The sequence below is a fragment of the Cupriavidus sp. genome, assembly GCF_057315035.1.
Genome location: NZ_DBHKYV010000002.1, coordinates 371745 through 414531 on the forward strand (window position 1 = coordinate 371745; position 42787 = coordinate 414531).

A 42787-nucleotide genomic window follows, 5' to 3' on the forward strand; every position below is an offset into this window, starting at 1 on the left:
GACCGCAATGCGGTCCGAATGGCGGCCGCGGATTGGGGTCTGCTGCGCATACCTCATTACTACACGCTGGCACAACGACAAAAAACTCAATCAAGCGACACGACTGATCGATAACTCTGTCTCTACCCTTCCTTGCTGCCGGCACAGCCATTGCGTGCATTCTTCTAACGAAGAGACGGCTGGCCCGCTAACCGTTCTCAAAGTGGGCATCTTTGCCAAGTAAGGCTGGCTGGCCAGCCTCGGATTAATGGAGAGGACCATGGTGCGAGACTGCGATATGAAGCGGTTTGAGGGAAAGGTTGTAATCGTCACGGGTTCCGGGTCGGGTATCGGCGCGGCCACGGCTAGACGTTTCGCTGCGGAAGGCGCGAGCGTGGTCCTGGCAGGCCGCACACGCGCCAAGCTCGATTCCGTTGCCGGCAGTATTCCGGAGGCGCGCCGACTCGTGCAGGTGACTGATGTGGGGAGGCTGGACCAGGTGGAAGCATTGGTGCATGCCGCCATCGGTCGCTTTGGCAAGCTCGACGTCATGGTCAACAACGCAGGCATCGCCCCAGAAGGCAGGGCGACAGAAGACAGCATTGACGATTGGCGCGCCGTTATGTCAACCGATCTTGATGGAGTTTTCTACGGGTCCCGCGTAGCCTTGCCCCATCTAATAAGAACCAAGGGATGCATTGTCAATACCGCTTCTGTGTCAGGCCTCGGTGCCGACTGGAAACTGAGCTACTACAACGCGGCGAAAGGCGGCGTAGTGAACCTAACGCGATCCTTGGCACTGGACTATGGTCGTGATGGCGTCCGGGTAAATGCGGTTTGCCCCACGCTGACACGCACCGACTTGACTATGGACATGTTTAAGGACGAGGCGCTGCTGGACAAGTTTCGCGAACGTATTGCTCTGGGCCGCACGGCGGAGCCGGAGGACATCGGCGACGTGATCGCCTTCTTGGCGAGCGATGATGCGCGCTTTATCACGGGTGTTAACCTCCCCGTAGATGGGGGCTTAAGCGCGTCCAATGGCCAACCTCCCCAATAACAGATGGGGCACCGGCACCGGCTGGGTGGCGCGATGCCGTACCCAACGGCAATATTTTGCTCCGAGCCGCCTACGGACAATCAGGCCGGAAGGCTAGGAAAGCGGGCGAGCATGGCCATTTTTTCATTCGGTGGTCCGAGAGTGCCACGGGTCGGCCACGGACTCGGCGCGTCCGGAATGAATGGCCATTCCTCACCTGTTGATGTTTGTTGGCTTGAGATGTCTTGGCTGTGGGAGTCAACCCATTGCCTGGCCCACAGTAACCCCCGAGCGGCGGCGCCTTCCAACCGCGCTGAACACAGTCGGCGTCGTCAGGGAATGCCTTATCAGATTGCCATTTCGACGCTGAATTTGTATGTCAACGGTGCTGGCTAAAACCTACCAAAGGAGTAGCCGCGCCGTGTTGCAACGCGCCAAGTAGAAATTGTGCGATGCATTTGGACGTACGTAGGGAAAGGTGTGGACGCGCCGCGAAGTCGACTTGATGATGGCGACCGCGGTGGATCCAGCTTGAACCTCTGTTCCTACCTTCAACGACACGTCGAGCTCGCCAGAGGCTCCCATAGTGCGGTGAACTGCTTTTCCGGAAAACGTGTCGTCAGCGGCACTACTTTTCGAAGTGCTCGATAAATATCCAGCTAGGACGATTCCGTTACCTTATTAGTGCGGATACGAGAATGGCCAGAGCTCGGCCCTTTATCGTAATCCTCAGCAATCGCGTCAGTCCCACTTCCATCCCGTCAAACGGGCTGGCTCGTAAGAACGAGCCAAGGCGGCAGCCAGCCGCCTTGCGGCCGACCCAGAGCCGATAGAAAGGGTCGCGCCGGAGCCGCAGGCGTCACCACCGCGATTACAATTGAAGAACTATCGCGCACGACGGCCTGGCGTCCTGGCTTTTTCGCGACGCGCATGGCAATTCATCGGTATGAAAGGGAACTTCAATGTCACGGCAGAAGTCGGCAGCCCGAAAGGCAGCTCCATCAACAGCTACGGTAAAAAGCGATCTGCGTTTTCCTGTGGTGGGACTCGGCGCATCGGCTGGCGGCATGGACGCTCTGCGAGTATTTTTTGAGCACGCTCCGACTGAGATGGACATGGCGTTTGTCGTTATTGTCCATCTGGCGGCCAGTCACGAAAGTCATGTGGCGGCCTTGCTCCAGCGTACAACAGGCATGCCGGTGCACCAGGTGACGAGGACGGTTCCCATTGAAAAAAACCATGTCTATGTGATCGCACCGGGTAACCACCTAGAGATGTCAGATGGCCGTCTGCGTCCTGTCGAACAAGACCCTTCCCAACTACCTGCGTTCGCAATCGATCATTTCTTCCGGACGTTGGCGGATGCTCATGAGAAGCATGCGATCGGTATCGTGTTGTCCGGAGCGGGTTCCGATGGCGCGGCGGGGCTAAGTCGCATCAAGGAGGCGGGCGGCCTGACTCTGGCGCAGGCGCCGGATGATGCGGAATACGTAGAAATGCCCCAGCATGCCGTTGCCACGGGCCAGGTCGATATTGTTCTGCCTGCTGCCGAGATGCCACAGAGGCTTCTGGAATTATGGGCCAACGCGCAGCGCATCGAAATGCAGGGCCTGCAGATCGGCGATGACACCCCTCCCGGGGGAAGACTGCCTGTCACCGGCCCTGAACGGGTGTTGTCCGACATCCTGATGCATTTGCGAGTGCGCACGGGACATGACTTCCGGTTCTATAAGCGAGCTACAGTGCTGCGGCGTATCGAGCGGCGCATGCAGGTCAACGGGCAAGGCGATTTGGCTGGCTACCGCGACTTCCTGCGAGCCACGCCGGAAGAGGCACATGCATTGCTGGGCGACATGCTGATTGGTGTGACGCAGTTCTTCCGTGACCGCGAAGCCTTTGACTTCCTTGAGCAGGAAGTCATTGATGGGCTGTTTGCCGGTGAACCCGGCGATGATGGCCAGGTACGGGTTTGGGTTGCCGGGTGCGCTACCGGTGAGGAAGCCTATTCCATCTCACTGCAACTCGCCCAGGCACGCGAGACGACCGGGTCGGCCCGCCCCATTCAGCTATTTGCCACCGATATCGACGAGGCCGCGATTGCGCGGGCGCGTACCGGGACGTATCCGCTGTCCATCGCCAACGACGTCCCCGCAGCTTTGCTGCAGCGCTACTTCACGCGAGATGGTGCGCACTACGTCATCAACAAGGCGGTGCGCGAACGGATTCTGTTCGCGCCGCACAGCTTGTTGCGCGATCCACCGTTTTCGCATCTCGACCTGATCTCGTGCCGCAATGTGCTGATCTACCTGGAGCGGTCGGTACAGCGACAGATTCTGGAGCTGTTCCACTTTGCGTTGCGTCCGGACGGGCTACTGTTTCTCGGCACCGCAGAGTCGGCCGATGCAGCGGACGACCTGTTCATGGTGGTCGACAAGAAATGGCGTATCTACCGCGCACGCGCCGTCACGCAGCGTGCGAAGAACGTCATAGGCTTTCCAGCGCTGATTCAGGCCGAGCCTGGCGCCATGGAGGAACGTAGTACGCCTGCAGCGCCACTGCGTTTGCCAGGCAGCCCAGCCCAGCGCAGTTTCTCCTTTACGGAGCTTCATCAGCGCGCGTTGGAGACCTACTCCCCGCCAAGCGTGATCGTCGACCGCGAATCCAATGTCGTGCATCTTTCCGACAACGCGGGCCGCTTCCTGCGGCATGTTGGCGGCGAACTTTCCACCAACATCATGACGCTGGTGCTACCGGAACTCCGGCTCGACCTGCGTACCGCAATCTTCCGGGCGTTGCAGACCGGCACCAGTGTTGAGGCGCGCAAAGTCAGGTGGGACCATGAGCCTGGGGTCTCGTGGATCAACATGACGGTGCGGCCATTTCACGACAAAGTCGCCAATGCGGACTTCCTGCTGATTGTCTTCGATGAGATCGCGGGTCACATGACCGAGGAGGAGCAGAGCGAGACATCGGGGCAGGACCCGGTGCTGGCCCAGCTCGAACTCGAACTGCAAAATAGCCGGGAGCAGTTGGCGACGATCATCGAGCAGTATGAAACGTCGGTCGAGGAGCTCAAGGCCTCGAACGAAGAGCTTCAGGCCATCAACGAGGAATTGCGTTCCACGAGCGAGGAGCTTGAGAGCAGCAAGGAGGAATTGCAGTCGGTCAATGAAGAGCTGACCACGGCCAATGCCGAAATGCACGCGCGGATCGAGGATACGGCCAAGGCCAACGACGACCTCCACAACATCATCGCTTCCAGCGAGATCGCCACGGTTTTCGTCGACAAGGAAATCAGGATAAAGCGTTTCACCCCGAATGCAACGGCCATCTTCAACCTGATCGACTCCGATGTGGGCCGCTCCCTGTTCCACATTACCCATTTGCTACGGTACCCCACACTGGCCGACGACGTCCGGCAATCGTTCCAGTCGCTCAGGCTTACCGAGCGTGAGATTCAGAGCGAGGCGGGCCGATGGTATTTGATGCGGCTGCTGCCTTACCGTACCGCGGACGACCATATCGACGGCGCGGTAATTACCCTGATCGACATCACGGATCGCCATCAGGCTGAGGCGGCCGCCCGCGAGGGTGAGCAACGACTGCGGTTGGTAGCGCAATCGACCAAGGACTACGCAATCATCATTCAGGATCGCGCAGGTGGAATCGTCAGCTGGAACGCCGGAGCCGAGCGGATCTTTGGCTATACGGAAGCCGAAGTGCTCGGACAGGATGTGGAACTTATCTATGAGTCCCCAGATCGCCAGAAGCTGGTGCCCGCGCGCGAGCGGGAAACGGCCACCAAGGAAGGGCGCGCCGACGACGAACGATGGTATCGCACCAAGGACGGACGCAGGATCTATTGCAGCGGGGTGGTCACGCCCATCATCGATACATCGTTCCACGGCTTTGCAAAGATCGCCCGTGACCTGACGGCGCGCAAGCTGCATGAGGACGCGAACCGCGAGGCGCTGGCAAGGGAACAGGCTGCGCGCGAGCAGGCGCTGTCCGCAAACCAGTTGAAAGACGAGTTCTTTGCCGTCCTGTCACATGAGCTCAAGCACCCGCTGAACCTCATCGGCGTCAAGGCGGAGATGCTCCCGCGGCTGCCAGAGGTGCGCGAGATTACAGCAGTTCGTGAGACGGCCTGGTCGATCCAGCAGGCGGTGCGCAGCCAGGCGCAGATCATTGACGATCTGTTCGACCTATCTCGCGTGCAGACCGGCAAACTGGCACTCGAAGTCTCGCGCGTGGATCTGGCCTCGATTCTCGCGAGCATCGCACATACCTGCGAACAGGAAGTTGCCATGCGTGGGATGACGATGCGGGTGACTTTGCCTGAAATACCTGCCATGACGTTGGCCGACCCAGTCCGTTGTGAGCAGATTCTCTGGAACTTGGTGTCCAACGCGCTCAAATTCACCGATGCCCACGGGCATATAGAGCTTCGCCTCTCGCGTGAGGGACGGATGCTCCGGGTTGACGTGAGCGATGACGGACAGGGTATTGACGACTCAGTGCTACCTTATGTCTTCGACATGTATCGTCAGGGCGGTCGGGACCGGATGCGGGGCGGCCTCGGTATCGGGCTGGCCCTTGTCAGGCAATTGGTCGAGATGCATGGCGGTCGGATACGTGCGGTGTCCGAGGGCCAGGGCCGCGGCACGACCATGACGGTCTGGCTACCGGCCGTCCCGGACGACCGCGCCGCGCCCTTGAATGCCAACGGTGATGGCAGTAAAAGCATTGCCGGGTTGCGTGTTCTCCTGATCGAAGATGATCGGGAAACCGCTGCTGCGCTCACGGCGCTTCTGGAACTCGAGGGCGCGCGTGTCAGTGTGGCCATGAACGGGACGGAAGCGCTCCAGATGCTGCCCCACGAAAGCGTCGACGCGATCGTCTCGGATATTGGGCTGCCTGACATGGATGGCTACGAATTGATGCGGAAGATCAGAGGCAACGCCCAATGGGCCGGGATTCTCTCTGTTGCCTTGACGGGGCGCGACCGGGAGCAGGACGTAGAGGCCGCGCGGGAAGCCGGTTTCGATGTGCATCTTGGTAAGCCCCTCGACTTCCAGCAACTGTTCGACACACTCGGTACTGCGATGCGGGACAGGACGGACCCCGACTCCGCGTCCACGCGGACCCACAACACGTAGGGGCGACTAGCATCCCTCCCGTCCTCACCTCGGGCCCGGAAATTGCGGGTCTGGATGAAAGGGGACGTCATGCACAGAGATATCGTGGTGGTCGCAGCATCGCGTGGGGCACTTCCGGTTCTCAGGACGCTGGTTGAAAATCTTTCGTCGGATCTGGAAGTCACGATCCTGATCGTGCTGCACGTTGGTAGGCATCCGAGCATTCTCCCGGAACTGCTGTCGCGGTGGGGGCGATTGCGGGCAAGCCATCCCGTGCAGGGGGAAAAATTGCAGCGTGGCAGGATCTATGTTGCTCCGCCCGATCGGCACATGGTGGTGGGTGACGGAACTGTGCGCCTGCTAGATACTGCCCCGGAAAATTTCGCACGTCCGGCCGCCGACCCGTTGTTTAGATCGGCGGCTGCCCATTATCAGGAGCGCGTTGTCGGCATAGTTCTGAGCGGTGACCTGGACGATGGTGCTGCGGGGCTCGCGGCGATCCGCGCACGAGGGGGATATGGCGTCGTGCAGGACCCCGACGACTGTGAGGCATCATCGATGCCGCGCAGCGCCATCCACGCTGCCGGGGCCGACGCGGTGACGACCCAGGCCCACCTGCCCGATGTGTTTCATGCCGCTGTGACAGGTGCCAAGCGGCGCGAGGAGGCTGCCATGACCAACCGCCCCGACCTCGATCGCGAGGCGCAGCTTGCCGAAAGCGGCATCGTCACGCCCCAGGACCTCGATGAAATCGGTGAGCGCTCAGCGCTTACCTGCCCCACGTGCAATGGGGCGCTGTGGCGTATGCGGGACGCGCGGCCGTTGCGCTATCGCTGTCACACCGGGCACGCTTTTTCCGCGTTGTCGCTCGAGGAAGCGGGCGCGCAAAGTACTAGCGATGCAATCTGGGGCGCAATACGCGCCGTTCACGAACGCATGATCTTCGCGCGTGAGCGCCAACAGTGGGCCCAGCGCATGGGCAACGAGGTCGATGCGGCGCTCGAGCAGGGCCGAATTGAAGAAAGCGAAAAGTTGGCTGAGTTGCTGCACGCTGCAGCAGGAACCCATGAGCCTGGGTGCTGATTTGCATGGTGAGGTCGGTAATTTCTGCCGGATCGTTGCAGAAAAAGCTGACCAGCGATGAAGACAGCGCGCTGACCGAGGAAAGCTTGACGTGTCGCCAGCGGCGTGTACGGTACCGGCAGCTAGAGCTTCGAGTGCATGTTTCTCTTCGACCGCATCGCCGCCGCCGAATCGAGTAGCATCGCGATTTGCGCAAAAGTGGACCAGGAACTCGGTGGCCGGCCGCTACGCGTGAGGCGCCGTGGGCGCCCGCAATTTGAAATTTCGCGCGGCAGGTTACCGCCTTGCGCGGCTTCATATGGGCTAGAGGCGGAACTGTCGATCCGGGCCAGCAACACGCGGTGGACTTCCATCGGCAGCGGCCCTCGCGGTAGTCGTCGATCGTGTTACACGAAGCCTGTTCTAGCCGCCCAGCGCCGAGCATTCGAGTTCGTTGCGTATGCCATATTCCGGTAAGCACTCCAACGCGACGCGTGCGACACGGTCACGCATGACTTCATCGCGGACGATACCGCGCAGCACGCAGACATCTATTTGTCGCCCCCGGGTAAATACCACGCGAACCGTGCCGGGATCAATCCATTGCGCGAGTCGTTCGTTCAGTACTTCAAGCCGCTGCATATCGGTCTGTGGAGTGATCGGGGCCATGTCCGCGTTGTCGTATTGTCCAAGCGCCGCGGGGCCCGGGACGGGTCGCGTAATATCTGTCAGCGGGGCCAAAGGCGGCTCGTCGCGTGGAGCGGTCCCGTACATGCCGTGCTGCTCGATGCCGTCGGGCTCGGTGGTACCACAAGGGTCATAGATCGGGTCGGGCGAATTGGCCAGATGCCCGGACATGGCCTGCGCATACTCGCGCTTGCCATGATCGTCGCTCACGCCACTGTGCCCGCCGTAGCGGTGATTGGTTAATGTGGACTTGATTTCGGCCATCATGGGCTCCGGGAAAGACAAAGGCTCTGGGAAAGATAAAGATTCCACGCATCCACCGTGCCAACTCGCAATTTGGGCTGTGCCCGTCAATGCCTGTCACCACATGGGGATTTCCCTTGGACCGCATGCCGGTACATCTGTCGGATCATGCATGGTTTTTACCGGGTGCCAACACTGCTCGCGTGGACTACGGCGGTGGCGTCCATATAGCAAGCTTTAAGGACGGAATGTTGGATCATGGCGCGACATATTATCGGGATGCCCCTGCAGAGAGTTCGCGCCGCGCAAGGGTGCAGTTCCTATTCGGCCGCTTCGCTCTGAAGCGGTTTTTTTTTGAAATAGCGGCGCCAAGGGGTGCTTTGGTCACGTGGCGGGCTTCTTGCTTGTAGGGCTTACCTGCGTAGTAACATTGCAATCCTTGTTCATAAATGCGGTAGCGTGCGCACACTCATGGTTCGTCCCCAGGTGACATCCATTACAAGTCAACCCGAAGTCCCCGTGGTGGGAATTGGCGCATCCGCCGGCGGCATCGACGCGTTGAAAGGCTTCTTTGAAGCACTGCCTGCGCACACTGGCGCTGCATACGTTATCGTGCTGCATCTTTCACCGGATCACGTAAGTCTCCTGCCGGGAATCCTCGCCGGCGTAACTGCTATGCCGGTGCTGCAGGTCGAGGAGGCAACGCCGATCAAAGCCAACCATGTCTACCTGATCGCGCCGTCGATGGTGTTGACGATGGTCAATGGCTGCCTGCGGGTAGAGGACCCCGCTTCCCGCGACGACCGCCGCGCGGCGATCGACCTGTTTTTCCGCGCGCTCGCCGATGCGCATGGCAAACGCGCGGTGGCAGTCGTGTTGTCGGGCGCGGGAGCTGATGGCGCGGTGGGCATCACGCGCCTAAAGGAGCTTGGCGGTGTTGTCATTGCCCAGCAACCCGACGATGCAGCGTTCTCGAGCATGCCGCGCGCGGCGATACAGACCGGGCAGGTTGATGTTGTGCTGCCGGTTGCCGACATGCCGCAGCGGTTGATCGAAATGTGGTCGAATCTACGGCGCATTCGCGTGGCAGAGGATGTCGGAACGGAGAACGACGACGCGCTGGCCAATGACATCGAGAAGGTCTTGCGCGAGATCATGGTTATCTTGCGCACCCGTACCGCGCATGATTTCAGGCAGTACAAGCGAGCCACGGTGTTACGCCGGATTGAGCGACGGATGCAGGTCAATGGGCTGGCGGAACTGCACGAGTATCGGGATTTCCTGCACGGTCATCCGGACGAGACGCCGCAGCTCTTGCAGGACATGCTGATCAGCGTGACTAATTTCTTTCGTGACAAGGATGCATTCGATGCGCTGCGCATCGAGATAATTCCGCAACTTCTGGCGCATCGTGCGGAGGGTGAGCCAATTCGGGTCTGGTCGGCCGGCTGTGCAACGGGCGAGGAGGCATATTCGGTTGCCATGCTGCTCCAGGAGGCGTCTTCGGATAGCGCAGAGGGGGTGCCATTCCAGGTGTTCGCGACCGATATCGACGAGCGTGCGATCGCGCTGGCACGCACCGGACTCTATCCCGAATCGATCCTGACTGACGTGGATCCGGTACGCGCCCGGCAATTTCTGACCAAGGACGCGGCCCATTACCGAGTAAAGAAGGAGCTGCGTGAGCACGTGTTGTTTGCGTTGCACAACGTCTTGCGCGATCCACCATTCTCGCGGCTCGACTTGATCTGCTGCCGTAATCTTCTGATCTATCTGGACCGCGAGGCGCAGCTCGATATCCTGCGCACGTTCCATTTTGCGTTGCGCCCTGGTGGTTATCTTTTGTTGGGAAGTTCTGAGGCGGCCGACAGTGTCAGCAACTTGTTTGCCGTGGTGGACAAAAAGGCCCGCATTTACCGCGCCAATGTGGCGGTAAGGTCCGAGGCGCCCATGCCCATGTCGGCTGCCATCCAAAGCGCACGCCTGCCCGCATCGGTGCTGCAGCAACCTGGCAGGCGCAAGTTCTCATTCGGTGATCTGCACCAGCGTCTGGTAGAGCAACATGCACCGCCGAGCGTGCTTGTGAGTCGTAACTCGGACATCGTTCATCTCTCGGACCGCGCTGGCCGCTTCCTGCACTACGCGGGCGGCGAGCCATCACACAATATCATCGCGGCAGTGCGGCCCGAGCTGCGGTTGGAGTTGCGCACGGCGATCTTCCAGGCGCTGCAGGCCAATCGCAGCGTCGAGGCGCGACGGGTGCAACTGACGCGCGATGGCCGACGCTTCTTTGTCAACATGATCGCGCGGCCAGTGCATGATGCCGAAGCGAATGCTGACTTCGTGCTGATCCTGTTCGACGAGGTCGAGGACAGCATGAGCGAGGCAGCCGACGCGCTGCAGAAGCGTCAGCCCGACCCGATCGTCAGCCAGCTCGAAAGCGAGCTGCTCCGAACCAAGGAGCAATTGCAGGCGACCGTGGAGCAATCCGAGACTTCCACCGAGGAGCTCAAGGCTTCCAACGAAGAGCTTCAGGCAATCAATGAGGAGCTCAGGTCCGCCACCGAGGAATTGGAGACCAGCAAGGAAGAACTGCAGTCGATCAATGAAGAGCTCACCACGGTCAACGCCGAGCTGAAGTCCAAAGTGGAAGAAACCGGCAAGATCAACGATGACCTGCAGAATCTGATCACCGCCAACGATATCGGTACCATCTTCGTCGACCGGAGTATCCGTATCAAGCGCTATACGCCGCGTGCCACCGACGTATTCAGCATCATTCCGTCCGATATTGGCCGTTCGCTACTCGATATCACACATCGGCTCGACTATGACAAGCTGTCAGACGATGCGGCGGAAGCATTCGATTCGCTGCGGTTGATCGAGCGCGAGGTGCGCAGCAGTGATGATCGCTGGTACCTCGCACGATTGCTGCCGTATCGGACCACCGAGGATCGCATCGATGGCGCGGTGCTGTCCTTTATTGATATCACCTCGCGCAAGGCCGCCGAGGAGCAGGTGCGCGATGGCGAGCACCGCATGCGTATCGTGGCCGAAAGTACGCGTGACTACGCGATCATCACCTTTGACGACGAAGGCCGCATCACAAGCTGGAACCCTGGTGCCGAACGCATTTTCGGGTATGCCGAAGCCGAAATGCTGGAACGTTCGTCCGATATCCTCTTTACGCAGGAAGACTGCGAGCGCGGCGTGCCGGCCGAGGAGATGGCGCGGGCACGCAAGCTCGGGCGGGTCGAGGAAGATCGCTGGCACGTACGCAAAGACGGCACGCGCTTCCGCTCCGGCGGCGTGCTGTCGCGGATCGACAAGGCTGGCATCAGTGGCTACGCCAAGATCGCCCGTGATCTTGACGAAATCTTGCCACCTGGCGCGCCGCGCGGTGACCTGGTCGGGGGAACAGTGCATGGCCTCGACCATCGTGACGAGTTCCTGGCCGTGACATCGCACGAGCTCAAGCATCCGTTGAACCTGATCAGCGCCAGCAGCGAACTGATTGCGCGCTCGGCCGAGGCGCGCCGCAATCCTCTGATCATGCGCGCTACCGAGACAATCCGGCGCACGGTGCTCAGCCAGGCACAGATCATTGACGACCTGCTCGATATGTCGCGTATTCGTACCGGAAAGCTGTCGCTATGGCGCTCCACCATGGATTTCGCGCAGGTGGTGCGCCATGTCTGTGCGGCGGTGCGGGAGGAGGCCGAACAGCAGGGTGTCAAGATGGACGCGGAAGTGCCTGAGCAGCAGGTCTGGATCTCCGCCGACGTGACGCGCATCGAACAGGTGGTCTGGAATCTGCTCAGCAACGCACTGAAGTTCACGCAGAACGGTGAGTGGATCAGAATAGCGCTGGTGCCGGAAGGCAAGATCGTGCGGCTGACTGTGCAAGATGGCGGCCAGGGCATTCATGCCGAAGTGTTGCCTCACATCTTCGACATGTATCGGCAAGGCGGGGCGGGCGTTGTGGCAGGCAGTCGGCCCCGGGGGCTGGGCATTGGCCTGAGCCTGGTCAGGGAACTGATAACGCTCCATGGTGGCAGGGCCCTCGCGGCGTCCGAAGGGCTTGGAAAGGGCGCTACGTTTGTCGTGGAGCTGCCGCTGTGCGCGGCAGAGAAAGAGGTCGCGAATGAGGGAGCAGTTCCATCCTCGCTTTTGCATGGCTTGCACATCATGCTGGTGGATGATGATCTCGACACGGTCGAAACCTTCCGCATCCTGCTGGAGCTGGAGGGTGCGGTGGTCGATATTGCCACTGACGGGGAGGCTGCGCTAGGCCGGATGAATGCTCAGCGGCCGGACCTGCTGCTGTCCGACATCGGTATGCCAGGTATGGATGGCTATGAGCTGATGCAGCGCATGCGCCAGCACGCAGCACTGCGCGATGTGCCCGCCATTGCCATCAGTGGCTACGGACGCCTCAGCGACGTCAACGCGGCAATCAAGGCGGGCTTCGATGCACACTTGCCTAAACCGGTGGTGCTGGACAACCTGCTGTCGACGCTTATGCGTCTGCGTGCTGGCTGACAGGGTGGGAGCGGTCGGAGTTTGCATCGAGTTGCGCGGTGGCAAGTGTGCGCAGCACGGTGCGATGTCGCTGTAGGGCCGCTATGGTTTCGCACAACGCGGCGAGCAGGGTTCTGGCGGTAACCGGCGCTTGTCCATCCCTGCGCATTTCTCGAAGCTCACGTGCCTGCCGGCGCATGATGTCGCGTCCATCTGCGATGTAGCGGTCCAACTCTTGAAGTTGGGTGGTAACGTCACGTCGAGGGTGGGAAGGGGGCGATTTATGCATGGATGTGCGCGGGACGTCCCGCATCTGTAGGAATCCGGTCAACGCGTTGGTTGCAATCAATCCAATGTTTGCTCCAGGCCAAGCCCTCAGCCATGGCGCGCTCCGCGGTGCGAAACGAACCGATATCGCAGGACTGAGCGAGCAGTGCGCCACGTTGTTCGACGCGACCGGTGGCTTTCCAGCAGTCTTCCCCGATTAGCACGGCAGTGCCCTCGACCGTATGGCCGAAATATTGCTGTCTCGCCATGACAAGGCTCCTTTCCTTCCGCCGTCTCACATCCCATCCCTGCGATAAATCGATTGTAAGAATGTATCAAGCTGTTTGGTGCAAACTAGAGGTGTCCGGAATGTCAGCATTAAGGACTACGCGCTCATCTCGGTTAAACCCGACAATCATGCGCATCCATGCCGTCAGTTCACGTCTACACCAATGAAGCCGCTTCCCTCCGAGACTTCGAGGCGGAATGCGTCAGATTTGACGCGGCGGGTTATGTCGTCGATTTCGGGCGAGCTTGGTGGGAATGTGTCTCCGCATCCGTTGCGGCATTGGAACGGCCGCGCATGCAGCAGTTGCTCCGCCGGCTGCGTGCTGGCGATATCGTGATCACGCTCCGGCTGTGCAGCCTGGGCGTTTCGGTGCGTGACGTGCTGGCTACCGTCTCACGCTTCAGGTCGTTAGGCGTGAGTCTCTATTGCATGGAAACGGGTGATACCGCGCTGACCGATGCGGCGTCGCCAACCCTGCGCACCCTCGTGCTGGTCGAAGCCCTCGAACGGGACAGCCGGAGCGCGCGAATGAAAGCCAGCGCCGAGCAATCCGTAGAACGCGGGGGGCGGCTAGGTCGTCGTCCGGCGCTGGCGTCGACCATCCATGACGAGGTGCGGGCGGCGCTGCGGGTCGGCACTACGGTCAGCGAAGTGGCACGTAGGTTCAAGGTATCGCGCCAAACCATTATGAGAATCCGCGATAGCGGCGAATGACAGCACGCTGGCGCGCGGCATTGCATGCCGACATGCGCTCGCGACTTCTTCCCGAAGTCAGCCAGCGCCGGCTCCGAATCGAGCGACCAAATCGCTCCCGGGCACCGATATCGGCCAGCTATCTAGCGTGAAAGAGCCGCTGTGTTGGTTTTCACACGCTTTCACCGCCTGCATTTTCAGCGCACGCCGCTTGGCTGACCGGGAAATCAACGTGGCCGGCTATGCCCGCCTGGCACAAGCCCGAACTGCCGTGTTGTCGCCAAGCTAGTCAGGATGTGGTAAGGGGCGTCCTCGTAGAACAGCTATCGCAGGGAAGGTGTGGTGAGGGCACGGCCTCCCCGCCCGCGGTCTATATGGTTATCAAGGCGTAGGCAATAACAAGCGGGCTAAGATGTGTCACGCTTTTTCCGCCAGGAAATGCGGACGGAAGAGCCCTCTTCAGCGGGCGCCGGGATTTAATCCTGCGGGCAGTGTCAGTCCGCGATCTTTACACCTCGCAAGTGCTACCGAACTTTTTGCCACAGTTTGTAGAGTCTACAGCCCTCCAGCTATGCAAGCCGGCTACGCAGGATCGTTCTCAGGAGGGTCTGCCGATACTCGCGATCTACAGACAGAGTACGGCATACCAGGCGCAATACTAGTTGCGAGTCTGCATCCGGGAAACCCTTGTCCCTCAAAGACCGCAGGTGGTGTATACGTTCCCGTATTTCCGCGCGCAGCCGCGCAATCCGATGATCCAGCGGCGCGATCTCGCACTCTATGCGTACTTCGCGATACAACCTTTGGCGTTCCGCTTCCCTTTGTCGAATGTCCTTCATTACATCCTCCGTCTCTCGGGAGATACTATCTGTCTCGCATCATTTATTCCGGCTGGCCTGGGTGGTCTCGCTTTCAGCACGCCTTGCGCGCCCCCGCACGAAGCGTGTCCGGCGCGGCGATTGCCGGCACAACGACATGCAAGTGGTCGTGCCTATCACCCTTCATTGGTACTGCATTAGGGGTCTACCGACGGTAGGGAAGCGGTATTAGCAAAGATTGTTTCCAGTCCGCATGAGGCGGCGCATCGCGCGAGCCTGACGCACCGTTCGCATTGACCCCTCCATGCCGGTGTGCTCGATGTCTCTTCGAATGTGTGGGCCAGATAGCTGGCTGCTCTTTCGGTCGATTCACCGACAGCAATGTAGGACGCCTCCTTACTGCAGTGGTGCCATGCCCGTTGCTATCATCAAATCGCATATAACGCGACGGAACGGATCTCAAAATGAAAAAATTACTTGCACTCTGCATACTTGCTGGAATGGCCCTTATCACGGGTTGCAACACAGTTCATGGCGCCGGAAAGGATATCGAGCGCGGCGGCGAGAAGGTTCAGGGCGCTGCCGACAACACGAAGGCAAAGATGTAAGTATCCCGCCGATTGGTGGGAACCCGTCCCTCGGCCGTAGCCGATTTTTGTCAGGCCTACGGAATCCTGTTTTCTTGCCGACGACGCGCTGGATAGGGAATCGACGGATCAGCTTACGCAGCTGTGATATTGGCGAGAAGTTAGCTTCTATCGCTTCCGTCTATTCATCGATATAAATGTTGGAGATTCACTGACGACGTGCCCGGAACCTGGTGCGACCGGACCACAAGACAGCCTGATGCCTTGCCTGGTATCTCGTTTCTCCCTCGCATATAGGAAAGAAACAGTCATGGACCGTCGCAATTTTCTTAGGCTGGGTGGTTTCCTTACCGTTTCCGTTGCAGCCGGCGGGCTTGTCGCTTGCGGGGGTGGCGGAGACGATCCGCCTCCCGATACCGGCAATCCCGAAAATTTCAATTTCGCCCATGGGGTAGCCTCTGGCGACCCGCGGCCCGAAAGCGTGATTGTATGGACGCGTATCGAGGGCAACAATGGTAAGCGGCCGGTCGTCGTGCGGCTGCAAGTCTCCACGCAGCAGGATTTCTCCGCACAAAGCCTGATCATCAACCAGCCGCTTATGGCGCGGCCTGAATGGGACTACACCATCCGCAACAAGGTTACGGGACTGAGTGCCGGTTCGCGATATTTTTATCGCTTCCTGCTTGGCAACCGGGCCAGCACCGTCGGCCGCACCCGTACTGCGGCCGCGGCGAGCACCGCGCTGGCGCAGTTGCGCTTTGCGTTTGTGAGTTGCCAGGACTGGAACGCCAATCACTGGGCGGGCATGGAAGAACTTGCGCAGCAGGACTTGGACTTCATTGTCCACGTGGGCGACTACATCTACGAAGCGGTGCCGGGCGGCTCGCGCGCCGGCAATGTTGAGGACCGGCACACCGCATTGAGACTGCCAAACGGCACCGCCTTGCCCGATGGCAGCGTCTATGCAACCACGCTCGACGACTATCGATACCTGTACCGTAGTTATCGGACCGACACCCGGCTGCAGGCGCTACATGCGGCAGCGCCGATGATAGCGATCTGGGACGACCACGAATTTTCCGACAACTGCTGGCAAGACCGGCAGACCTATAATTCCGATGACGACCTCACGCCACGCACCGCACGCCGGCGTGCCGCCAACCAAGCGTGGTTCGAATACATGCCGGCCGACGTAAGCTTCGACCAGGACAACCCATCGTTCCAGAACATTCAGATTTACCGTTCGTTCACGTTTGGTAATCTCGCCACTCTCATGATGACGGACGAGCGGTTGTTCCGTGCCGATCATGTTATTTCCGAGCAATCGGTTGGTCAGGCGGTTGGCAGCCTGTACCTGGTGCCGGCCGACAAACTGGCGTCGGCCGAAGCCGCCAAGATCGCGAATGCGGGCGGGGCCTTGACGCCGGTTTCAATGTTGGGCGACGCGCAGCGAGCCTGGTGGCAAGACCGCATCGGCGGGGCCAATACGACATGGAAGCTCTGGGGCAACCAACTCTCGTTGCTACGTATGCAGGTCGATATTACACAAGCCGTAGCAAGGCTGATCGCCCACGCCCTGGTGCTGTCGAGTAGCGCACTGGCTTCGGTAGAGAACGCGATTGCTACGGGTTTGGCCAGCGACCTTACCGCAGCCAGAGTGGCCGGCACATATGCCAACCTTGCCTATACAGCGCTGCGTAACGTGCTTTCGCAGGTCGGCATTGATGCGGCAAACTTTGATGCGAACATCAGACCATTCATCGAGGCACGCCTGCCGCGTGTTTCCCTACTCGGAGAATTCATTCTCAACGCCGACCAATGGGATGGCTTCAACGCCGAGCGCAAGAACTTGATGGCATTCCTCAAGGCCAACAACGTCCGGAATGTCGTGGCGTTGAGTGGCGATATCCATGCGTTCTTTGGCGGGCAAGTCATGGATGACTACGACGCCGCAAGTCCAGCACCCGTGATGGTCGATCTGGTGACGGCCGGATTGTCGAGCAATTCGCTGCTCAGTTCGTTCCGCTCGGTGGTGGACAACGACGAGGCGTTTGCCGCTTTGCGCGAACTCATCTACAGCAACGTCGGCGGCACGGTGGTCAACACCTTCGATACCACGTTGCGCACGTTCAATCCGTGGCTGCGCCATGTGGACACCAACGCAGAGGGTTATGCACTGGTGACACTCACAGCCGACCAACTCAGCTGTACATTCCATGTGATGCAACCGCTGTCTGGTGGCATGGCTCCGGCGCCAGCTACAGCAACTACGAAGATGCTCAACGTCGCCGTGAATACACCGAATGTCAGCGTGGCATAGCAGTTATCAGTGATGTGGACGAGCGGTATCCGTCGGTTACCGCCGTCACCGATACCAGTGAGCGACGGGCAGTGATGACCAGAACCCTGGTGAGCGCGAAAATTGCTTTGCCAATGTGCTGTCGCAGGAAGCAATCGTTCAATCTGATATGGGAGACTCGACATGAGCATTTTCAAAGATATTCTGAACAAGCTCCTTCACAGGGGGCAAGGGGCGGCGACACAGGCCCCTGGCGCGACTATGCCCGGCACGTCGTCTGGGGCTAATGCAGTGCCAGCGGGAGCGCAGCCTCCTGCCGGTACAGCGTCATCCCCAACTAGCTCAGCATCTACCGCTGCAGCAAGCGGCCAGCCGCCGCTTTCCCAAGTCAACGTGGAGGCGGTCATGGACAAGGCTGCGGGCGAATCGGGCCAGCCCCTGAATTGGCGGACATCGATCGTCGACACGCTCAAGGCTCTCGGCGTGGATAGCAGCCTGGAGAATCGCAAGACGCTCGCCAGGGAGTTGAACTATTCGGGCGACGTCAATGACTCGGCGGCGATGAACACATGGCTTCACAAGCGGGTCATGCAAGAACTGGCAGCAAATGGCGGCAAGCTTCCAAAAGAGTTGACGGACTAAATCCACCTTTTGCGCGGTCGAAGACCGCGCTTCTATTGGAGCTTTCTCACCATAACCATCGCGGTCGACTTCGGTCAGCCGAGCCACCGCAGTCGCTTTCTTTGTTGTCCGGACATTGATCAGCGGGCGGGGCCCATAGGCTCACGTGATGAATTGCTCCTCGCCGAGTACGCTGAAAAGTCGCGTCTGCAACGGCAGCGTAATGGTAAATGGTGGATTGCGCAGGGATACCCATTCTCGAGTTCGAGCGTTTGAGTTGTATTCGTATTTGCATTTGCGTTATCGAAGTTTCGGTCGGCGAGGTTTGAAACAATTACATATCATGACGTGATGGGTTCGCCCCGGGACATTGCGGTCTGGCACTAACTCAACTTCCATGCTAGCGTCACGTCCGTTCCGGAGATACTAATGGCTGAATCCGTCCGATGGGCTTCCGAGTGTTACCGTGGCATGTTCGTGCATGCGCTTGCTTTTAAGCTGGCGAGGGATGGCGCTACCTCCATTCCTGGCCCGAAATGGGGCTACCTTTTTGGAGTCGGGCGCATCCATTTTCCTTCTGCCGAGCTCGAGTTCGGTGGGTGCGAGACAGACCAAAGCGATTACTTCACGCGCGAGGCCGCAGAACATGCAGCTCTGCACTACGGTAGACGCGTTATTGATGTCATGCGCGAATTTGAGTAAGCCGCGTATGGGCATTGGAGGAAGGGGTGACCGAAGTAGCAGCGGGCTTGCAGTGGCTCATGTCTCATCCCCAGCATGAAGGCTGCGCTCCCCCGTGCATCCGGAAAATGGATCGTCCTCTTAGTCAGCCGCTCATCTTCGATTCAGAGCATGACGGCTAGGAGGCCGCTTCGCTCGGCTTGGCGCCAGACCGCGGCCCTCATCTACGCTAAGTGGCATGGACTGCAAACCGTCTGGGAGCAAGGGTGCCGTGGCCAGCTGCTGATCTTGCGTAGTGCTCCCTCTGGCTTAACCGCGCAGGTTTCCAGTTTGTTCTGATCCGTCTCGTAGCAAATCCGTATCACTTCCATCCTCGAAGCCCGCAGACGGCGGGACCTCGAACGTCCGTACCACACCATACACATCCAGCGCGCAGAAACCGTGTTGCAGGAGTTCGGCCAGCACCTCGGGGGGAGAAATGCCTGGCAGCGGCGTGTCAAGAGTGATTTCGGTGACGCTGTGCGTGAAAGGCGTACCGAGCCAGTGCCGTACCAGTAGCGGGCAGTCAATGAGATCCTTATCGCGCGGGAGAATTAGCGCGCGGGTGCCGTGGCGCAACAGGACGATGTTCATCGCGAACTTAGTTAATTGAAGCGTGCTACCAGAGCAGCGCGACTAAAAACCGCCGCCACAGGGAGACGGCGGACACGTTGAATCCCGGACCGCCGTTTGCGCGGCGTTCCCTATTGGTATGCTAGTACAGTAGGGGTTGCTCCACCAGTTTGGCGGTGCCATCTCCACGAGGCACACAGGAGAATCTCGCGCTCTAATTCGGCAGTTTCGATCGTCGCCGTTGTCGCGCATCGCGAGATTACTGGCAGCGGCGATGGCTTTTTCCTGTGTGGCGTACAGTGAGACGGGACCGGCAGTCCCTTTCTTCTTGCGAACACGTTGCGCAATACCCAACGCTGCTTCGGACTCGCGATACCCCTGCGCTTCAGTGCCATCGTCATTTCTCCACGCGATCTTCCTACAAAGTCTTACGTCTCACAGCATGACATGTTCCCCATCCTCCGTCTGGAGGATGGCGCAAGGTAGTTCCGCTCACTACGCTTGCTACAGGGCTAGTCAAGGCTGTGGATAAATGCCTCCGCGAAAATCTCAGGGCAGATCCACGAGTAAAAACGCCTTGAGGCAGTCGAGCACGATGGAGTCGGTATGGCTCAACAACCACTTCGCTGGATTTCTGCCACGTACCGTGGACTGAACATTCACGTCCTTACCAGATATGCAGTCCGGGCCCGATGGCGGAGATCATAGCTATCACTTTGCGCGCAAAGCGGCAGAGGAAGCAGCGCTGCATCATAGACGATCCGTCGCCGACGTGATTGCTGAATGCTAGCCTGCCCATAGAATCAGGCCCATTTCTCAAGAGATTGCCATGCAAGCTGCGTTTTATAAAGGCCACACCATTAGAGGCTTCTCAAGCCCGATAGGCAACGGGAGCTTTATCGCGTCTGGCGGCGTCGACAAGGACAGCCGTCGCATAGAAGAGTCAGGTGAAATTGGTTGCTATCCCTCGTCTGAAATGGCGGCGGCTCAAGGGCTATCTTGGGCGAGAGCTTGGGTTGACGCCCAAACCCAGGATAATTAACGCCAGACAACGCAAATGTGCAAGAAACGGTCAGCCGGCCGTTCGTGCCCTAGTGTGTGGGTAGATTGCCTAGACTACGCCGCCGCGTCCGTACGCAGCGGCGTTTTTTTGGTTCGCTGCGTTGTCGGAGACCTCCCGGTTTCGGGATCGGCTCAGCCGAGCTCCTTCGCGAGGTAGGCCGCTGTTACGCTTGCTGTAGAGGCCGCGATGAAAGCCGGAGGGCCGGTTTCCACGATGCGTCCCCCTTCGTCGCCAGCGCCAGGTCCGATGTCAATAACCCAGTCGGCCTGCGCCACCACGCGCATGTCGTGCTCGACCACAACCACGGTGTTGCCAGCTTCCACTAGCGCTTGCAACTGCACCAGCAGGCGGTCCACATCGGCTGGATGTAGGCCATTGGTGGGTTCGTCGAGCACATACAGCGTGTCGCCACGCTGCGCGCGCTGCAACTCGGTTGCCAGCTTGATGCGCTGCGCCTCGCCGCCCGACAGTTCCGTGGCCGGCTGCCCAAGCCGCAGGTAACCGAGGCCGATATCGCGCAACGCCGTCAGGGCGCGCATTGCGGGCCCCTCATTGGCGAAGAATTCGCAGGCTGCGTCGACAGTCAGGTCCAGCACCTCGGCGATGTTCCGGCCCTGCCAGGTGATTTCCAGCGTCAGTGGCTGGTAGCGCGTGCCGTGGCACGCCGAACACGGCGCGTAGACGCTCGGCAGGAAAAGCAGCTCAACGCTGACGAATCCCTCGCCTTCGCATGTCGGACAGCGTCCCTGCGCCACGTTGAACGAGAAACGGCTGGCCGAGTAGCGCCGCTTGCGCGCGGCGGGGGTGGCGGCGAACAGCTTGCGTACGTGGTCGAACAAGCCGGTGTAAGTGGCGAGATTCGAGCGAGGCGTGCGGCCAATCGGCTTCTGGTCCACGCGCACCAGCCGGCGCACCGCCTCCATGCCGCCAGCGATTCGGCCTTCAGTCGAGGCGTCTGTCACCGCGAACAGCGGGTCTCGCTCTTCGTCGGTATCGCTGTCGTCGGCGCGGCCCAGATGCCGGTTCACAAGTTCGGGCAGCGCCTGACTGATCAGGCTCGACTTACCCGAACCCGAAACCCCGGTTACCGCCGTGAAGCAGCCAAGCGGGATTTGCGCATCCACGCGGTGCAGGTTGTTGCGCGAGACATGGGCCAGCCTGAGCCACCGGGCCGGCTCGCGCGGCGCGCACTGCTGGCGCTCCGGCGGGTCGAACAGGTACGAAGCGGTGCGCGAGGCCGCGATCTGGGCGAGGCCGTCTGGCGGCCCGCTGTAGAGCACGCGCCCGCCATGCTCGCCGGCGGCGGGCCCCACATCGACGATCCAGTCCGCCTGGCGCATGGTCTGCGTATCGTGCTCCACGACAAACAGCGAATTGCCGGTGGCCTTGAGGTGACGCAATGCCACGAGCAGCGCCTCGCCGTCGGCGGGATGCAGCCCGGCCGAGGGTTCGTCTAGGACATAGACCACACCGAACAGTTGCGACGAGATCTGCGTGGCCAGCCGCAGCCGCTGCAGTTCGCCCGAGGACAGCGTTGGCGTGCTGCGATCGAGCGATAGGTAGCCTAGGCCCAGATTGATCAGCGTGGACAACCGCTCCATCAGTTCGCCGGCAATGCGTTGCGCGGCGAGCCGCTTCTCGTCGGAGAGGTTGGGCGTTCGCCGCACGTCAGGGGCGGCCTTGTGCGCCGAGCCGCCGGCCGCCACGCGCCGCGCCGTGTCCGCACGCGCTGCCTTGCGGCTCGGTATGGCGCCGGCAGCCCCGAGCGGCGCGAGCGATTCGCCTTGCGCGATGGGACGCATGATCTCGGTCACGCGGGCCAGCGACAGGTGCGTGAATTCGCCGATGTCGAGCCCGGCGAACGTCACCGAGAGCGCCGCCCTTTTGAGCCGCTTGCCGTGGCACGCCGGACAATCGCACCCGATCATGTATCGCGCCACGCGCTTTTTCATCAGCGCGCTCTGCGTGGTGGCGAAGGTCTGCAGCACGTAGCGCCGTGCACCGGTAAAGGTGCCGTGGTAGCTCGGCTCCAGCTTGCGTTTAAGCGCCGCGCGGACCTCGCGCGGCGTGAAGCCGGCGTAAACCGGTGCGGTGGGCTGTTCTTCAGTAAAAAGTATCCAGTCGCGGTCCTTCTTAGGGAGGGCGCGCCACGGCGTGTCGACGTCATAGCCGAGCGTGACGAGGATGTCGCGCAAGTTCTGCCCGTGCCAGGCCGGCGGCCACGCGGCCACGGCGCGTTCGCGGATGGTCAGTGAATCGTCTGGCACCATCGACTGCTCGGTGACATCGTAGATGCGCCCGAGGCCATGGCACTCCGGGCAAGCACCCTCCACGGTGTTAGGTGAGAAGTCCTCGGCATAGAGCATCGGCTGCCGCGCGGGATAGGTGCCGGCGCGCGAGTACAGCATGCGCACCAGACTCGACAATGTGGTGACGCTACCCACCGTCGATCGTGCATTCGGCGTGCCGCGCTGCTGCTGCAGCGCAACGGCGGGTGGCAGGCCCTCAATGCTGTCGACCTCGGGTACGCCCACCTGATCGATCAGCCGCCGGGCGTACGGTGCGACGGATTCGAAATAGCGCCGCTGCGCCTCAGCGTAGAGCGTGCCGAACGCAAGCGACGACTTACCAGAGCCCGACACGCCGGTGAACACCACCAGCGCGTTGCGCGGGATATCGACATCGACATTCTTGAGGTTATGTTCCCGTGCGCCGCGCACACGGACGAAGTTGTCTGTGCTGGCGGGCACGGGATCCTCTTCACGACCTGCGGGGGACGTGCGCCGGGGTGGCCGGATGTCGTCGCTCATACGCGCCTTCACCTGCAAAAATTGCCGAAAGCGGCCCTGTACGGTCGGTTACTGGTGCGTCGTTTTGCCGTACGTTTGCACGCGGGCTTGGGCATCCGCGCCGAAGTCCACAAATCGGTCGCGGCTGTGGTCATCGCTGCTGCGGCGTTGGCGGCCGGACGCCCGTCTTTGGCTACCGCGCGACCGCGGGCCGTCCCGGTGACGTTGGCGCCGCTGAACCATATGCTCAACATCTGGTTCTTCTTTAGCCAAGAGTTCTTCACCGCATGCTCCTTCAGACGTCAGCCAGGGTGCCGATGCGGCAAGGCTGCAGGAAGCATGCCAGTGACCCCACCGATTGCGGCCTACCGGAGTTCCTAGCCGCTGTCGGAAGGAAGCTCCCTCAACTCGGTACGCGTGGCGCAACGCTTCGCATCGGCAGCGGTACAGACGCGATTCCGGTCCGGGCCAGAGGCCGGCATCGTTTCGGAGAAGGCGCCAGGACCAACGATCTGACGGTCACCCGCGAACACGACGAGTGGTTTGCGTCGGTCACGCTGCGGGTACCAAAAGGCGCCTGTGTGCGTGCCCGTACCGGCGACGCTCACTGGGCGTCGACTTCGGCCTGAACGACGGGGCGACGTTCAGCAGTGGCGAGACGACCGCCAATCCGCGCTCCGTGCGCAACGAGATGCCGCGCCCGGCGGAGCTGCAGCGTCAGCGGGCGCGCAAGACGCGCGGCTCGGTGCGTGACAAGCGGCTGGGCATGCAACTCGCCAGGGTACACGAGGCCATCGGCAATCTTCGGCGGGAGTTCCTGCACAAGGCGACGTCGCGAGCGACAGGGCTCCGTACTCGCGTCACCGCGCTGCGAGATTCGGCCAACCGGTGGCACGCAATTCGCTGGAACCCCATTATTGAGCGGCATTCGCGGTCGTCATACTCGCTTATCCATCGTGTCGCTCGCAATCTTCACTGCTCCGGGCGTGTAAAGGTGGCGCATCGACCATAGAAATCCTGCAATGACCACATTTTCGGACTTTATCCTCAAACGGCTGCCCGAGTGGGGTGTAGCGCGCATTCACGGCTAACCTCGCGACGGAATCAACAGCATCCTCAGCGCGTTGAACCGTGCGCAGGAGCAGGCTGTGGGATCGCAACTGATACCGGCGCCATGACGACGGCCAGGGAGATGTGGGTGGAGATTGTGCTGAAGAGCGTGTCGCCGGGCTGCGCATCCCCGGGGAGGGAGTGGGCAAGAGATTGACACATGCAGCGACGGAGCAAAGCCATGAAGCAAGTACCGGCCGGGCAGACAGCCCCGGCAAACCAGCCGCAGCACTCGCCGGGGCGGGGTCTGCGCCGCACCCCAACGAATCTTGCGATCTTGCTCAAGGACACTGTCTTTGCATGGATCGACGACTACGCGCCGAGTATGGGCGCCGCCTTGGCCTACTACACGGTGTTCTCTGTGGCACCGCTGCTGCTGATCGTGATAGCCATCGCGGGGCTCGCATTCGGCGACGAAGCCGCACGCGGTGCTGTTGTCGAACAGATCGGGGGGCTGATTGGCGAGGACGGCGCCAAGGCCATCGAAAGCATGCTGGTGTCCTTGAGCGAGCCGGCGGCGGGCTCGCTGACGGCGCTGCTGAGTCTGCTGACGCTGCTAGTGGGTGCCACGACGGTCTTCGCCGAGCTGCAATCGGCGCTCGACCGGATCTGGCGCGTACCCGAGCGCAAGAAGCCGTCGGGCCTGTGGGAACTGCTGCGCGCGCGCGTGCTGTCGTTCGGCATGATCCTCGGCATTGGCTTCCTGCTGATCGTCTCGTTGATCGCCAGCGCGGCGCTAGCCGCGGTCGGACGCTACTGGACCCCGATCGGTGGCGAGGGCGAACTGCTTGGCCATCTGCTTGACATGATCCTAAGCTTTGCCATGGTGACCGTGGTGTTTGCGATGATCTACAAGATCATGCCTCACGCGGACGTTCGATGGCCCGACGTCTGGCTTGGAGCGCTGGTGACGGCGGTGCTGTTCACGATTGGCAAGCTGCTGATCGGCCTCTACATCGGTAAGACCGGAGTGGCGACTGGGTACGGTGCAGCGGGGTCGCTCGTCATCATCCTCGTTTGGGTTTACTACTCGGCGCAGATTTTCTTGCTCGGCGCGGAATTTACCTGGCTCTACGCTAACCGCTTTGGATCCTTGCGAGTCCGCAATGAGGCGGCGCGGGAGCGCCCGGCGCCGATCGCGCATGACGGGACGCCCCCATTGCGTTGAGCGGACGCATCTTCCAATGCCGGAGGCAAAATACCGTAAAACAGCTTTACCGCAGGCTTACTGCGACGGAACCGGCCAGCGTGTCTCTTGTTGCGTCCGGCGTCTGGTAATGCGGACAGCCGGAAGCAGAGGAGACGGACAGCGCGGAGACAGTCGCAGTCGCTCAGTCAATGGTCAGCTTCGCGACCTTGGCAATGCCCTGCCAGGCGTTGACATCCTCGCGGACCGTCGCCGTGAACTGGTCGACGGTGGGCCGATTCGGGCGCGGCATGTTCTGCTCGGCAAACTTCTTGACGACCTCGTTGGTAGCAAGGATGCGATTGATCTCGGTATTCAGCCGTTGCACCACGTCCTGCGGTGTACCCTTTGGCGCGAACACGCCGTACCAGCCATCGCGGTCGAAGCGAAAGCCCTGTTCGGAAAGCGTGGGCACGTCCGGCAGCGCCGGCCCGCGTGCCGAACCGGTGCAACCAAGCGCGGCGAGCTTGCCGGCACGGATGTGCGGCACCGGTGAAGCAATATCGGTGAAGCCCACCCGGATGTTGTTGGCCAGCAGATCGGTCACCAGTTGCGCGCTGCCCTTGTACGGGATGTGCTGCATCTTCAGTCCGTAGTGGGCCTTGATCGCTTCCATCACGAGATGTCCCGTGGAGCCGTTGCCCCATGAACCGTAGACCAGCTTGTCCGGGTTCTCGCGGGCGTAGCGCACCAGATCCGCCAGCGACTTGAACCCGGTCGTGGGATTCGCCACCAGCAGGATGCCTGCCGCGCCGACCTGCGCCACGGGAGTCAGGTCCCGCAGCACGTCATATGGCATGCGCGGCTGGATGACCGGGTTGATAGCCACGGCGGACGACGGTGTGAGCAGCAGCGTGTAGCCATCGGGAGAACTCTTCGCGACGATGTCGGTGCCTATCATGCTGTTCGCGCCGGGACGGTTGTCCACCACCACGGGCTGGCGCAGCGCCGTGTTGAGATCGGCTGCGATCAGTCGCGCAAAGATGTCCATGCCCGCGCCGGCGGGTCCCGGGACCACTAGCCGGATCGGCCGGTTGGGCCAGGTGGAATTTGCCAACGCCGGACGAACCAAGGCATGCAAGGCGAAAGGGGCGGCGAGAAGCGATGCGCCGGCCAGGCACGCGCGCCGACGCATGGGCGAGTGTTTCATGACTTGTCTCCATTTTCTTCTGGTGCGCCCTCTGCGGGAGCGTGGAGGAATTCTAGCGACGATCGGCATCGCGCGGTCCTGCAATATCGTTGGATCTGTTCTGCGCAAAGCGCGGGAAAGCGCGCACGTTCCCACTGCTAGCATGGCGCGCCTATATCAGACAGGAGACATCGATGCAGTCATTGTCGGACCAGGTCATTCTGGTCACCGGAGCCGGCTCGGGAATCGGCCGCGCCAACAGCGTCCTGATGGCGAGCCGGGGCGCGGCTGTCATCGTCAACGATCGCAGCGTGGAAGGGGCGCAGGAAACCGTGGCGCTGATCCACGCCGCAGGTGGCACGGCCGTGGCGTGCATCGCCGATGTGTCGGACGCCGAGGCCGTGGAGCGCGCATTCGCAGCGGCGCAGCAGGCGGTGGGGCCGGTGGACGTGCTGGTGAACAATGCCGGTCTTCCCAGCGGCATGCCGGCGTTCGAGGAGATCGACGAAGTCGCCATCGACCGGATGTTTGGCGTGACGGTGAAGGGCGCGATGTTCTGCACGCGCGCCGTGTTGCCCGGGATGAAGCAACGCAGGCGTGGCGCCATCGTGAATACGTCGTCGATCACGGCGTTCGGGTCGCATGCGCGGGGCAGCGTCTACGCGGCGGCGAAGGGTGCCATCATCAGCCTCACACGGGCATGGGCCCGCGAATTCGCCCCGTGGGGCATCCGTGTGAATGCCGTCGCCCCGGGCCGCGTGCAGACACCGATGAGCGCGGGACTGAGCGCGAATGCTTCCTATGAGGAGGAGCTGCGCCGCCGCGTACCGCTGGGCCGACGATGCAGCCCCGATGAGATAGCCACGGTGGTGGCGTTCCTCGCGTCTTCCGACGCCAACTACATGACGGGCCAGGTGTTGAGCCCGAACGGTGGCGAGATCATGTAGCCGCAAGCACAACAGGCCCCACACTCGGGGCCTGCACATGCTGCGTGTGGTGTGCTTACTGCAGCGCCGTCGCGGCCGGCGCGATGCAGTGGGTGCCGGCGTTGAAGTTGATGATGGGACGTGCCTGGGCGCAGGTGGTCTTGCGGATCTTGCCCACTATCAGGTCATGCGTGCCCAGCACTTCGGTGCACACGATGTCGCACTCGATGCTGGCCAGCGCGTCCTTGAGCACGGGCAGGCCGTGGGTGCCGTCTTCCCACTGGCCATTGGCGAAGCGCGCCGCGCCCTGTGGCGCCTTGAGGAAGTTGTCGATCACAGTGCGGTGATCTTCGCCCAGTACGTTTGCGACGAAGCGCCCGGCGCGCAGCAGAGCCTCCCGCGCCGAGGCGTTCTGCTGGAGGAAGAAGCCCACCATGGGCGGATCCGCCGATACCGAGGTCAGGCTTGAGACGATGATGCCGGCCACGTCCTCGCCGCTGCGCGTGGTCACCGCGCTGATGCCGGCAGGCAGGGCCCGCATGGCGGCCTTGAAATCCTCGACGGACACCGTTTCATCGGAATCGTTACGCGTCAGATGGGCGCGGATGGCGCCGTGCTCGTCCACCCAGCCATGGCGGCAAGCGTAGTCCACCATGGCCGTGAATTTCGCTTCCCAGTCGGCATCGCCGGCGTGGCCGGACATGAAACGTAGGACCGACGGTGCCAGCCAAATGTGGTCAGCATCCTCGCGTCGGCCGATCCGTGCGATGGCGTGGTCAAGTCGTGCCGGCGACTGGGGGTCCACCAGCACATCAAGACGCTTGAAGTCCTGCGGCTCGCGCAACGTGATGGCGCCGGCATTGGTCAAATGGACTCGCATGGCTGGCTCCTCAGGCGGCAACGCCCAGATCGGTCTGCTGGCCAATTTCCTTGCGGATGGCCGGGATGATGCGCTCGCCCCACAGCTCGATCTGGCGGAGCATGGTCTTCTGGTCAAAGTCGCCAAGCTGGGTCTGCAACGCAAGGTGCTTCGGACGCAAGATGCTGATTTCCTCCAGCAGCTTGTCGATGACCTGGTTGACGGAGCCGACCGGCAGGTTCTGGCGCAGTTGCTCAAATGTGGGATCGGTGTCTGACGGCACTTCCTTGACCATGTAGCCGTCGTCGCTTTGGGCACGACGGAATTTCAGGCTTTCAGAGATGCGCCGCTGGAAGCGCGCGCAATCCAGGTAGGCATCGATCTCGGCCTTGTTGTCCGAAGCGTAGCCGCAGCGCAGGAAGCCGAATTTGACGTCGCGGTCCAGGTCCTTGCCGTTTTCTTCCGCCACCTTGTCCAGGCGGCCGCGCAGCGCAGTGATGGCGTCGTTGCCATTCAGGAGTGCGGTCACGAACAGGTTGTGGTTCTCGCGCACGCCCCGGCCTAGCGTTACCGGATTGCCCGAGGTGATCCACAGCGGCGGCATCGAGTCCTGGATGCAGCGTACCGCGATCGAGCTCGGCGGAATCTTCAGGAACTGGCCGTCATGCTCGAAGATCTTCTGGGTCAGGCCCTTGGGAATGACGTCGAGGAATTCGTTGAAGATGGCCCCGGACTCGGCGATGTCCACGCCAAAGCGTTCGAATTCAAACTGCTGGTAACCTGAGCCCACGCCCAGTTCCAGCCGGCCGTTGGACACGGTATCGACGAAGCCGACCTCCGCCAGGAAGCGCGCCGGATGATAGAGCGGCAAGATGCAGACGGCGGTGCCCAGACGGATGCGGTGGGTCTTGGCGGCGGCATGGGCCACCATCATCAGCGGCGATGGCGACAGCGAGTAGTTGTTGAAATGGTGCTCGGCGTACCAGGCCGTGTTGAAGCCAGCCTGCTCCGCCATCACGGTCTGCTCGATGGAGTTGTTGATGACGTCGCGAGAAGTCTGGTGGTAACCTCGCTGCTGAGCCAGAATGAATACGCCGAATTCCATGGTGTCTCCTGAGAAATTCCAATCAAGTTGTGTCGAAATTCTAGGTGCCGGGTTATGCCGGCCGGAATAGGGGAAGGGCGGCGTTCTGTACTGCAAAAAATGGAGGAATGATGGATCGGCTTCGCGCCATGGAACTTTTTCTGTCGATCTCGAAGACGGAGAGTTTCTCCGAGACGGCGCGACAGTTCGCGGTGTCCGCCACATCCGTGTCGCGCATGATCACGGACTTCGAGACCGAGCTAAACGTCAAGTTGCTGATGCGCTCCACGCGCCAGGTGGTGCTGACCGAGGCCGGCCAGGAGTATGCGCGCGAGCTGGAGGGGATCCTGTTCAACATCGACCAGGCGCACCGCAACATCACCGAAATCCGATCGGCGCCTAAGGGTACGTTGCGGGTGCATTCCCGCATGATGTTCGGGCTCGGGGTGCTCCCGCCGCTGATGGCCGAGTTTCGCCACAAGTATCCGGACATCCACGTCGAACTGGTGCTCTCGGAATACAAGACCGACCTGCGGCGCAACAACGTCGATATCGATTTCCGCATTTCACCGCCGGTCGAGGCAGGACTGAAGCGGCGAATATTGTTTCGCAGCGAGCGCTACCTGGTTGCGTCGCCGGCGTACTTGGCGCGGTGTCCGGCGCCGGTCGAGCCGACCGACATCCTGGCGCACGACTGCATGGCCTATCTGCTGCCTGGCGGCCAGCACAGCTGGCAATTCAAGCGCGACGAGGTGGTCGAGGAGGTCAGCTTCAAGCCGCGGCATGTCACCAACAACGGCGTGGCACTGCAGGAACTGGCGAGGCTGGGGGAGGGGATCGCGCTGCTCGACGACTACACGGTGCATCGCGATATCGCCGCCGGCACGCTAGTGCGGTTGCTGCCGGACTACCGAGTGACAAACACCACATTTGAGGAAGGCATGTATGCCACGATCCTCGATACGGCCATGATTCCGGCCAAGATCCGACTCTTTCTCGATTTCGTGGCAGATCACGTGTCGGGCGACTCCCTGCGCTTCACCGCCTATGGGAAGTCGGGCGCGGCGATCGAGAGTCCCTCAGTCGGCGCCTGATGCGCCGGCAGTGCAATGCGGCAATGGGCACGCGGCGCGCCGCGCCAGCCCGTGCCGCGAATCCGCAGCAGCGCGCCGTCGAGCGGCCCGTCGGCTGCCAGGCGCCCGCTGTTGCGGATCGTGGTGACATAGAGGTCATCGAGCGTGGGCCCGCCAAAACACAGCGAAGCTGGATGGGCAACGGGCAGCGCGATGTGGTGCGTGAGCCGGCCCTCGGCATCGAAGCGGGCGATGGCTCCTGCGCGCACTAGTGCGGTCCACAGGCCGCCGGCATCGTCGAAGCAGCAGCCGTCCGGCGCGGACTGATAAGACGCGGTATCGACGAATGGTTCGCGTGCCAGCCACGCGCCGCCCGCGCCCATGCGATAGCGGTAGATCATGCGCGCTTCGCTGTCGCTCACATAGCACTCGGCTTTCCACGGATGGGCTACCGGCCCGTTGACCACACCCAGCCCCTGGTCCAGACGTGAAAATTCGCCGTCGGGCGCCAGGCGATAGAGCCCGCCCAGCGGCGCCTCGCCCGTGGCGCGAAACACGTGCATGGTTCCCACCACGAAGCTGCCGTCCGGCATGGCCGCGCCGTCGTTGAGACGCAGGTTCTCATGGCGGTCATCGATGCTCGCCACGCGTCGCAGCGTGCCACGCGATAGCATATAGATCGCCACATCGTTCCTGAGCGCCACCACCAGGCTGTCCGCGCCGTTGAACGCGATCGAGCCGACCGGCGCGGGCAACGCGCGGTGCACATGCTCGCCGCTGGCGGGGTCCACCGTAAGCAGGTGGCCGTGGCGGCAGTCGAGCATCCACAGCATGCCGGTTGCCTCATCCCAGAGCGGACATTCGCCAAGGTCGGTCTGGAGCGTACCGATTCGCTCGATCTGCATGGTCGTCTTCCTGTAGTGCTGGCGCGCACATCGTAGCGGCTTGCACAGGCCGGGAATATGCATGAATCCCGCAGAACACAACCTACGAGATTGGCGGAAATCGCGCGCAATGTCCGGCCATATACTCGTCTCAAGCCGGTAGCCGCGATGCGTGGACACGCAGCGGGGCACCCACAGAACACGGCTTTTCATTCGATAGGAGACACCCATGAAGCTCGCCCCCAGCGCGTCTGCCATGCTGCGCGCCCGTTCAGAACAAGTTACCGGAGCGGCCGCATGAGAAACGAATCCGTCCTGATGGAAGTGGCGGATGGCGTGGCCCTCGTCACGCTCAACCGTGCCCCCGTGAACGCCTTGAACCGCGAGATGCGCCACGCGCTCGTGGCCACATTCGACGAGATCTCCGAGCGCGATGATATCCGCTGCGCGGTTCTGACCGGCAGCGGCAAGGTCTTCTGCGCCGGCGCCGACCTGAAGGATCGACCCAACCCCGAGGTGGCCGGCGATTTCCTCGAACACAACCGCATCACCCGCGAGACTGGCAATGCCATCCGGGAATGCGCCAAGCCAGTTATTGCGGCCGTGAACGGTGTGGCGCTCGGCGCGGGCATGGGCCTGGTGGCTGCCTGCGACATCCTCTATGCCTCAGAAGAGGCCACGTTCGGTATGCCGGAAATCAACGTTGGCCTGGCCGGCGGCGCGTCGATGCTGCGCACGCTGTTCGGTAGATCCACGATGCGACGCATGTTCTATACGGGCCAACGCCTGACCGCACAGGAACTACTGCGCCGCAACGTGCTTGAAGAGGTGTTGCCGGCGGACCAGTTGCTGCCGGTGACGATGGCGCTGGCTCGCGAGATTGCTAGCAAGGCGCCGCTCGCCATCATGTACGCCAAGCGCGCCTGCAACATGGTGGAGGTGATGCCTCAGCGCGATGCCTATCGCTTTGAGCAGGAATTCACCATGGCGCTGTCGAAGACCGAGGATGCGCGGGAGGCTCGCATGGCTTTCCTGGAAAAGCGCGCACCCGTCTTCAAGGGACGCTGATCATGGCGTCGCACGTGGAACACAGCGGCGCTGGGCTCGACGCATTCTTTCATGCGCGCAGCATCGCCGTCGTTGGCGCCTCCGACGACATCACGAAGATCGGCGGCCGTCCGCTACACATGCTGCGCAAGCACGGGTATGCGGGCACGATCTATCCGGTCAATCCGAAGGGTGGCACGGTACAGGGCATGAAGGCCTACCGCGCGGTGGCCGAGACGCCCGAAGCGCCCGAGCTTGCAATCCTGGCGGTGCCTGCGGCAGCCACCGCCGCGGCGCTGCGCGACTGCGGCGTGCGTGGCGTGCAGTGCGCCATTGTGCTGTCGTCGGGCTTTGCCGAAGCGGGCGAGGCCGGCGTGGCCATGCAGGCAGAACTGGTGGAGATCGCGCGGCAATATGGCATGCGCATGCTTGGGCCCAACTGTCTTGGCACGGTCAACGTCGTAGACCGCATGATCGGCTCGTTTTCGATCAGCCTGGAGGAATACATGCCGCCCCCCGGCGAGGTGGGCATCGTGTCCCAGTCAGGCAACGTCGGCAGCCACACCATGGCGGCGGTGGCGCGGCGCGGCCTGGGTGTCAGCCGCTTCATGGCGACCGGCAATGAAGCCGATGTGGACGTTGCCGACGGCATTGCCGCACTGGCGCGCGATACCGGCACCCGCATCATCCTGTGTTGCATGGAGACCTGCCGGCATGCAGGGCGACTCATCGACGCGTTGGAGTTGGCGCGTACCAATGGCAAGCCGGTGATCGTGTTGAAGGTCGGCGCCACCGAGTCCGGCCAAGCCGCTGCCGCCTCGCACACCGGTGCGCTGACGGGCTCCGATGCCGTGATCGATGCGGTATTCCGTCGCCACGGCGCGTTGCGCGTGAAGTCGGTGGAAGAACTGATCGAGATTGGCCATGCCGCGGCATTGCTCCTGCCCAACCGGCTCCCCCGGCATGGCGCCGTGACGTTGCTGGCAGCGTCTGGCGGTTTCGGCGTGATGATGGCAGATGCGATGAGCCAAGCAGGTCTGCAGTTGCCGCCCCTTACCGAACTGACGCGCGAGCGGATCTCGGAAGCCCTGCCGTCGGCTGGCACTGGTAATCCGGTCGATGCCACGGCACAGATGTCGAGCCGGCCCGAGATCCTGCTCAAAATCCTGACCGCGCTGCTCGACGACGCATCGGGCGGCACGCTGGTCATGTTCATGTCGCTGTCGCTGTACAACTCCCGGCTGCGTGGCGTCTACCTCGACGCCCTGGCGCAGGCGCGAGCCGCCCAACCAGATCGCGTATTCGTGATCATCAGCCAGGGGCCGGCCGACGCGGTGGCCGAGATCAACGCGCTGGGCATTCCGGTCTTCGGCAGTATCGACGCCGCCGCAAGCGGCCTGGCGGGCCTCGTGCGCTTAGCCGCGCTGTCCGGCCTGCCGGTGCAGCCGGCGGCCGTCGTAGCGCAGGCACCCGTCGATCCGGCCGTATTCCGCAACGAGTTCCACGCCAAGCAGGCCCTGTCCTCGGTGGGCATCGACGTGCCGAAGGAAGCCATCGTCCAATCGGCCGACGACGCGGTGCGGGCGGCGCAGGCCACCGGCTTCCCGGTGGTGCTGAAGATCGTGTCCGAGGATATCGCCCACAAGACCGAGGCCGGCGGCGTGGCATTGAACCTTGCCAACGGCAGCGCGGTGCGTGATGCGTATGACAAGGTGCTGGCCAACGCCGCGCGCCATGCGCCGCAGGCGCGTATCGACGGCGTGCTGGTAGCGCCCATGTTGAAGGGCGGCGTCGAAATGATCGCGGGCGTGTCGCGCGATCCGGTGTTTGGTCCGGTCGTGATGGTGGGTATGGGCGGCATCTACGCCGAGGTCCTCAAGGACGTGGCCGTGCAGGCCGCACCGGTTAGCGAGGACGAGGCGCTGGCGATGATCCGTTCGCTGCGCATGTTCGCGCTGCTCGATGGCGCGCGCGGACAACCCAGGGCCGACGTGGCCGCCGCGGCACGCACGGTGGCACGGTTGTCCGAGTTCGCATGCCGCCATGCGGCGGATGTCGAAGAAATTGACATGAACCCGATTCTAGTGCGGGAAGAAGGCAGGGGAGTGGCCGTGCTCGACGCGCTGATGATCCCCCGCCCGGCACAAGCTCACTGAGACATTACATGCTTATCGAAAAACACGTGGCGGTCCCCGATCCGGCCGCCGGGCCCGAGGTGTATCGGCAGCACGCGCGCAACTGGCTGCGGGGCAACCTTCCCGATTTCATGCGCGCCGACAACCTAGCTTACCGGACGCCCACGCTCGAGGAATCGCGCGACTGGGAGGCCGCGATGTACCAGGCCGGCCTGGCGGGCATGACGTGGCCCAAGGCGTACGGCGGGCATGGGCTGTCATTGCGCGAGCACCTCGCCGTGAACAAGGAGGTTGGCGCGCTGCTGATGCCCGAGAGCGTCAGTTCTATCGGCAAAGAGCTGGCGGGCCCGATCATCATGACCGTCGGCACCGAGGCGCAGAAGCAGGCCTTCCTGCCGGCCATCCTGGCCATGCGCGAATACTGGTGCCAGGGCTTCTCCGAGCCGGACGCCGGCTCGGACCTTGCCCGCTTGCGGACCAAGGCCGTGCAGGAAGGCGACCAGTGGCGCATCAACGGGCAGAAGATCTGGACCAGCGGCGCCGCCAAGGCGCACTACTGCCTGCTATTGACGCGCACGGGCACTGTGGCCGACAAGCATCGGGGCCTGCTGATGTTCGCGGTGCCCATGCAGACGCCCGGCATCCGCGTGGTGCCGATCAAGTCCATCGATGGCAAGGAATCGTTCGCCGAAGTGTTCTTCGATGATGTGGTCGTGCCGGATAGCGCTCGGCTTGGCGCACCCGACGAAGGCTGGAACGCGGCAATCCGTGTGCTGTCGATCGAGCGGGCGACCAATCGCATGTATCGGGCTTGGCGCTTCGAGGCCGAATTGCGGCACCTCGTGTCGGCGTGCAAGTCCGACCCGCTGCTGGCGCGCCAGCTCGAGGATGGCCATGTGCAACGGCGCATTGGCGAGGTGCTGGCCGAGATCGATGCGCTTAAGGGGCTGGTGGAGCAGACGGTGGAGCGCATGATGGCCGGCGAATCGATTGGCGCGCGCGGCTCGCTGACCAAGCTCTTTTGGTCGGAATGCCACCAGGCGTTCGCGAGCCTCGCGTTGTCGCTGATGGCCAAGGTCGGACCCCATTCGAGTCCGCAGGCGCAGCGCGCCCGCAAGGCTTTCACGCAGGCCTACCTGTTTGCGCGCGCTGAGACCATCTACGCAGGGACGACCGAGGTACAGCTTGACGTCATCGCGCAGCGCATCCTGAATCTACCCAAGGAGTTGGCATGACCGCTCACGACAACGATCTGCGGCCCGAGGAATTCGCCCAAGCCGCCGCCGAGGCCATTTGTGATGCACTGGCGCGCGAAGGCGCCGACGCCTGCCGCGTACTGGCCGAGGGCGGTCTTTTCGGGGTCAGCGCCGCCGAGGACGATGGCGGCCTTGGTTTGCCGGTACGTTTCGCGCTGCCGGTGGTCAACGCGGCGGGCCGCCTCCAGTTGCGCCTGCCGCTGCCCGAGCAGATCCTGCTGAGCCGCGCGCTGGCCGGCACGCCGCAGGCCGCAGCGCTGGCGGCTGGCGAGAAGCTGGCGACGATCGCCTGGCAAGGCAGCCTCGCCGACGGCATGGCCAGCCATGCGCGCCACGTGGCGCGCTGCGACTGGGTGCTGGTCAACGAGGGCGACGCCGCCGACGATGGCGCGGTCCTGCTCGATGTGGCGAGCGTTGCCATCGATGAAGACGGTGCGCTCGATCCCGAGTGTCCGCAGAGCTGGCTCGGCCTGGCCGGCGCGAAGGTCGTGGCGCGTATCGACGCGGGAGCACGCGCCACGCTGGAACAGGGAGCCTGCCTGCTGATGGCGGAGCTGGCCAATGGCGCGGCGCAGGGTGCGCTCGAACTGACGGCCAGCTACATGGCGACGCGCGTGCAGTTTGGCCGGCCGTTGTCGGCCAAGCAGGCGGTCCGACATCTGCTGGCGCGCATGAAGCTGTTGCTCGAAGCCTCGTCGGCGGCCGTGCACCGCGCCATGGGGCGCAACGAGTTCGGCGAGGCGCGCGACGCGCGGCCGGCATTGGCAGGTGCCATTGCGAACGCCGCCTTCGTACTTGAAAAATCGATCCATCTGCACGGCGGCATGGGTTTTACGTGGGAACTGCCGCTGCATGTCTCGCTGCGCGAGGTGCGCAAGCTGGACGCGGCATTCGATACAGGCGCGTTGGCGCGCGCCAACGGCCGGCGGCTCATTGACGCAATCTGAGGAGACATCATGGTGCAACAGGATCTGGCGGGGCGCGTCGCGTTGGTCACGGGCGCGGGGGCGGGGATCGGACGTGCCACGGCGCGTCATCTGGCGGCGCGTGGCGCCATCGTTGCGGTCAACGACCTCAAGGATGGACTGGTCGAGGAGACCGTGGCGGGCATTCGCGACGCAGGCGGCGAGGCCATACCGGTGGTGATGAACGTGGCCACACGCGACGGCATTTTCGCAGCCGTGCGCATGGCGGCGGAGTATCGGGAACGGTTCGACATCCTGGTGAACAACGCCGCGTGGGTGCGCTACCAGTCCGTGCCGGAAATCATGCCGGAAACGCTTGATCGCATGCTGGATATCGGCTTTAAATCCGTTGTCTGGGGCATTCAGGCCGCGACCGAGGCGATGGACCCGGAATGCGGCGGTGCCATCGTCAACGTGGCTTCCACGGCTGCGCTCGTATCGGCGCCCAACTCGGTGGTGTACTCGGGCATCAAGGCCGGCATCCTCGGCATCACGCGGGCCGCCGCAGCGGAGCTGGGGGCGCGAAACATCCGCGTCAATGCGGTCTGCCCATCGGCGGTGCCGACCGAAGGCACGCAGCGCAACCGCGACGCCGAGCGCGACGCGCGCCGGGTGGCGCGTACGCCAATGGGGCGTCTGGGTAACGTGGACGACGTGGCGCAAGGCATCTGTTTCCTGGTCAGCGACGAAGCGCGCTTTATCACCGCGCAGGCGTTGGCGGTGGACGGTGGTGTCACGTTCACGAATCTCTGACCTTGCCTACGGTACTCATCACCGGCGCGGCCTCGGGAATCGGCCGCAGCGCCGCGCAGCGTCTTGCACGTGACGGATGGCAATGCGTGCTGGTCGACCGTGAGGTACAGGGCTTGTCCGCGACGCTGGCCGGCATGCCGCCGGCCGGCAATACCCGGCACCGGGTGATGACGGCGGACCTGACCAACTCGGCCGCAGTCGAAGCACTGGCGGGGCGCGTGGGTTCGCTCGATGCGCTGATCAACAATGCCGGCATGTCGGATCGCGGCAACCTGGCCGTGGTGGATCAGGACGATGCGACATGGCGTCCGCTGGTGGCGTTGAACCTCGATGCGCCGGCGCGGCTAGTGCAGGCGTTCTCGTCAAGGCTCGTGCCAGGCGCGCGGATCGTCAACGTGGCATCGGGGGCGGGGCTGCGCGCCATTCCGTGGCGTGGTGCCTATAGCGCCAGCAAGGCGGGCTTGATTGCGATGTCGCGTGCGCTGGCACGCGAGCGAGACGACTGGTGCGTGACCACGCTGTGTCCGGGGTTCGTGCGCACAGCGCTGGTGGATTCGTTGATCGCCACCGGCCGCCTGCAGCCGGCCGATGCGGTGGCCAAGGTTCCGCTGGGACGCATTGCCGAGCCCGAGGACATGGCCGAGATGCTCGCGTTCCTGGCAAGCGAGGATGCCGCGCCGCTGTCAGGGCTGTGCGTGTCCAGTGATGGGGGTTCCTCGGTGTTCGGCGGCAGCCGCGCGTTCGCGCCGGCCACGCAGCCACCGGTGCCGCTCGATATGCCGGTGAGCATGGAGATCATCGGCGCATCGGCCGAGGCATGGCAGGTGGTTGCCGGCGAGGGCCACGGGTATCTCGCCGTGCTCGACGTCACGCCTCTCGATGCGGCGCCCGGACAATGTCTCGAAGCGGTACGCATGGCGGCACGACGGTTCAGGCATGCGCATGCCGGACCTGCCAGCCTCACGCTGATGTTGCCCTCGGAGGGACCGGGCGACTGGCGTGCCGCCGCCGATGCTGCGGCCGCGCGCATGCTGGTGGCAACGCTGGCCTGCGAGTGGGGAGCAGAGGACCTGCGCATCAACGCCGTGCAGGCCGCATGCCCCGATCCTCACGCACTGGCGCCGTTGCTGCGTTTCATGGCCGGGCCGCGTGCCCGATACATGACGGGGCAGGTTCTGCCCGTGCCATCGCCACCTTCGTCGCACGCTGCGCTACGCGCGCCCTAGTCACCCAATCGTTTCGAATCTGCCCTTAACGGGCCTGCGGCAAGCAGTGCCCTCCAGGGGCGAAAACGGGATGCCCGGCAGGGGGCAGGGCATCTCGCGGGCATGTCACGGCCATGGCGGTCATGCCGGTCATGCCATAGGGGCCCCCATCACAAGAAATGGAGACCGATAATGAAGTACAAGGTGGCTGTGCCTGGTTTGTTGTCGTTGGCGTGTGCGTTGCCAGCCAGTGCGCAAAGTAGCGTCACACTTTACGGGGTGGTGGATACCGGCATCGACTATGCCAATCATCAGCCGAACGGGGGCAACTCGATCGTGCGCGTGTCGTCGGGCAATACGGCGGGTTCGCGCTGGGGCTTGCGCGGCGTGGAGGATCTTGGTAGTGGGCAGCAGGCTGTGTTCGTACTGGAAAGCGGGTACGACACGGACACCGGCAAGTCATCGCAGGGATCGCGGCTGTTCGGACGGATGGCATACGTTGGCCTGCAGGGCAACTGGGGCAGCCTGCTGTTGGGGCGGCAGCAGAACGCCCTGTTCGATTTCATCGGCGCATTCGATCCGATGCTGTTGGCGCCCAGGTACTCGATTCTGAATCAGGACATCGCGTTCGTATCGCGCGCCGACAACACCGTCAAGTACACCGGCACGTTCGGTGGCGTGACGGCATCGGCCATGTACAGTACCGGTGCCGAGAGCAGCACGGTCAACGGCAGCGAGATCCCCGGCGATCCCAAGATCGGACGCGAGTACGGCTTTCGCGTGAGCTACAGCGGCGGACCGTTCGCCATTGGCGCGGTCTACGATGAAGTCAACACCGGCACCACCACCAGCAATCCCGACGCAAAGACGCGCCGGGCAGTGGTGGCCGGCACCTATGCGTTCTCGCGCGTGAAGGCATTTGCCGGCTATCGCTGGGCGCGCGCCTACGATGGCGCGCTGCTGGCGGGTGCCAGCAGCGGTGCGGCGAACCAGGGCTCGAACCTGTACTGGACAGGTCTGATCTGGGATGCCACGCCGGCTATTGCGCTGAGCGCGGCGGCGTACTACCAGGACTTTCGCAACACCGGCAACGACGCGTGGCTCTTTGTTGGTAACGCCCGGTATGCATTCTCCAAGCGGACTAACGCCTACCTGAGTGTGGGCTACACCCTGAACAAGGGCGATGCGAACCTGGGGCTGAGTTCTGGTGTGGGCGGGTTTGGCTATACCACACCGGGCGCCAACCAGCTGGGCGCGGCCGTGGGCATCCGGCACTTGTTCTAACTGATGGCGCTGGCGCGCCAGAGCGGCTCAGTCCGTCGAGAGGCGGTCGGCGTCGGGCGCGCCGCGCAGCAATGCGTAGACAGGATCATGCGGAAACCGGCTGCCAACGGGCTGGCGGGGGCCGAAATGCTCGTGCTCCGGCAGAGCCGGGGTGCCGAGGTCGCGCATCCAGTCGTAGACCACCACGCGATGTGCGATGCGCCACTCGCCGGCACGCTTTTCGAACCGGTCCACGTAGCGGCCGGCCAGGAAGACCTCGCGCGAAGTGCCGGTTTCGTCGGGCTTGCGCTGAAGTGCCTGGAAATATGACTCCACGGCGGCCCATTGCCCGTGCAACGTGATGGACAGGTTGGAAATCATGTGAATCGAGCGCTCGCTCGTACGCAAGCGTTCCAGCACCCAGTCGATGAAGCCGCTGGCGCTGCCGCGATACGGACCGTGCGAGTCGGTGCCGTTCGACCAGTACGCGCTGCGCAACGCCGCTTCATCGCAGCGATCCACGCCACGGCAATACCGGAACAGGCATTCGCGGATGGCTTCGCGATCAAGTAGCTGGTCGAGGGCAGGCGAGGACCCGAGGGCGTTGGAATCGCCCGGGGAAGCCTCAGTCTCCATCTGGCTGGCAGTGAGCAGGGTGGGTTTCATGTTGTCTCCGGCGGTGTATGCGATGTATGCGGTGTTGTGGCAAGAATTGTCGCGCGCGCGTCGCCGGGGGATTGCCGCGTCTGCGGTTGATTGTGTTCTGCAGGATGCGTGCATACCGGCCCGCGTGGGTCGCCTCTAACATGGGTGTCAGAGCCCTATACAATTTGCGGCCGTCCGCAGGGTGCCCCAGGCACCTGCCGGACCATAACGACAGAAGGAGACAGACCATGCCCGGTTTTACCGACGGCGCGGGCCGCCCGGCATTCCCATGCCCCATCCGGCATTTGCAGCGTACGTGTGAGCGCGTGCGCCCCGTGGATTGCGGCCCCGACTTTGGGAGCGCCCGATGACGGCGTCTGCAACCACCGATGTGCAAGCCTTCATCGACGCGCAGCGGTTCTCGCGCTTTCATGTCGGGCTGTTCGTACTCTGCTTCCTGATCATTGCGCTAGACGGACTCGATACTGGCGCAATGGGTTACCTTGTCCCCTCGCTGATCCACGACTGGGGCGTGTCGCGGGCGGCGCTTGGGCCAGCGCTGAGCGCCGCGCTTGTGGGCATCGGCGTGGGTGCGATGGCCGTGAGCCCACTGGCGGACCGCATTGGCCGCAAGCGGGTGCTGATTGGTGCGGTGCTGGTCTTCGGTCTGTTCACGCTGGGCGCCGCGTTTTCCACCTCTCCCGAGATGCTGACCGTCATGCGCTTCATCACCGGCATTGGCTTGGGCGCTGCGGTGCCTAATACGGTGACGTTGATGGCGGAGTACGCCCCGACCCGCATTCGTGGCACGGTGGTCAACGCCATGCTGGTCGGCTTCGCACTGGGCAATGCGGCGGGCGGCCTGGCGGCTGCTTGGCTGATCCCGCACTTTGGCTGGAGGGCGGTGTTGCTTGTGGGCGGGATCCTGCCCGTCCTGCTGACCTTGCTGCTGGTGGCAAAGCTGCCAGAGTCGGTGAAATTCCTGGTGGTAAGCGGCCAGGGTGGCCAACGCGCCGTTGATATCCTGCACCGGATCGCGCCGGCCGCACGGCTGGGCAACGTGACGCTGACGTGCGAGAACGTGCCGGCTGCCGGGCGCGCCCGGTCGCCTATCGCCGAACTGTTCGACCGGCGCCATGCGCTTGGCACAGCATCGCTATGGCTGTGCTACTTCATGTGCATGATGATCCTTTACCTGGTGAACAACTGGCTGCCCACGCTGTTCACGGTATCGGGTTTGTCGCTCCACGACTCGACGATCACCGCCACGCTGTTCCATATTGGCGGGGGCGCCGGGATTCTGCTGGCGGGCCTGCTGACTGACCGGTTCCGACCCACGCGCGTCGTGGCCGCCTATTTTGGCGCGGCAGCGGGCATCGTGCTGGTGATCGGGCACTACATGTCCCAGGGCGGCGCACTGACCGCGCTGATCGTGGTCATGGGCGTGACGGTATCGGGCGCGGCGGCTTCAATGTCACCGCTCGCGGCGCACTACTACCCGACCAGCAGCCGGGTGACGGGCGTTGCCTGGATGCTGGGAATCGGCCGGCTTGGCGGGGTGGCCGGCACGCTGGGCGGAGCCATGCTGCTTGGGATAGGCTGGAATTTCGGTGCGATCTTCAGTGTGCTGGCCCTTCCTGCCGCAATCTCGGCGGTATGCCTGCTGGTCCTGGATGCCGCACGCAGCCAGCGAGCGCAGAATGATTCGTGGGATGGGCAGGCCGTGCGTCACTAAGGATCACCAGATGTGCGGGAAGCCCCGGAGTTCAGTCCCGGGCTTCCCCCCCAACGGGGGATGGGCCCGTCCAACCCACCCGCGCCCCCGGGGGGCGGTTGAGGGGGCGGGTCGGTGGTGGCGACGTGCGAGGGCCAGTGGCGT

General features: G+C 62.6%; 31 protein-coding genes (1 of these 31 running past the window's edge). 22 read left to right on the top strand and 9 right to left on the bottom strand.

The window, feature by feature from the left end:
* The 4 genes from ACO550_RS05300 to ACO550_RS05315 form a co-directional block, all read left to right on the top strand.
* Positions 1-114, top strand: partial view of a nicotinamide-nucleotide amidohydrolase family protein gene (locus ACO550_RS05300; protein WP_315591877.1) — the end only. 417 nt of this gene lie to the left of the window's left edge; 114 of the gene's 531 nt are visible here — the last part of the coding sequence; the start codon falls outside the window, past its left edge; the stop codon is at positions 112-114.
* A gap of 145 nt (positions 115-259) precedes the next feature.
* The gene (gene budC, locus ACO550_RS05305) at positions 260-1039 is read left to right on the top strand and encodes a meso-2,3-butanediol dehydrogenase (RefSeq protein ID WP_315591878.1); all 780 of its coding nucleotides are present in this window, start codon (positions 260-262) and stop codon (positions 1037-1039) included.
* 941 nt (positions 1040-1980) lie between these two features.
* Entirely contained in the window at positions 1981-6177 is a 4197-nt protein-coding gene (locus ACO550_RS05310) for a chemotaxis protein CheB (RefSeq protein WP_315591879.1), read from the top strand.
* Positions 6178-6231: 54 nt separating this feature from the next.
* The gene (locus tag ACO550_RS05315; RefSeq protein ID WP_315591880.1) at positions 6232-7239 is read left to right on the top strand and encodes a chemotaxis protein CheB; all 1008 of its coding nucleotides are present in this window, start codon (positions 6232-6234) and stop codon (positions 7237-7239) included.
* A 402-nt stretch (positions 7240-7641) separates the two neighbouring features.
* Here ACO550_RS05315 and ACO550_RS05320 read toward each other — a convergent pair whose 3' ends face one another.
* On the bottom strand, positions 7642-8172 hold the full coding sequence (locus ACO550_RS05320; RefSeq protein ID WP_315591881.1) for a hypothetical protein: 531 nt from the start codon (positions 8170-8172) through the stop codon (positions 7642-7644).
* A gap of 447 nt (positions 8173-8619) precedes the next feature.
* Between ACO550_RS05320 and ACO550_RS05325 the strand changes: the two genes are divergently transcribed.
* Positions 8620-12690, top strand: a complete 4071-nt coding sequence (locus ACO550_RS05325; protein WP_315591882.1) for a CheR family methyltransferase — start codon at positions 8620-8622, stop codon at positions 12688-12690.
* A gap of 260 nt (positions 12691-12950) precedes the next feature.
* On the opposite strand, the gene ACO550_RS05330 is transcribed toward ACO550_RS05325, so the two are convergent.
* Entirely contained in the window at positions 12951-13205 is a 255-nt protein-coding gene (locus tag ACO550_RS05330; RefSeq protein ID WP_315591883.1) for a hypothetical protein, read from the bottom strand.
* 158 nt (positions 13206-13363) lie between these two features.
* Between ACO550_RS05330 and ACO550_RS05335 the strand changes: the two genes are divergently transcribed.
* The 5 genes from ACO550_RS05335 (at position 13364) to ACO550_RS05355 (ending at position 18945) form a co-directional block, all read left to right on the top strand.
* On the top strand, positions 13364-13939 hold the full coding sequence (locus tag ACO550_RS05335; RefSeq protein ID WP_315591884.1) for a recombinase family protein: 576 nt from the start codon (positions 13364-13366) through the stop codon (positions 13937-13939).
* A 1261-nt stretch (positions 13940-15200) separates the two neighbouring features.
* A complete protein-coding gene (locus ACO550_RS05340) occupies positions 15201-15344 on the top strand; it encodes an entericidin A/B family lipoprotein (RefSeq protein WP_315591885.1) in 144 nt (47 codons plus the stop codon).
* A 289-nt stretch (positions 15345-15633) separates the two neighbouring features.
* Positions 15634-17643: an alkaline phosphatase D family protein gene (locus tag ACO550_RS05345; RefSeq protein WP_315591886.1), complete on the top strand. Its 2010-nt coding sequence runs from the start codon at positions 15634-15636 to the stop codon at positions 17641-17643.
* Between the two features lie 162 nt (positions 17644-17805).
* Complete coding sequence (locus ACO550_RS05350) at positions 17806-18264, top strand: DUF3597 family protein (protein ID WP_315591887.1); 459 nt, start codon at positions 17806-17808, stop codon at positions 18262-18264.
* 408 nt (positions 18265-18672) lie between these two features.
* Entirely contained in the window at positions 18673-18945 is a 273-nt protein-coding gene (locus ACO550_RS05355; protein ID WP_315591888.1) for a hypothetical protein, read from the top strand.
* 288 nt (positions 18946-19233) lie between these two features.
* Here the strand turns inward: ACO550_RS05355 and ACO550_RS05360 are convergent, their stop codons facing one another.
* Together ACO550_RS05360 and ACO550_RS05365 are read right to left on the bottom strand one after the other, a co-directional pair.
* On the bottom strand, positions 19234-19557 hold the full coding sequence (locus ACO550_RS05360) for a hypothetical protein (RefSeq protein ID WP_315591889.1): 324 nt from the start codon (positions 19555-19557) through the stop codon (positions 19234-19236).
* 1173 nt (positions 19558-20730) lie between these two features.
* The gene (locus tag ACO550_RS05365; protein ID WP_315591890.1) at positions 20731-23409 is read right to left on the bottom strand and encodes an excinuclease ABC subunit UvrA; all 2679 of its coding nucleotides are present in this window, start codon (positions 23407-23409) and stop codon (positions 20731-20733) included.
* 517 nt (positions 23410-23926) lie between these two features.
* Here ACO550_RS05365 and ACO550_RS05370 point away from each other — a divergent pair.
* Positions 23927-24400, top strand: coding sequence for a transposase (locus ACO550_RS05370; protein WP_315591891.1), 474 nt, complete (start codon positions 23927-23929; stop codon positions 24398-24400).
* A gap of 279 nt (positions 24401-24679) precedes the next feature.
* Entirely contained in the window at positions 24680-25666 is a 987-nt protein-coding gene (locus ACO550_RS05375; protein WP_315591892.1) for a YhjD/YihY/BrkB family envelope integrity protein, read from the top strand.
* Between the two features lie 163 nt (positions 25667-25829).
* Here the strand turns inward: ACO550_RS05375 and ACO550_RS05380 are convergent, their stop codons facing one another.
* A complete protein-coding gene (locus ACO550_RS05380; protein ID WP_315591893.1) occupies positions 25830-26834 on the bottom strand; it encodes a tripartite tricarboxylate transporter substrate-binding protein in 1005 nt (334 codons plus the stop codon).
* A 173-nt stretch (positions 26835-27007) separates the two neighbouring features.
* Here ACO550_RS05380 and ACO550_RS05385 point away from each other — a divergent pair, with 173 nt between their 5' ends.
* Positions 27008-27760, top strand: coding sequence for a glucose 1-dehydrogenase (locus ACO550_RS05385; RefSeq protein ID WP_315591894.1), 753 nt, complete (start codon positions 27008-27010; stop codon positions 27758-27760).
* A 55-nt stretch (positions 27761-27815) separates the two neighbouring features.
* Here ACO550_RS05385 and ACO550_RS05390 read toward each other — a convergent pair whose 3' ends face one another.
* Together ACO550_RS05390 and ACO550_RS05395 are read right to left on the bottom strand one after the other, a co-directional pair.
* Positions 27816-28619 carry a flavin reductase gene (locus ACO550_RS05390; RefSeq protein WP_315591895.1) on the bottom strand — a complete coding sequence of 268 codons (804 nt, stop codon included), beginning with the start codon at positions 28617-28619 and terminating at the stop codon, positions 27816-27818.
* 10 nt (positions 28620-28629) lie between these two features.
* The gene (locus ACO550_RS05395; protein WP_315591896.1) at positions 28630-29703 is read right to left on the bottom strand and encodes an LLM class flavin-dependent oxidoreductase; all 1074 of its coding nucleotides are present in this window, start codon (positions 29701-29703) and stop codon (positions 28630-28632) included.
* 128 nt (positions 29704-29831) lie between these two features.
* Here ACO550_RS05395 and ACO550_RS05400 point away from each other — a divergent pair, with 128 nt between their 5' ends.
* Positions 29832-30776: a LysR family transcriptional regulator gene (locus tag ACO550_RS05400; RefSeq protein WP_315591897.1), complete on the top strand. Its 945-nt coding sequence runs from the start codon at positions 29832-29834 to the stop codon at positions 30774-30776.
* On the opposite strand, the gene ACO550_RS05405 is transcribed toward ACO550_RS05400, so the two are convergent.
* Positions 30728-31660, bottom strand: a complete 933-nt coding sequence (locus ACO550_RS05405) for an SMP-30/gluconolactonase/LRE family protein (RefSeq protein WP_315591898.1) — start codon at positions 31658-31660, stop codon at positions 30728-30730. The genes ACO550_RS05400 and ACO550_RS05405 overlap by 49 nt on opposite strands.
* A gap of 276 nt (positions 31661-31936) precedes the next feature.
* Here ACO550_RS05405 and ACO550_RS05410 point away from each other — a divergent pair, with 276 nt between their 5' ends.
* The 7 genes from ACO550_RS05410 (at position 31937) to ACO550_RS05440 (ending at position 40284) form a co-directional block, all read left to right on the top strand.
* Entirely contained in the window at positions 31937-32707 is a 771-nt protein-coding gene (locus ACO550_RS05410) for an enoyl-CoA hydratase/isomerase family protein (RefSeq protein ID WP_315591899.1), read from the top strand.
* A gap of 2 nt (positions 32708-32709) precedes the next feature.
* The gene (locus ACO550_RS05415; protein ID WP_315591900.1) at positions 32710-34842 is read left to right on the top strand and encodes an acetate--CoA ligase family protein; all 2133 of its coding nucleotides are present in this window, start codon (positions 32710-32712) and stop codon (positions 34840-34842) included.
* A gap of 8 nt (positions 34843-34850) precedes the next feature.
* On the top strand, positions 34851-36056 hold the full coding sequence (locus tag ACO550_RS05420) for an acyl-CoA dehydrogenase family protein (RefSeq protein WP_315591901.1): 1206 nt from the start codon (positions 34851-34853) through the stop codon (positions 36054-36056).
* On the top strand, positions 36053-37024 hold the full coding sequence (locus ACO550_RS05425; RefSeq protein ID WP_315591902.1) for an acyl-CoA dehydrogenase family protein: 972 nt from the start codon (positions 36053-36055) through the stop codon (positions 37022-37024). Before ACO550_RS05420 ends, ACO550_RS05425 begins: the two co-directional genes overlap by 4 nt.
* Positions 37025-37030: 6 nt before the next feature.
* Positions 37031-37795, top strand: a complete 765-nt coding sequence (locus ACO550_RS05430) for a glucose 1-dehydrogenase (protein WP_315591934.1) — start codon at positions 37031-37033, stop codon at positions 37793-37795.
* A gap of 2 nt (positions 37796-37797) precedes the next feature.
* Positions 37798-39021 (top strand): SDR family oxidoreductase, encoded by a 1224-nt coding sequence (locus tag ACO550_RS05435; protein ID WP_315591903.1) that lies wholly within the window; start codon positions 37798-37800, stop codon positions 39019-39021.
* Positions 39022-39192: 171 nt separating this feature from the next.
* Positions 39193-40284 (top strand): porin, encoded by a 1092-nt coding sequence (locus ACO550_RS05440; RefSeq protein WP_315591904.1) that lies wholly within the window; start codon positions 39193-39195, stop codon positions 40282-40284.
* A gap of 27 nt (positions 40285-40311) precedes the next feature.
* Here ACO550_RS05440 and ACO550_RS05445 read toward each other — a convergent pair whose 3' ends face one another.
* Positions 40312-40929 (bottom strand): nuclear transport factor 2 family protein, encoded by a 618-nt coding sequence (locus ACO550_RS05445; protein ID WP_315591905.1) that lies wholly within the window; start codon positions 40927-40929, stop codon positions 40312-40314.
* 346 nt (positions 40930-41275) lie between these two features.
* Between ACO550_RS05445 and ACO550_RS05450 the strand changes: the two genes are divergently transcribed.
* Positions 41276-42643, top strand: coding sequence for an MFS transporter (locus ACO550_RS05450; RefSeq protein ID WP_315591906.1), 1368 nt, complete (start codon positions 41276-41278; stop codon positions 42641-42643).
* Positions 42644-42787 lie beyond the last annotated feature (144 nt).

Coding starts and splice junctions, on each gene's coding strand:
- budC (WP_315591878.1), top strand. CDS start 260: ATGGTGCGAGACTGCGATATGAAGCGGTTTGAGGGAAAGGTTGTAATC.
- ACO550_RS05310 (WP_315591879.1), top strand. CDS start 1,981: ATGTCACGGCAGAAGTCGGCAGCCCGAAAGGCAGCTCCATCAACAGCT.
- ACO550_RS05315 (WP_315591880.1), top strand. CDS start 6,232: ATGAAAGGGGACGTCATGCACAGAGATATCGTGGTGGTCGCAGCATCG.
- ACO550_RS05320 (WP_315591881.1), bottom strand. CDS start 8,172: ATGATGGCCGAAATCAAGTCCACATTAACCAATCACCGCTACGGCGGG.
- ACO550_RS05325 (WP_315591882.1), top strand. CDS start 8,620: ATGGTTCGTCCCCAGGTGACATCCATTACAAGTCAACCCGAAGTCCCC.
- ACO550_RS05330 (WP_315591883.1), bottom strand. CDS start 13,205: ATGGCGAGACAGCAATATTTCGGCCATACGGTCGAGGGCACTGCCGTG.
- ACO550_RS05335 (WP_315591884.1), top strand. CDS start 13,364: ATGCCGTCAGTTCACGTCTACACCAATGAAGCCGCTTCCCTCCGAGAC.
- ACO550_RS05340 (WP_315591885.1), top strand. CDS start 15,201: ATGAAAAAATTACTTGCACTCTGCATACTTGCTGGAATGGCCCTTATC.
- ACO550_RS05345 (WP_315591886.1), top strand. CDS start 15,634: ATGGACCGTCGCAATTTTCTTAGGCTGGGTGGTTTCCTTACCGTTTCC.
- ACO550_RS05350 (WP_315591887.1), top strand. CDS start 17,806: ATGAGCATTTTCAAAGATATTCTGAACAAGCTCCTTCACAGGGGGCAA.
- ACO550_RS05355 (WP_315591888.1), top strand. CDS start 18,673: ATGGCTGAATCCGTCCGATGGGCTTCCGAGTGTTACCGTGGCATGTTC.
- ACO550_RS05360 (WP_315591889.1), bottom strand. CDS start 19,557: ATGAACATCGTCCTGTTGCGCCACGGCACCCGCGCGCTAATTCTCCCG.
- ACO550_RS05365 (WP_315591890.1), bottom strand. CDS start 23,409: ATGAGCGACGACATCCGGCCACCCCGGCGCACGTCCCCCGCAGGTCGT.
- ACO550_RS05375 (WP_315591892.1), top strand. CDS start 24,680: ATGAAGCAAGTACCGGCCGGGCAGACAGCCCCGGCAAACCAGCCGCAG.
- ACO550_RS05380 (WP_315591893.1), bottom strand. CDS start 26,834: ATGAAACACTCGCCCATGCGTCGGCGCGCGTGCCTGGCCGGCGCATCG.
- ACO550_RS05385 (WP_315591894.1), top strand. CDS start 27,008: ATGCAGTCATTGTCGGACCAGGTCATTCTGGTCACCGGAGCCGGCTCG.
- ACO550_RS05390 (WP_315591895.1), bottom strand. CDS start 28,619: ATGCGAGTCCATTTGACCAATGCCGGCGCCATCACGTTGCGCGAGCCG.
- ACO550_RS05395 (WP_315591896.1), bottom strand. CDS start 29,703: ATGGAATTCGGCGTATTCATTCTGGCTCAGCAGCGAGGTTACCACCAG.
- ACO550_RS05400 (WP_315591897.1), top strand. CDS start 29,832: ATGGAACTTTTTCTGTCGATCTCGAAGACGGAGAGTTTCTCCGAGACG.
- ACO550_RS05405 (WP_315591898.1), bottom strand. CDS start 31,660: ATGCAGATCGAGCGAATCGGTACGCTCCAGACCGACCTTGGCGAATGT.
- ACO550_RS05410 (WP_315591899.1), top strand. CDS start 31,937: ATGAGAAACGAATCCGTCCTGATGGAAGTGGCGGATGGCGTGGCCCTC.
- ACO550_RS05415 (WP_315591900.1), top strand. CDS start 32,710: ATGGCGTCGCACGTGGAACACAGCGGCGCTGGGCTCGACGCATTCTTT.
- ACO550_RS05420 (WP_315591901.1), top strand. CDS start 34,851: ATGCTTATCGAAAAACACGTGGCGGTCCCCGATCCGGCCGCCGGGCCC.
- ACO550_RS05425 (WP_315591902.1), top strand. CDS start 36,053: ATGACCGCTCACGACAACGATCTGCGGCCCGAGGAATTCGCCCAAGCC.
- ACO550_RS05440 (WP_315591904.1), top strand. CDS start 39,193: ATGAAGTACAAGGTGGCTGTGCCTGGTTTGTTGTCGTTGGCGTGTGCG.
- ACO550_RS05445 (WP_315591905.1), bottom strand. CDS start 40,929: ATGAAACCCACCCTGCTCACTGCCAGCCAGATGGAGACTGAGGCTTCC.
- ACO550_RS05450 (WP_315591906.1), top strand. CDS start 41,276: ATGACGGCGTCTGCAACCACCGATGTGCAAGCCTTCATCGACGCGCAG.